Here is a 56,898-nt window from a genome sequence, read left to right on the forward strand (position 1 = left end):
AAACGCTACGTCGCCCGCGAGCTCTACCGACGCCTCGAAACCCCACCCCAACCACTTGACGCGGCATAGGAGCGTCCCGGCCGTACCGGCGGCACCGGCTGCGCCGGCGGTGGCTCCTGTCGGCGGCACCGGCTGCGCCGCCCTCGGCCGGGGGGATCGGCGTGGAAAGTAGGCTGGGGGCATGTGGCAGGCCGAGGTGCGCGTGGACCTGGACGCGATCCGCGAGAACGTGAGCCGGCTGAGGTCCGGCACCGCCGCCGAGCTGATGGCGGTGGTGAAGGGCGACGGCTACGGCCACGGCATGCTCCCGGCCGCCCGCGCCGCCCTCGACGCCGGCGCCGACTGGCTGGGGGTCTGCACGCTCGACGAGGCGCTCACGCTGCGCCGGGCCGGGATCACCGTGCCGGTGCTGGCCTGGCTCCTCGCGCCCGGGCTGCCGCTGCACGAGGGCGTCGCCGCCGGGGTCGACCTCGGCGTCGCCAGCCTGCCCCAGCTCGACGAGATGGTCGCGGCGGGCCGCGCCGCCGGTCGGCCGGCCCGGCTGCACCTCAAGATCGACACCGGGCTGGCCCGGGGAGGCGCGACCGTCGCCGACTGGCCGGCCCTGCTCGACGCCGCCGCCAAGGCGCAGGCCGACGGCCTGGTCGAGGTCGTCGGGGTGTGGAGCCACTTCGTGTACGCGGACTCGCCCGGCCACCCGACCATCGACCGCCAGCTCGCCGCCTTCCACGAGGGTCTGGGCATGGCCGAGCAGGCCGGCCTGCGGCCGCGCTACCGGCACCTGGCCAACTCGGCGGCAACCCTGACCCGGCCCGACACCCACTTCGACCTGGTCCGCCCCGGGCTCGCCGTCTACGGCCTCTCCCCGGTGGTCGGCGAGCGCTACAGGCTGCGCCCGGCGATGACCGCCCGGGCCCGGGTGATGCTCGCCAAGCGCGTCCCCGCCGGCTCCGGCGTCTCGTACGGGCACACCTACACCACCGAGCGGGCGGCGAACCTCGCGGTGGTGCCGCTCGGCTACGCCGACGGGGTGCCCCGGCACGCCTCGAACAGCGGCCCGGTGCAGCTCGGCGGCAAGCGCCGGACGATCTCGGGCCGGGTCTGCATGGACCAGTTCGTGCTCGACTGCGGCGACGACCCGGTGGCCGCCGGCGACGAGGTCACCCTCTTCGGCAGCGGCGCCGACGGGGGGCCCACCGCCGACGACTGGGCCGAGGCGGCCGGCACCATCAACTACGAGATCGTCACGCGGTTCGGCAGCACCCGGGTGCCGCGCGTCTACGACGGCGAACGCCCGTGACGACCCGTTCCCGCATCCCGCTGCCGCGTACCGGACACGCCAGGGCGGCCATCGGCGCGCTGGCCGCCGTCGGGGTCGCCGCCGCCGGGCTCGCGGCCGGCGTCGCCACCGAACGCGCCCTGGTCCGCAAGCTCAAGGCCGACCCCACCGACCGGTACGCCGGGGAGGTCTTCGGCGAGCAGCGGTACGACGATTCCTTCCGGCTGGAGATGCCCGACGGCACCGACATCCACGTCGAGGTGGTGGAGCCGACCCGGCCCGTGCCCGGCAACCCGACCGTGGTGCTGGTGCACGGCTTCTGCCTCGACATGGGCACCTTCCACTTCCAGCGCAAGCTGCTCGCCGAGCGGGGCGAGCACCGGATCGTCGCCTACGACCAGCCCGGGCACGGCCGGTCGGGGCGGCTGGAGACCGGCGAGTACGACCTCACCGCGCTCGGCCGGACGCTGCGCGAGGTGATCGACCGGACCGCCCCGGAGGGGCCGCTGGTGCTGGTCGGCCACTCGATGGGCGGAATGACCATCATGGCCTTCGCCGAGCTGTTTCCGGAGCTGTTCGGCGACCGGGTCGTGGGCACCGTGCTGATGGCCACCTCGGGCGGCCTGATCGCCGAGACCAAGCTGGTCGCGCCCGCCCTGCTCGGCCGGGTCGGCGCGCCGGTGCTGCACATGGTCGGCAACGTCACCCGCTACGGCGGCCCGGTGATCGACCGGGCGCGCAGGTCCACCACCAACGTGGCCTGGCTGCTCACCCGCAAGTACGGCTTCGGCACCCGCCAGCCCAGCCCGGCCCTGGTGTCGTACGTCGAGACGATGAACTCCCGCACCTCCGCCGACACGGTGACGCGCTACCTGCGGACGCTGGCCACGCACTCCCGGTTCCCGGCGCTCGCCGCGCTGGCGGACACCCCCGTGCTGGTGGTCGTCGGCGACAAGGACATGATCACCCCCGTGACGCACTCCGAGGAGATCGTCCGGCGACTGCCGCACGCCGAGTTCGTCAAGATCTCGGACAGCGGGCACGTGGTGATGCTGGAGCACGCCGCCGAGGTCAACGCGGCGCTGCTGCGGTTCCTGGAGGCGTTGTGAGCCACGTCGTGAAGCTGCCGACCGTCGACGACACCCACGAGTTCGGGCGGCGGCTGGCCGGGCTGCTGCGTGCCGGCGACCTGCTGCTGCTGACCGGGCCGCTCGGCGCCGGCAAGACCGCGCTGACCCGGGGCGTCGGGGCCGGGCTCGGGGTGCTCGGGGACGTCACCTCGCCCACCTTCGTGATCGCCCGGGTGCACCGGCCCGACCCGGCCCGGGGCGGCACGGTGGCGCTGGTGCACGCCGACGCGTACCGGCTGGGGGACGCCGCCGACCCGCGCGCCGAGATCGACGACCTCGACCTGGACGCCTCGGTGGACGAGTCGGTGACCGTGGTGGAGTGGGGCGAGGGCCTGGTCGAGCAGCTCGTCGACGCCCACCTGCGGGTACGCCTCGACCGGCGCGACGACGACACCCGGGTGGTCGAGCTGGAGCCGGTCGGCGGCGACTGGGCACAGCGCCTGACCGCCCTCGGGTGAGCGCTGTCGTACCGGCTGCCTAGAGTGCGCGGGACGGACCCGACAGGCGAAAGGTTGCCGATGCCCGACGACGCCCCCACCCTGGACCTGCTGGCGCTGCTGCCGGAGGACTGGCGTGCCGTGCTCACCCCGCACCTCGACCCGGCCCGCACCGCCGCGCTGGCCGAGTTCGTCGCGGGCGAGTACGCGACCCGCACCGTCTTCCCGCCGGTCGAGGACCTCTTCTCGGCCTACCGGCTCTGCGCGCCGGCCGACTGCCGGGTGCTGATCCTCGGGCAGGATCCCTACCACAAGGCGGGGCAGGCCCACGGGCTCAGCTTCAGCGTGCGGGAGGGCGTGAGCGTGCCGCCGTCGCTGCGCAACGTCTTCAAGGAGCTGGGCGAGGACCTCGGCGTGCCGAAGCCGCGCGGCGGCAACCTGAGCGGCTGGGCGGCGCAGGGCGTGCTGCTGCTCAACGCCGTGCTCACGGTCCGCGAGGCGACGCCCGGCTCGCACGCCAACCGCGGCTGGGAGGAGTTCACCGACGCCACCATCCGGGCGCTCGACGCGATGGACTCGCGGGTGGTCTTCCTGCTCTGGGGCGGCTACGCGCGCAAGAAGGCGGCCCTGGTGACCAACCCGCGGCACGTGGTGCTGGAGGCCGGGCACCCCAGCCCGATGAACCCGCGCGGCTTCCTGGGCAGCCGCCCGTTCAGCGCGGCCAACAAGGCGCTCGCCGACGCCGGCCTGCCCACGGTCGACTGGGAGCGCTCCGCCGGCTGACAGCTGCGCACTTTCGCGGTCACCGCGCGGTCACCGTCCGTTGTAGCCTGTGCCTCGAGCGGTCGGCGAGCCGGGAGGCGGCGATGGCGGCGACGATCAGCGAACAGCGGTGGCGGGTGGCGCGGACGGCACTGGCGGAGCAGACCGACCGCTTCCTCGACCTGGTCCGCGCCACCCCACCCGAGGCCATGGCCACCGCCCACTGGTCGGTGGCCGACACGCTGGCCCACGTGGGCTCCCTGGCGTGGTACTACGCGTGCCTCGTGGACCCGGACCATCCGCCCCTGCCGGTGCCGGGTCTGCACCGGCAGCTCCCGGACGTCACCGTCGACACGGTGGCGGACTTCAACGACGTGCTGCTGCGGCACCTCACCGAGCGCGAGCCGCAGGCCCTGGCCGACCGGTTGCGGGCCGACGTCGGGCGGCTCCTGGCGGTCTGCGAGGGGCAGCGCCCCGACGAGACGGTGCCCTGGCTCGGCGGGGCCCGGGTGCCCCTCGCCGGCCTCTGCGCGCACCTGGTCAACGAGCTGCTCATCCACGGTCACGACGTCGCCCGCGTCGCCGGACGGCCGTGGTCGCTCCCCGGCCGGGACGCCGCGCTGTTCATGGAGCTGTTCGTGGCCGGGGTGGTCCGGCACGGCTACGGGCGGCTCATCGACGGCGGCGCGCCGCCGAGCGAACGCCCCGTCGTGGTCGAGTTCCGCTCGGCGTACGCGGCCCCGGTCCGGCTCCTGCTGCACCGGGGCCGGATGACGTTCGCCGACCCCGCAGCCCGGGCCGACGCCCGGATCGACCACGACCCCGGCACGCTCAACCTGATGATGTTCGGCCGGGTCAGCCGCGCCCGGGCGGTGCTCACCGGCAAGGTGCGCGTCAGCGGGCGGCGCCCCTGGCTGCTGCCGGCCTTCCTGCGCAAGTTCCGCACCCCGAGTTGACCCCGGCCGCCCGTCCCGCCCGCCGGCCCGTTTCGCCACCCGCCCCCGCCGCCACCGTCAGCCGCTCGCCGTCCGTCCCACCTGGCTGGGGCGTGACCGGGGTGACCACGGGGGCGACTAGGCTGGCTCACCGTGCTCGTACTGGTGGTGGACAGCTCGACCCCCGCGGTGACCGCGGCGCTGGTGGAGGTCGCGGCGGAGGGTGTCGCGACCCGCGCGCACCGCTGCACGGTCGACGCCCGCGCCCACGGTGAACTGCTCGCGCCGCAGGTCGACGCCGTGCTCACCGAGGCGGGCGCCCGCCCGGCCGACCTGGGCGCGATCGTCGCCGGGCTCGGCCCCGGCCCGTTCACCGGGCTGCGGGTGGGGCTGGTCACCGCCGCCACCATCGGCCAGGTGCTGGGCGTCCCGACGTACGGTGTCTGCTCGCTGGACGCCATCGGTCACCCGGCGGCCGCCGGCGAGCCGGTGCTGGCGGCGAGCGACGCGCGTCGCCGGGAGATCTACTGGGCGGTCTACGACGGCGCGGGCCAGCGGATCGTCGGCCCGGAGGTGTCCGCGCCGGCGGTCGCCGCCGAGCGCGCCCGCGGCCTGGCCGTCACGGCCGCGGTCGGCGACGGCGCGCACCGGTACGCGGACGTGCTGGGCCTGCCCGTGCGGGACGAGCCCCGCTACCCGGACGCGGGCGTGCTGGCGACCCTGGCCGCCGAGCGCATCCGGGCCGGCGCCCCCTCGGAGGCGCTCACCCCGCTCTACCTGCGCCGCCCGGACGCCGTGGCGGCGACCGCCCGCAAGCCGGTGCTGCCGTGACGGTTCGCCTGGAGCGGTTGCGGTGGTGGCACGTCGACGAGGTGCTGCCGATCGAGGCGGACCTGTTCGGCGCCGAGCAGTGGTCGGCGGCGATGTTCTGGAACGAGCTGGCCAACGGGCACTTCTACCTGGTCGCCACCGGCGACGACGGCGACCTGCTCGGCTACGCCGGGCTCGCCGTGGCCCCGCCCGACGAGGCGTGGGTGCAGAACGTCGCGGTGCGCCGGGACGCCCAGCGGCGCGGCGTCGGCCGGCTCCTGCTGGAGGCGCTGCTCGCCGAGGCCGCCCGGCTCGGCGTCCGCAGCGTCCTGCTGGAGGTCGCGGCGGACAACGCCCCCGCCCAGAAGCTCTACGCGACGTACGGCTTCGAGCCGATCGGCGTGCGGCGCGGCTACTACCAACCGAGCAACACCGACGCGCTTGTCATGCAGCGCGAGGCTGGACGTGAGCGATGAGCGACGAGCCCCTGATCCTCGGCATCGAGACCTCCTGCGACGAGACCGGGGTCGGCATCGTACGCGGGCACACCCTGCTGGCCGACGCGCTCGCCTCCAGCGTCGAGCAGCACGCCCGCTTCGGCGGCGTGGTGCCCGAGGTGGCCAGCCGGGCCCACCTGGAGGCCATCGTGCCGACCATGGACCGGGCGTTGAAGGAGGCGGGGGTGACCCTCGCCGACATCGACGCGATCGCGGTCACCTGCGGGCCGGGGCTGGCCGGCGCGCTGCTGGTGGGGGTGGCCGCCGCGAAGGGCTACGCGCTCGCCGCCGAGAAGCCGGTCTACGGCGTCAACCACCTGGCCGCGCACGTCGCCGTGGACACCCTGGAACACGGCCCGCTGCCCGAGCCGGCGATCGCCCTGCTGGTCTCCGGCGGGCACTCCTCGCTGCTGCTCGTCGACGACCTGGCCCGGGGCGTCACCCCGCTCGGCGCCACCATCGACGACGCGGCCGGCGAGGCGTTCGACAAGGTGGCCCGGCTGCTCGGGCTGCCGTTCCCCGGCGGCCCGTACATCGACCGGGAGGCCCGGGCCGGCGACCCGGCGGCCATCGGCTTCCCACGCGGCCTGACCGCCCCCAAGGACCTCGCCGCCCACCGCTACGACTTCTCCTTCTCCGGACTGAAGACGGCGGTGGCCCGGTGGGTCGAGGCGCGGCAGCGCGCCGGCGAGCCGGTGCCCGTCGCCGACGTGGCCGCGTCCTTCCAGGAGGCGGTCTGCGACGTGCTGGTACGCAAGGCGCTGGACGCCTGCCGCTCCACCGGCGTCGAGACGCTGGTGATCGGCGGGGGCGTGGCGGCCAACTCCCGGCTGCGGGCGATGGCCGAGGACCGTGCCGCCGCGTACGGCATCCGGGTCCGGGTGCCCCGACCCGGGCTCTGCACGGACAACGGCGCGATGGTCGCCGCCCTCGGCTCGCACCTGGTCGCCTCGGGTGTCGCGCCGAGCCGGCTGGACCTGCCCGCCGACTCCGCCATGCCGCTGACGACAGTCAGCGTCTGAATCCCGAGGATGGCTGACGTGATCGTGCGGATGTGGGAGGCGCGGGCGGAGCCGTACGGCGCCGCGGACCTGATCACCTGGGTGTGCGACACCGCGCTGCCCGAGTTCGAGCACGACCCGATGCACCTGTCCAGCGAGGTGTTCTCCTCCACCGACCACCGGGTGGTGGTCATCTCCAAGTGGCGCAGCAACCCGCGTCCGCTGCCGGAGCCCCCGGCGACGCTGCTGGCCCGCCCGCCGCACTCCTGGGACTTCACGCAGGTCGACCGCTGAGGCCGGGCCGGCCGGGCGACGGCGGAAGACACGTGAGCCGCAGCACGCCGAGGCGGTAATTGGTTGGCGGGGTGACCGGTCCGCCACCTAGCGTCGGTGGGCCATGCGCTTCTCACCGGCCGGTGACCCCGGCGTACCCGACATCCGCTCGGCGACCCGCTACCTCGTGTGGCTGGCCGGGCGGCACAAGGCGCTGCTCACCGTCGGCATCCTGCTGGGCGTCGTCTGGATGGTCGCCCAGGCGCTGGTGCCGGCGGCCGTCGGCCGGGCCGTAGACGGGCTCACCCGCCGGGACGAGGACGCGCTGCTCACCTGGGGACTGGTGCTGCTCGGGCTGGGCGTGCTCCAGGCCGTCGCGGGGATCCTGCGGCACTACTGCGCGGTGCACAACTTCCTCGCCGGGGCGTACCGGACGGTGCAGTTGACCGTGGGCGCGGCGAACCGGCTCGGCGCCGCGCTGCCCCGCCGGGTCTCCGCCGGCGAGGTGGTGAGCATCGGTACGGCCGACATCAGCCAGATCGGTGCGGCCATCGACATCACCGCCCGGGGCGCCGGCGCGATCGTGGCGATCGTGACCGTCGGGGTGCTCCTGCTCGGCGCCTCCGTGCCGCTCGGGCTGGTCGTGGTGCTCGGCGTGCCGCTGCTGATGGCGGTCGTCGGGCTGCTCATCCGGCCGCTGCACCGGCAGCAGCAGGCGTACCGGGACTCGGAGGGGGCGCTGACCGCCCGGGCCGGCGACATCGTCTCCGGGCTGCGGGTGCTGCGCGGCGTCGGCGGCGAGCCGGTGCTCTCCGCCCGCTACCGGTCGCGCTCGCAGGCGCTGCGCGCCGACGGCCTGCGGGTGGCCCGCATCGAGTCGCTGCTGGAGGCGGCCCAGGTGCTGCTCCCGGGGGCGTTCCTGGTGTTGGTCACCTGGCTGGGCGCCCGGTTCGCGCTGCGTGGCGAGATCAGCGCCGGTGAGCTGGTGGCGTTCTACGGCTACACGGCGTTCCTGGTCAGCCCGCTGCGGCAGCTCACCGAGGCGGTGGACAAGCTGACCCGGGGGCACGTCGCCGCCCGGCGGGTGGTGCGGCTGCTGCGCCTCACCCCGGAACTGCTCGACCCGGCCCGCCCGACCGCCCTGCCGGACGGCCCCGGCGAGCTGGTCGACGTGGCCTCCGGCGTGACGGTACGGCCGGGCCGGTTCACCGCGCTCGCCGCCACCGCCCCCGAGGACGCGGCGGCGGTCGTGGACCGCCTCGGCCGGTACGTCGACTCGGACGCGATGCTGCACGGCGTACCGCTGCGGGAGGTGGCGCTGGCGACGGTGCGGGAGCGGATCCTGGTGGCCGACAACGACGCGCACCTGTTCACCGGCCCGCTCCGCGCGGAGCTGGACCCGCGCGACCGGGCCGACGACGCGACGGTCGCGGCGGCGCTGGCGGCGGCGAGCGCGACCGACGTCGTCGAGGCCCTGCCGGCGGGGCTGGACAGCGCGGTCGCCGAGCGCGGCCGGGAGTTCTCCGGCGGCCAGCAGCAGCGGCTGCGGCTGGCCCGGGCGCTGGTCGCCGACCCGGAGACCCTGCTGCTGGTGGAGCCGACCAGCGCAGTGGACGCGCACACCGAGGCCCGCATCGCGGACCGGCTCGGCGCCGCCCGGGCGGGCCGGACCACCCTGGTCTGCACCACCAGCCCGCTCGTGCTGCACCGCGCCGACCACGTGATCTTCGTGGAGGACGGCAAGGTGGTGGCCGAGGGGTCGCACAGCGCACTGCTCGACGGCGAGCCGCGCTACCGGGCGACGGTCAGCCGGGGGGAGGACTGATGGCCACCGCACTGCCGGTCGCCGACGGGCGCCAGGTGCGCCGCTACGCCCGCACGCTGGCCCGCCGGCATCCGAGGGCGCTCGGGGCCGCGCTCGGCCTGCACGCGTTGGCCGCCGCGGCCGGCCTGGTCGCGCCGTGGCTGCTCGGCGACCTGGTCGAGGGGATCTCCCGGGGCACGTCCGGCGTCACCGTGGACCGGATCGCCGTGCTGATCGCCGGGTTCGTGCTGGTGCAGTCGGTGCTGGTCCGCTTCGCCCACCTGGCGTCGGCCCGGCTCGGCGAGCGGGTGCTGGCCGAGCTGCGCGAGGAGTTCGTCGACCGGATCATGGCGCTGCCGCTGGCCACCGTGGAGCGGGCCGGCACGGGCGACCTGCTCACCCGGACGTCCCGGGACGTCTCGGCGCTGTCGCGGACGGTCCGGTTCGCGGTGCCGGAGACACTGATCGCGGTCGTCACCGGCTGCTTCATCGTCGGCGCGCTGCTCCTCGTCGACCCGCTCTTCGCGCTGCCCTGCCTGCTCGCGGTGCCGCTGCTGTGGGCCGGCACCCGCTGGTACCTGCGCCGCGCGCCTGCCGGCTACCTGCGGGAGAACGCCGCCTACTCCGACATCACCGACGGCATCAGCGAGACCGTCGAGGGTTCGCGGACCACGGAGGCGCTGCGGCAGCAGGCGCGCCGCCGGGCCCGCACCGACGCCGACATCCGCCGGTCGTACGCGGCCGAGCGCTACACCCTGCGGCTGCGTACGGTGTTCTTCCCGATCGCCGAGATCGGCTACGTGCTGCCAGTGGTGGCCACGCTGATCATCGGCGGCTGGTTCCACCTGAAGGGCTGGGTGAGCCTCGGCGAGGTCACCGCCGCCACGCTCTACGTGCAGGCGTTGATCGACCCTGTCGACCGGCTGCTCTCCTGGCTGGACGAGTTGCAGGTCGGCGGCGCCTCCATGGCGCGCCTGCTCGGGGTGGCCGACGCCGACCCGCCGGCCGGCTCCCCGACCCGGCCCGCCGTGGGCTCTGCGGGCCCGCCCGATCCTTCGCCACCGGGGGACCGGCGGCTCGCCGCCCGGGACGTCCGGTACGCGTACCGGGAGGGCCGGGACGTGCTGCACGGGGTGACCCTGCTGCCGGAGCCGGGGGAGAAGCTGGCCATGGTGGGGCCCTCGGGCGCCGGCAAGTCCACGCTCGGCCGGCTGCTCGCCGGGGTGCACGCGCCCCGTACCGGCTCGGTCACGGTGGCCGGTCGGCGACTCGACGAGCTGCCCCTGTCCGAGTTGCGTACGCACGTCGCCCTGGTCACCCAGGAGCACCACGTCTTCATCGGCACGCTGCGGGAGAACGTGGCGATGGTGCGACCGGGCGCCGACGAGGCGGCCGTGAGGTCGGCGCTGGCCGCCGTCGACGCGTTGGAGTGGGCCGACGGGCTGCCGGACGGGCTGGACACCGTGGTCGGCGCCGGCGGGCATCCACTGTCGCCCGCGCAGGCGCAGCAGCTGGCGCTGGCGAGGCTGGTGCTGGCCGACCCGCACACCCTGGTGCTGGACGAGGCCACCTCGTTGATCGATCCCCGCGCCGCCCGGCACCTGGAGCGGTCCCTCGCGGCCGTCCTCCAGGGCCGTACGGTCGTGGCCATCGCGCACCGCCTCTTCTCGGCGCACGACGCCGACCGGGTGGCGGTGGTGGAGGACGGCCGGATCGCCGAGATCGGCTCGCACGACGAACTGGTCGCAGCCGACGGCTCCTACGCGGCCCTCTGGCGCTCCTGGCACGGCACCGGCTCCTGATACGCCGCGTGACGTGCCGGGTCTGCGGCCGTCGCGGTCGATGCCGGCGGGCGGGGTGCCCGTTTCCGGGTTCGAGGGTGCCGTGCCGGACCGCCGTACCACGATGGTGGAGCGGCAGGCGACCGGCGCGTACCCGTCACCGTGCCGTGGGCCGGTGACGGGGGTGCGACGTGGGCGGTCTCGAACTGATCGTGGTGCTGGGCGTCACGGTGCTGGTCGGCACGACCCTCGGCGGACGGTACAGCGTGGCGCCCCCGGTCCTGCTCATCACGATGGGCGCGCTGCTCGCGCTCCTGCCGCCGCTGTCCCACGTGGTGCTGGAGCCCGACGTGGTGCTGCTGCTGTTCCTGCCGGCGATCCTCTACAAGGAGAGCATCACCACCAGCCTGCGCGAGATCCGCACGAACCTGCTCGCGATCGCGTTGCTCGCGGTGGGGCTGGTGGTGGCGACGATGGTCGCGGTGTCGCTCGTCGTGCAGCGGTTCGGCGTGGACCCGGCCGCCGCCTGGGTGCTCGGCGCGGTGCTCGCGCCGACCGACGCGGCGGCGGTCGCGGGCCTGGCCAAGCGGATGCCGCGCCGGATCCTGACCACTCTGCACGCGGAGAGCCTGATCAACGACGGCACCGCGCTGGTGCTCTTCTCCGTCGGGTTGGGCCTGATCGTGGGCGGCACCAAGCCGGGGCTACTCGGGCTGACCGAGCGGTTCGTCCTCGCGTCGACCGGTGGCGTCGCCGCCGGCCTGCTGGTCGGCTGGGCGGTGATCCTGCTCCGGCGTCGGCTCGACGACCCACTGCGCGAGGGCGCGCTGAGCGTCCTCACGCCGTTCGTCGCGTTCCTCCTCGCCGAGCTCGTGCACGCCAGTGGCGTCCTGGCGGTGGTGGTCGCGGGCCTCGTGCTGGCGTACGCCGCCCCCCGGGTCATCCGGGCCCGCTCCCGGGTGCTGGCGTACGGCTTCTGGGACCTCGCCACGTTCCTGATCAACGGCGGGCTCTTCGTGCTCCTGGGGATGCAGATCCCGCGCGCCCTGCGCGACGTGACCAGCCTGTCGGTGATGCGGGCGCTGGTCATCGCGGTGGTGGTGACCGTCGTGGTCGTGGCGACCCGGATGGCGTGGGTCCACCTGGCGGCGTTCGCCTTCCTGGTCGTCGACCGCCGGGCGGCGCAGCAGGACGAGCGGGTCGACTGGCGGGTGCGGACGGCGGCCGGGTGGGCGGGGTTCCGGGGTGCGGTCTCCCTCGCGGCCGCCCTCGCGGTGCCGGTGACCACGCCCACCGGCACACGCGTGCACGAGCGTGATCTGATCATCTTCGCCACCGCCGTGGTCATCCTGCTGACGATGCTGATCCAGGGCACCACGCTGCCCGCCGTCGTCGGGTGGGCGGGCCTGGTCGGCGACACCCGGCGGGTCGGCGAGCTGCGGCTGGCCCGGATGCGGGCCACCGAGGCCGCGCTGGCGGTGCTGCCCGAGGTCGCGGACCGGCTCGGCGCGGCGCCGGACGCGGTCGACCGGATCCGGGCGGACTACGAGCAGCACCTCGACGACGTCCGCTCCACCGACGACGAGAGCCGGTCGGCGGAGCAGGCCCGGGACCTCGACCGGCGGCTGCGGCTGGCGGTGCTCGAACACAAGCGGCGCGAGATGACCAGGCTGCGGGACACGAACGAGATCGACGACATCGTCCTGCGGGAATTGCAGGCCGTCCTCGACATCGAGGAGATCCGCTTGCTGGGCCCGGAGGTCAACGAGTAGCAGTGGCCGGCCGCCGCACCGGCCGCGCGCGCCGCGTGGACGTGCCGGGCGTGCGGGCGTGCTGGCCGCGCGGGCGTGCTGGCCGCGCGGGCGTGCCGGACGTGCCGGACGTGCTGGCCGCGCGGGCGTGCTGGCCGCGCGGGCGTGCTGGCCGCGCGGGCGTGCTGGCCGCGCGGGCGTGCCGGACGTGCTGGCCGCGCGGGCGTGTTGGGCGTGCGGGCCGCACCGATGTGCCGCCACGCGGCCGACCGCTGAGCGGACCCTGTCGCCGGTAACTCATCGTGACGACGCGCGCGAGAGGCCGCTAATGTCACGCACGGTAGTCGAATTTGCCTGGCTTCCGAGCGCGAGGGGACTCGTTTTCGGCACTGAGCCTGCTGACCAGCGGTTTCTTCTCGCGGTCACCGAGCCGGCTGATTGCCCTCACGCTCCCTTTGCTCTGCAGCCGCAGACGCACCAGCCACCGTCCGTAGCTGGTGCGTGGATGGCTGCAGAGCAAAGGGGGCGAGGCGAGTGCTCGGTGGCGACGGTGTGACACCTCTGGCGATCACTCAAGGTAACGTCGGCGGCCGGGTCGCGAATAGCAGGGCCGTGAAGAGCCACGCCGCCACGCCGCCACGCCGCCACGCCGCCACGCCGCCACGCCGCCACACCGCCAAGGCGCCAAGGCGCCAGGGCACCAGCCGCAGGATCGCCGGCCTTCCGGCCCGTGGCCGCCGGAGGACGCCGTGGTCAGGTGCGGCGCAGGATGCGGTACGTGGCGACGCCTCCCGTGCCGAGCGCGGCGAGGAAGACCAGCCAGACGACCGTGCTGCTGACCCCGATCGGCGGGCCGGAGTTGGCGGAGGCGGCGGCGAGCAGGCCGTCGTCGCCGGGGGCGGGCAGGGCGGCCGGCGGCAGTTCCGGCCAGCGCACCAGCCCGGTGCTCTCCAGCATCTGCATGTGGTGCAGGACGAACCGGTTGGCGTCGTCGGCGAGCTTGCGGATCACCGGGTCGCGGGTACTGGCGCGGACCGCCCCGATGACCGGGAAGATCTTGCCGTGGGCGACCCGGAGCCGGGTGACGAAGATCTGGTCGAAGCGGGCGCCGGAGGCGTTCTGCATCTCCGTCAGCCAGCCCTTCTGCTCGGCCGTCGGGTCGCTCGGGATGCTCGCCCCGAGCTTGTTGGCCGCCTCGACCGTGAGCCGGTCCAGTTCCTCGTGCTCGGTGGCGATGCCGGCGCCGATCTCGCGCACCTTCGCGCTCTGCCCCTTGTCGGCGGCCAGCTGCCCGGCCGGCATCTCCCAGAGCCCGGCCAGGCGTACCCCGTTGAGCAGGGCGGCGTCGGCCGCGTTGAGCTGTTGCCCGCCCGGCGCGGCGACGGCCACGCCGGGCAGCACCCCGAGTCCGGCGGCGATCGTGACGAGCAGCGCCGCCAGGCGACTGCTGCGGTGTCCCTGTCGGCGACGGGCGGATCTGAGCGGTGCCATGTCCGTGCTGTCTCCTCGGTCCGGTCCGAAACGAGTCCGGGCCGGGCGACGCCTCCGCCTTCGCCCGTCCGCGCACTGGTACGGACGGACCGACCGATCGGTTCACCGGGCCGGCCCGCCGGCTCCGGCACCTGCCCACCATTCGTCGGCACGGCACGGCACGGGGCGGGGCGGGGCGGCACGGCACGGGCGGACGGGGTGGGTGGGGCGGGACCGGTCAGCCGACGTCGAGGGGGTCGGCGAGCAGGCGCTCGAAGGCCAGTTCGGCGGCGCCGATCAGCGCCGCGTCCTCCCCGAGCTTCGGGGTGCGCAGCCGGACGTGCTCCAGGCAGGCCGGCAGGGCCATCGAGTTGAGCCGGCTGCGCACCTGGGCCGCCGCCGCGAGGTAGAGGTCCCGCATGCCGCCGCCGAAGATGACCATCTCCGGGTTGAAGATGTTCACCAGGTTGGCCACCCCGAAGCCGAGCCAGTCGCCGGCCTGGCGTACCGCCGTCTGCGCCCGTAGGTCGCCCCGGTCGGCGGCGTCGAAGACGGCCAGCAGCGCGTCGCGGCCCCGCGCGTCGGAGTGACCGGCCGCGCGCAGCAGCGCGTGCTCGCCGATCTCGGTCTCCCAGCAGCCCCGGGAGCCGCACTCGCAGGGCGCGCCGTCCCGGACGACCACCATGTGGCCGACCTCGCCGCCGTAGCCGCCGTGCCCGGTCAGCCGGCGCCCACCGGCGATGATGCCGGCGCCGACGCCCACGTCCCCGTACAGGTAGATGACGTTGTCGCAGCCGGCCGCCGCGCCCCGGGCGTGCTCGGCGAAGGCCGCCACGTCGGCCACGTTGCCGACCGTGACCGGCACGTCGCAGCCCAGCTCGGCGCCGAGCGCCGCGCCGATCGGCTCGTCCACCCATCCGGTGGTCGGGCCCAGCCGGACCAGCCCGTCGTCGCGGCGAACCATGCCGCAGACCGCGACGCCCGCGCCGACGCAGACGGCGTCCGCCGGCGCGCTCTGCTGCATCTCCTTGACCGCCCCGGCCAGCAGCGGGGCGGCCTCCGCGGCGGTGAGACCCCGGGGGCGGTCCAGCTCCCGGCGGTCGAGCACCGCGCCGCCGAGACCGATCCGCGCGGCGCGCAGCCGGTCCACCTCGATGCTGTACGCGTACGCGTGCACCCGGTCCGACTCGGGCCGGACGACCAGCGACGGTCGCCCGGCCCGACCGGTCTCCTTCGGCGTCCCCTCGCTGACCAGCCCGGCGCCGGCCAGGTCGGCGGTCAGCGCGCCGATGGTGCTGCGGTTGAGCCCCAGCGTGGTGGTGAGCTCGGCACGGGTGGTGGCCCCGTGCACGTGCACGTACCGCAGCAACGCGCCCAGGTTCTGCCGGCGGATCTCGTCCTGGCTCGGTCCTGCGCGCATCGCCGTCGTCACTTCCGGTGCCGCGCGGTCAGCGGTTGCCGGTGGCGGTGGAACGCCGGCGGGAGAACGCGTCCACGCTCGCGGCGAGCAGCAGCACCACGCCGGTGACCACGTACTTCACCCCCGAGCTGTATCCCATCAGGCCCATCCCGTTGTCGATGACCGCGACGACGGCGCCACCGAGGACGGCGTCGAGCACCCGGCCCTTGCCGCCGAAGAGGCTGGTGCCTCCGATGACGGCCGCGCCGACCGCGTAGAGCAGTACGTTACTGCCACCCGTGTTGGGGTCCACCGAGTTGGCCCGGCTGGCGGCGACGATGCCACCGACGGCGGCCATCGAGGAGCAGATCACGAAGACCGAGATACGGATGCGGTCCACGTTGATGCCCGCCCGGCGTGCCGCCTCCTTGTTGCCGCCCACCGCGTAGACGTGCCGGCCGTAGCTGGTGCGCTGGAGCACGAAGGTCCAGAAGACCAGCAGCACCGCGATGATCGGCACCACGATCGGCACGCCCTTGAGGGAGCTGATCACGATGTTGCGGCTGCGCTCCAGGTTGAGGATGAAGACCGCCGCGCCGAGGATGAGCGCCAACCCGCCGATCCGGGCGAATACCACCGCGATCGGGTCGGTCACCAGGCCCCGGGCGGCCCGCGTACGGTGCCGGAGCAGTTGCACGGCCGCGTAACCGGCGACCGCCACGGCGGCCAGCAGCCAGCCGAGGACGGGGGAGAGGTTGCGGTTGGCGATGGCGACCAGCACGTCGTCGCGGACCGAGATGTTGGTGCCCTCCTCCATGAGCATCAGCACGATGCCCTGGAAGGCGAGGAACCCGGCGAGGGTCACCACGAACGACGGGATGCCGATCTTCGCCACCAGGAAGCCGAGGGTGGTGCCGATCGCCACGCCGGTGACGATGGCGGCGAGCACGGCCACGTACCACGGGTAGCCGAGCACGGTGACGACGTTGGCGAGGATGGCGGCGCAGACCCCGCTGGCGAAGCCGGCGGAGAGGTCGATCTCGCCGAGCAGCAGGACGAAGACGAGCCCCATCGCGATCAGTGTGACCGCGGCACCCTGGGTGAACAGGTTGGCGAAGTTGCCGGCGGTGAGGAACGACGGCCGCATGATCGAGAAGACCGTGCAGAGCACGACCAGTCCGAGTACGGCGGGCAGCGCACCGATGTCGCCGCCGCGGACCCGGCTGACGTAGTTGCGGACGTGGCCGCCGAGGGTGGACGGCGGTGTGACGGCCCCCGGGCCGTCCTTCCGCACGACGGTGGTGGTCATCGGACGCCTCCTGCGTTGCTCTCGGCCGACTCGGCGCCGTGCCCGTTGCCGCCGTTGGCCGGCTCGGCGGCGAGCCCGAGCCCGCCGGAGCGGCCGGCGGTGATCAGCTCGACCACCTGTGAGTGGGTGATGTCGGTGGTCTTCACCTGGGCGACCATCTGGCCGAGGTAGAGCGCGGCGATCCGGTCGGAGACGGCGAAGACGTCGTTCATGTTGTGCGAGATGAGCACCACGGCGAGGCCGTTGTCGGCGAGCCGGCGGACGAGTTCGAGCACCTGGGCGGTCTGCGCGACGCCGAGCGCGGCGGTCGGCTCGTCGAGGATGACGAGCCTGCTGTTCCAGAGCACGGCCTTGGCGATCGCGACGGTCTGGCGCTGGCCGCCGGAGAGGCTGGAGACGTGCTGGCGCAGCGACTTCACGGTCCGCACGCTCAACCCGGCGAGGGTGTCGGCGGCCATCTGCTCCATGGTCGGCTCGTCGAGCACGATGCCGCTGCGCTTCTCCCGGCCGAGGAACATGTTCTGCACGATGTCGAGGTTGTCGCAGAGCGCGAGGTCCTGGTAGACGACCTCGATGCCGAGCTCGGCGGCGTCGCGGGGGCTGTTGATGGTCACCGGCCGGCCGTCGAAGCGGAACTCGCCGGCGTCGGTGGGGTAGATGCCGCTGATGCACTTGACGAGGGTCGACTTGCCGGCGCCGTTGTCGCCGACCAGCGCGGTCACCTCGCCCGGGTGGGCGGTGAAGGCGACGTCGCGCAGGACCTGGACGGGACCGAAGCTCTTGTCGATCCCGCGTAGCTCCAGCAGGGGGGTTGCGGACACGGGGGTCTCCTTCAGGTGGAGGGGAGGTCTCGGATCCCGTCCGGCGCGAACCGCCGCCCGGCACAGGTCCGTGCCGGGCGGCGTGCGCGTGGAATCGGGTACGGGTCAGCTGATGCCGGCGTCGGCGCAGAGCTTGGCGTACGCCCCGGCGCAGACCTCGTCCTTGGTGACGAAGCCGTCGGCGATGACGTCCTTGACGTTCTCCTTGAAGATCAGCTTCGGGGTCAGCAGGACCGACGGGACGTCCCGGCCGCCCTCCGGGTCCTTGACCGTCTGGCCGGTCTCCTTCTTCTCACCCTTGGCGACCGCGATGGCCAGGTCCGAGGCGGCCTTCGCCTCCTCCTTGATCGCCTTGTAGACGGTCATGCACTGGTCGCCGGAGAGGATGTTCTGCAGGCCCTGCGGGGTGGCGTCCTGGCCGGTCACCGGGACCCTGCCGTTGAGCTTGTTCTTCTTCAGCACCGAGATGGCCGCGTTGCCGAGGCCGTCGTTGGCGGCGAGCACGCCGTCGATCTTGCCGCCGGTCTGGGTCAGCATCTGCTCGAAGATGGTGGCCGCCCGGGCGTTGTCCCACTCCGGAACGTTCTGGTCCGGGCCCTTGGTGTACTCCTTCGAGTCGAACTTCGGCTTGAGCACCGAGTCGTACCCGTTCTTGAACAGGGTGGCGTTGTTGTCGGTCGGGGCGCCGTTCAAGTAGGCCACGACCGGGTTCTTGGCGCCCTTGTCGGTCAGGCACTTGCTCAGGCCCTCGCCCTGGAGCTTGCCGACGACCTCGTTGTCGAAGCTGACGTAGTAGGTCGCCGAGCCGCCCAGGGTGAGGCGGTCGTAGTCGATGGTCGCCACGCCCTGGGACTTGGCCTTGTCGAGCACGGCCTTGCCGGTGCCGGAGTCCAGGTTGACGATCATCAGCGCGGTGACCCCGCTGGTGATCATCTGGTCGGCGATGGTCTGGAACGCGCTCTTGTCGCCCTCGGCGTTCTGGATGGTGTAGTCGACGCCAGCGGCCTTGAACGCCTCCTCCAGGAACTTGCGGTCCGCGCCCTCCCAGCGGGCGGAGGACTTGCTGTCCGGCAGGATCACGCCGATCTTCGGCTTCTTCTCGGTGGAGCCGCCGGCATCGGAACCGGAGTCGTCGCCGCAGGCGGTCAGGCTGCCGGCGGCCAGCAGGCCCACGGCGGCGAAGGTGAGGAAGCCCTTGCGCATCAGCAGGGTCCTTTCGGGGGTGGGGGATGATGTTGGTTTGTTGTGTCCGGCAACGTATTCCGCTTCGCGCCGTCGGCACAAGAGCGCCGAGGTGGCGAGTTTGTTGTCGGCAGTAACAATTCAGCAACGTCCCTGACACCCGGCCGTCGTCCACCGGGGAGCGCTCTCTCGTGGTCGACGGGAGCGGCGCAGCTCAGCGGGCCGACAGCGGGGCCGTGACCGCCCCGGTGAGGGCGACGAGGTCCTGCGGGGCGAGCTGGAGCTGGAGCCCGCGCCGGCCCGCCGAGACGTAGACGGTGGGATGGTCGAGCGCCGACGAGTCGAGCACCGTGGGCAGCCGGCGGCGCTGACCGAGCGGGCTGATCCCGCCGCGCACGTAGCCGGTCGCCCGCTCGGCGACCGCCCGGTCGGCCATGGCGGCCCGCTTGCCGCCGACCGCCGCGGCGAGCGCCTTGAGGTCCAGCTCGCCGGTGACCGGCACGACCGCCACCGTCAACGCGCCGTCGACCTCGGCGACCAGCGACTTGAAGACCCGCTCCGGCGGCACCCCCAGGGCCGCCGCGACCAGCGCGCCGTAGTGGGGCGCGTCCGGGGAGACGTCGTACGGATGGGTGCTGTGGGCGATCTTCCGCTTCGTCAGCAGCGCGGTCGCCGGAGTGCCCTGTCCCGCCATGACGGTCAAGCTAACCCGACCCCGCGCGACCCGCGAGCCGAAAAGGCCGGGCGCCCCGCGCGCTACCCGACCGGCTGGCAGACCAGCACCGTCGGCGCCCCGGCGACCCGGGTCAGTACCAGGCTGGCCGCCTCGTCCCCGGCCAGCCGCAGGTCCCGGCGGAGCTTCTCCGGCTCCAGGGCGGACCCGCGCTTGAGGATCTCCACCCGGCCGACCCGGCGCTCCCGCAGCAGCGCCCGCAGCCGCTTGAGCGAGAACGGCAGCACGTCGGTGACCTCCAGGCAGCGGGCGAACGGCGTCGGCGTCGGCGCGTCCGCGTAGAGGTAGGCGATGCTCGGGTCGGCCAGCGTCGCGCCCAGCGTCTCGGCCAGCTCCGCGACCAGGTGTGCGCGGACCACCGCCGGGTCGGGGTCGTACAGGAAGCGGCGCGCCGGGCCGACCGGTGCTTCGGCGTCCCCGGAGCCCGTCAACTGACAGCAGGGGACCCTTCCGCTACCGGAAGCGTCGACGGGGGACCCTTCCCTGACGCGCAGCAGGGTGGCGCGGCGGGGGACCTGCGCCAGCTCGCCGCACCACAGGGCCGCCTCGACCAGGTCGCCGTCGACGCTCACCCACTCCGCCTCGGCGCCCGCCGGGACCAGCGCGTGGTCGATGCCGGGCGCCACCTTCACGACGGTGTGCGGCACCCGCTCGGCCAGCCCGACCACGAAGTCCCAGGGCGGCGAGTAGGCGTTCGGGTCGAAGATCCGCCGCCCGGTGCCCGCCCTGCGCCGGGCCGGGTCGCAGAACACCCCGTCGACCCGGTCCACGTCGAACGCCGTGGCGTCGCCGCACTCCACCGTGAACAGCTCGGCCAGCCCGGCCGCCTCGGCGTTCGCGGCGGCCATCGCGGCGGTCAGCGGGTCGGCCTCCACGCCGTACACCCGGATGCCGGCGCGGGCGGCGGCGAGCGCGTCCGCGCCGAGGCCGCAGCCGAGGTCGGCGAGGACGCGCACCCCGGCGGCCCGCAGCCGCTCGGCCCGCCGGGCCGCGACGACACCCCGCGTGGCCTGCTCCAGCCCGGCGCGGGTGAGGAACATCCCCGCCGCCGCCGGCCCGAACTTGCCGACCGCCCGGCGGCGCAGCTCGGCCTGGGTGAGGGCGGCCGACGCCAGCCCGGCCGGCAGCCCCGTCGAGCGGAGCGCGGCCGCCGCGGTCAGCGGATCGCCGCCGGCCACCCGCGCGGCGGCGGCGAGCGCGGCCGACCCCTCGGGCGTACGCAGGGCGGCGAACTGGTCGAGATCCACCCGGTCATTGTGGTCGGCGGGCCCGACGCGCCGGCCGGCGGGTTGGCACTCTCCTTGACGGAGTGCTAGCCGAGGAATAACCTGCGATTAGCACTCTCACCCTGAGGGTGCCAGCTTCCGGGCCCCGTGGCCCGGGCGCTGAACGCCAGGCGGACCGGCACCCGCGACGACGGCCCCGCCCGGTGGCATGTGGCAGATTGACGCTGGCCGGCTTGCCGGTCGGTAACGAAACCAGTACCCCAGGAGGGTATGCCCGTGACTACCGCGACCAAGGTTGCGATCAAGCCGCTCGAGGACCGGATCGTGGTCCAGGCGAACGAGGCTGAGACCACCACGGCGTCGGGCATCGTGATTCCCGACACCGCCAAGGAGAAGCCGCAGGAGGGCACTGTCCTCGCTGTCGGCCCGGGCCGGATCGACGACAAGGGCAACCGCGTGCCGATCGACGTCAAGGTCGGCGACACCGTCCTCTACTCGAAGTACGGCGGCACCGAGGTCAAGTACGCCGGCGAGGAGTACCTGGTGCTCTCCGCCCGCGACGTCCTCGCGGTCATCGAGAAGTAAGCAACCGATCAGTGTCGTCGCCCCGGTCCGGCTCGCCGGGCCGGGGCGACGACGCTTCGAAGGGACATTCATGGCGAAGATCCTGAGCTTCTCGGACGACGCCCGGCACCTGCTCGAGCACGGTGTCAACGCCCTCGCGGACGCGGTCAAGGTCACCCTCGGCCCGCGCGGGCGCAACGTCGTCCTGGACAAGAAGTTCGGTGTGCCCACGATCACCAACGACGGCGTCACCATCGCCAAGGAGATCGAGCTCACCAACCCCTACGAGAACCTCGGTGCGCAGCTGGTCAAGGAGGTGGCGACCAAGACCAACGACGTCGCCGGCGACGGGACCACCACCGCCACCGTGCTGGCCCAGGCGATGGTCCGCGCGGGCCTGCGCAACGTCACGGCCGGCGCCAACCCGGCCGGCCTCAAGCGGGGCATCGACGCGGCGGCCGCCAAGGTCTCCGAGGCGCTGCTCGGCCGCGCGGTCGACGTCGCCGACAAGAAGTCGATCGCGCACGTCGCGACGATCTCCGCGCAGGACGCCACCATCGGCGAGCTGATCGCCGAGGCGATGGAGAGGGTCGGCCGCGACGGTGTCATCACCGTCGAGGAGGGCTCCGCCCTGCACACCGAGCTGGACGTGACCGAGGGTCTCCAGTTCGACAAGGGCTTCATCTCGCCGAACTTCGTCACCGACATGGAGTCGCAGGAGTCGGTCCTGGAGGACCCGTACATCCTGATCACGACCCAGAAGATCTCGGCGATCGAGGAGCTGCTGCCGCTGCTGGAGAAGGTCCTCCAGAACAGCAAGCCGCTGCTGATCATCGCCGAGGACGTCGACGGCCAGGCGCTGTCGACGCTGGTGGTCAACTCGATCCGCAAGACCCTCAAGGTCTGCGCGGTCAAGGCCCCCGGCTTCGGCGACCGGCGCAAGGCGATGCTCCAGGACATGGCGATCCTCACCGGCGCCGAGCTGGTCGCGCCCGAGCTGGGCTACAAGCTCGACCAGGTGGGCCTGGAGGTGCTCGGCACCGCCCGGCGCGTGGTGGTCGACAAGGAGAACACCACGGTCGTCGACGGCGGCGGCAAGTCCAGCGAGGTCGCCGACCGGGTCGCGCAGATCCGCAAGGAGATCGAGGCCTCGGACTCCGACTGGGACCGGGAGAAGCTGGCCGAGCGGCTGGCCAAGCTCTCCGGCGGCATCGCGGTCATCAAGGTCGGTGCCGCGACCGAGGTCGAGATGAAGGAGCGCAAGCACCGCATCGAGGACGCGATCGCCGCCACCAAGGCCGCGGTCGAGGAGGGCACCGTCCCCGGCGGTGGCGCCGCCCTGGTGCAGATCCTGCCGGCGCTCGACGACGACCTCGGCTTCACCGGTGACGAGAAGGTCGGCGTCTCGATCGTGCGCAAGGCGCTGGTCGAGCCGCTGCGCTGGATCGCGCAGAACGCCGGCCACGACGGCTACGTCGTGGTGAACAAGGTCGCCGGCAAGGAGTGGGGCCACGGCCTCGACGCCGCCACCGGCGAGTACGTCGACCTGGCGAAGGCCGGCATCCTCGACCCGGTGAAGGTGACCCGCAACGCGGTCACCAACGCGGCGTCGATCGCCGGCCTGCTGCTCACCACGGAGAGCCTCGTGGTGGAGAAGCCGGAGAAGGCCGAGCCGGCCGCTGCCGGTGGGCACGGCCACAGCCACGGCCACGGCCACCAGCACGGCCCGGGCTTCTGACCCTCGCCGTACGCCCAGTCGGGGCGCACCGTCCGTGTGACGGTGCGCCCCGACGCCTTTCGGCGGGCCGGGGGCGTGACCGTCGGCCCGCCGGTGCGTCGCCAACCACGGGTGGGAACGCCGCGACGCCGCGTCCCCGGGCGGGGACGCGGCGTCGGTGTGGTCTCGAGGAGGTCGCCGGCTCAGGCGATCTTGCGCTGGGCGGGGACGGTCGACCGGTGCGGCTGGCCCAGGCGGGCCTCCAGCCGGGCCACGTCGACCCGGCTGTGGCGGCGGTCGGCCAGGTCCTCCCAGCCGACGGCGAGCAGCCGCAGCCGCTCCGACTCGCTGAAGCCGCCCCAGACGCCGTACGGCTCGCGTACGGCGAGGGCGTGGGCGGCGCACTCGGCCCGGACCGGGCAGGCGCGGCAGACGGCCTTCGCGCCGGACTCCCGGCGCAGGCGGGACGAGCCACGCTCGCCGTCCGGGTGGAAGAACTGCGCGCTGTCCCGGCCCCGGCAGGCACCGAGCCGCTGCCAGTCCCAGAGGTCGACGATGGGTCCGGGCAGTCTGCGTACGTTCGACATCAGCACCCCTCCTCCCGCGCGGCACCGCGCAGATCCTGGTGAATCGGCGTCCGGGCGACGGTCCGCGCAGGCGCGCCGTTTCCGGCCTGGGACCTCCGTACCCGGGCCGTCGCCAGCTCACACGCCTGTGATCGAAAACTTCCGGCAACTGGCGGCATATGCCCCACTTGTCGGAAAAGTTCGGAGGATTACCCGAACCCCCTCGCGACCCGACCCGGTCATGGTCTGCTTCTGGACGGAGAGGAGACCACTGTGCGTACGGTTCTCGTGTGCGTTCGGACACCGCTCGCGGCGCAGCATCTGGCGTCCGCGGCGGCACGGCTCGGGCTGTCCGCCGTGGTGCGGACGGCCGTCTCCGATCCCGAGGTGATGCTGCGGCTGGCCGAGCGTCCGGCCGACGTGGTGCTCGCGGACACGGCCCTCACCCGGCCGGACAGCGCGGGCTTCGTCCGGCGGGTGCTCGCCCGCGCGCCGCAGGCCTCCGTGCTGCTGCTCGGCACGGAGGAGTCGGAGGCCGCCGCGGCCACCATCAGCGCGGGTGCCCGGGGCCTCATCCAGGGCGTCGACCAGGACCTGACCAGCGCGGTGGCCAAGGCCCTGCTGCTGCTCTCCTCACCCGGCCGGGCAGCCCGACGCCCGGCCACCGACCCGGCCCGGGACACCGCGGCGGTCGGCGGTCCCGCCCGGACCAGCCCGGCCGGCCGGCCGCCGGCCGAATCGGGACCCAGCTGGCAGGCGACGGCCTCCGAAGGCCCGGGCGGCACCCCGACGGTGGTGCCGGCGCAGCGCGGGGACGACCCGGCCGAGCCCGCCGACGAGCCGGCCGAGGCCACGCCACCCGGGCGGCGGTCCGGGCCCGGTCCGCGCGGCGGCCGGTCCCAGGTCGGGCTCACCGAACGCGAACTCCAGGTGCTGCTGGGCATGGCGGAGGGCAAGAGCAACGCCGAGATCGGCCGGGAGCTGTTCGTCTCGGAGGACACCGTGAAGACCCACGCCCGGCGGCTGTTCCGCAAGCTCGGCGCGCGGGACCGCGCGCACGCGGTGGCGGCCGGCTTCCGCGCCGGCCTGGTGGCCTGAGTCGCACCCCGGCCGTACGGCCGCCCGGAAGGCCTCAGGGGCGCGGAGCGGGGGCCGGAAGGCCTCGGGGACGCGGAGCCGGGCGGGTGGCCCGAGCCCCGGCGGTGCGGCCCCGGCCCGCCTCAGCGTTCGGCGTCGGGTTCCTCGTCGGTGCCCTCGGTCAGGGTGTCGTGCACCCCGTCGGCGTAGCCGCGGGCGTAGTCCCAGGTGACGTAGTGGTCCGGGTCGGGGTCGTAGGCCGGCTCGTGCACCCGGGGACGCCCCGAGCTGAGCAGGTGGCGCAGGTTGCCCCGCAACAGGTCCCAGTCGAAGTAGTGCGGCTCCCGGCAGTCCTCGCACTCGATGACCAGCCCGCGCACCCCGATCGGCGCCAGCAGCGCCTGGTAGATCTCCAGGTCGGCGAGATCCTCCAGCACGTCCTGTCGCTCGACGTCGGTCAGCGGGTCGAGCGGGGCGTCGTCGCCCGGATCGTGCAGGCCGGCGGCCGGATCTGCCGGGTCGCCGTTGAAGGGGTCGATGGGCTCGTCGTGCACCCCCTCACCGTAGACCCAACGCCAGGGCCGCGTCCGCCCCCGCCACCGGTGACCTGGGCTGCCACCGCCCGGGAACGGCCCGTGCCGGTGGGTACGATGGGACGACGCGCCCGTCACCCGGCGTGTGCCGGTGCCCGCCCGCGCCACCTCGCCGAAGCCCGTCCGAGCAGCTCAGGGGAGCAATCGTGGAATTTTCGCCCAGCACCGATCTACCGGCCGGCGCCGACAGCGGCGAGCTGGGCGGCCACCTGCCGGAGTTGCCCGCCGGCTCCGCCCGGGTGGTTCCGCTCGGGTTGACCTTCGACGACGTGCTGCTCCAGCCGGGCGAGTCGGACGTGGTGCCCAGCCGGGTCAACACGGTGACGAAGCTGACCCGCAACATCAGCCTGAGCATCCCGCTGCTCTCCAGCGCGATGGACACGGTGACCGAGGCGCGGATGGCGATCGCCATGGCCCGCCAGGGCGGCATCGGCGTGCTGCACCGCAACCTCTCCCTGGAGGACCAGGCGCTCCAGGTCGACCTGGTGAAGCGCTCCGAGTCCGGCATGATCACCAACCCGGTGACGGCCAGCCCCGACGACACCCTGCGCGACGTCGACGCCCTCTGCGGGCGCTACCGCATCTCCGGGGTGCCCGTCGTGGACGGCGAGGGCCAGCTCGTCGGCATCGTCACCAACCGCGACATGCGGTTCGTCTCCGACCCGGCCACCCCGGTCCACCAGATCATGACCCGCACCCCGCTGGTCACCGCCCCGGTCGGGGTGCGCAAGGAGGACGCCCTCGACCTGCTGCGCCGGCACAAGGTCGAGAAGCTGCCGATCGTCGACGACTCGGGCCGGTTGCGCGGCCTGATCACGGTCAAGGACTTCACCAAGAGCGAGCAGTACCCGGACGCCACCAAGGACGACGCCGGCCGGCTGCGGGTCGCCGCCGCCATCGGGGTGGGCGACGACGCCTACAAGCGGGCGCGGGCGCTGGTGGACGCGGGCGTCGACGTGCTGATCGTGGACACCGCGCACGGCCACCAGCGGGCGGTGCTGGAGATGGTCGCCCAGCTCAAGAAGGACGTCACCATCGACATCGTCGGCGGCAACATCGCCACCTACGCCGGCGCCCGGGCGCTGGTCGAGGCGGGCGCCGACGGCGTGAAGGTCGGCGTCGGGCCGGGCGCGATCTGCACCACCCGGATCGTCGCCGGGGTGGGCGTACCGCAGATCACCGCGATCATGGAGGCCGCGCGGGCCGCGCGGCCGGCCGGCGTCCCGGTCATCGGCGACGGCGGCATCCAGTACTCGGGCGACATCGCCAAGGCGCTCGTCGCGGGCGCCGACACGGTGATGCTCGGCAGCCTGCTGGCCGGCTGCGAGGAGAGCCCCGGCGAGCTGATCTTCATCAACGGCAAGCAGTACAAGGCCTACCGGGGCATGGGCTCGCTCGGCGCGATGCAGTCCCGGGGCCAGGGCAAGTCCTACTCCAAGGACCGCTACTTCCAGCAGGACGTGCTCGCCGAGGACAAGCTGGTCCCCGAGGGCGTGGAGGGCCAGGTGCCCTACCGGGGCCCGCTGTCCGCGGTCGCCCACCAGCTCACCGGTGGGTTGCGCGCGGCGATGGGGTACGTCGGCGCGGAGAGCATCCCCGAGCTGCACCGCCGCGGTCAGCTCATCCGGATCACGGCGGCGGGGCTCAAGGAGAGCCACCCGCACGACATCCAGATGACGGTCGAGGCGCCCAACTACCACTCCCGCTGACCATCCCCCCTGCGACAACTGGAGTCCCCCATGCGTGACGTGGTCGAGATCGGGCTGGGCAAGACCGCGCAGCGCGGTTACCACCTGGACGACATCGCCATCGTGCCGAGCCGCCGGACCCGGGACGTCGACGACGTCTCCACCGCCTGGCAGCTCGACGCGTACCAGTTCGGCATTCCCTGCGTCGGACACCCGTCGGACGCGACGATGAGCCCGGCCTCCGCCGTCCGGCTCGGCCAGCTGGGCGGCCTCGGCGTGCTCAACGTCGAGGGCCTGTGGACCCGCTACGAGAACCCGACCAAGGTCCTGGAGGAGCTGTCCGGGCTCGACGAGGACGCCCGCGCCACGAAGCGGCTCCAGGAGGTCTACGCGGAGCCGATCCGCCCCGACCTGATCGCCGAGCGGGTCCGCGAGCTGCGCGCCGGCGGCGGCACGGTGGCGGTGCGGGTCTCCCCGCAGCACACCCTGGCGCTGGCCCCGGTGATCCTCGACGCCGGCGTCGACATCCTCGTCATCCAGGGCACCATCGTCTCCGCCGAGCACGTCTCGACCACCGACGAGCCGCTGAACCTCAAGGAGTTCATCGCCGACCTGGACCTCCCGGTCGTCGTCGGCGGCTGCACCGACTACAAGACCGCGCTGCACCTGATGCGTACGGGGGCGGCCGGCGTCATCGTCGGCATCGGCGGCGACGAGTGGTCCACCACCGAGTCGGTGCTGGGCATCCGGGTGCCGATGGCGACCGCGATCGCCGACGCGGCGGCGGCCCGCCGGGACTACCTCGACGAGACCGGCGGCCGGTACGTGCACCTGATCGCCGACGGCGACATCCAGACCTCGGGCGACATCGCCAAGGCCCTCGGCTGCGGCGCCGACGCGGTGATGCTCGGCGAGCCGCTGTCGCTCTGCGCCGAGGCGCCGGCCGGTGGCGCCTGGTGGCACTCCGCCGCCAGCCACCCGTCGCTGCCCCGGGGCGCGTTCGAGACCGCCGGCGAGCCGCTCGGCTCGATGGAGCAGTTGCTCTTCGGCCCGGCCGACGAGCCGGACGGCCAGCTCAACCTCTTCGGTGGCCTGCGCCGCGCGATGGCCAAGTGCGGCTACCGCGACCTGAAGGAGTTCCAGAAGGTCGGCCTGGTCCTCGACCGCTGACCTGCGCAAGCAGCACCACCCGCACCGGCCGCGCCGATAGGCTCGGCCGGTGCGTCGTACCCGCCGTCGGATCCGCCCCGCGCTCGCCGTCGCCGTCGTCGCGGCCCTGGTGTCCCCGGCCTGCACGAGCGGCGACGAGCGGGGCGGCTTCCGGCCCGGGGCGACCGACCTCGGCGACCCGTACGCGCCGGGGGCCGGCAACGGCGGCTACGACGTGGCGGGCTACCGGCTCGCGGTCCGCTACGACCCGGCGACCGACCGGCTCGCCGGGCGGGCCGCGCTGACGGCCACCGCGACCACCGGGCTGTCCCGGTTCAACCTGGACCTCGCGGGGCTGGACGTGTCGCGGGTGGCCGTCGACGGCCGACCGGCCGGGTCCGCCCGCGACGGCGACGAGCTGGTGGTCACCCCGCGCGACGGCCTTCCCCGGGGCGCCCGGTTCGTCGTCGAGGTGGACTACTCCGGCGTGCCGGCGGCCAGGGCCGACGGGCAGCTCGGCAGCGGCGGCTTCCTGCACACCGACGACGGCGCGATCGCCCTCGGCCAGCCCTGGTCGGCGGCCACCTGGTTCCCGGTCAACGACCACCCCTCCGACAAGGCCACGTACGACATCGAGGTGACCGTCCCGGACGGGCTGGCCGCGCTGAGCAACGGGGTGCCGGGGGAGCGGACCAGCGCCGCCGGCTGGACCACCTGGCGCTGGGCCGAGCGGTCGCCGATGGCCAGCTACCTGACGACCCTGGTGATCGGCGACTACCGGGTGCGCAGCGGCACGCACGCCGGCAGGCCGATGGTCACGGCGGTGCCGGCGAGCCTGCCGGAGGACGGGCCGGAGGCCGCCTCGCTGGCCCGCACCGGCGAGATCGCCGACTTTCTGGCCAGCCGCTTCGGGCCGTACCCGTTCGACTCCTACGGCGGCGTCGTGGTCACCGACGCCCGGATCGGCTACGCGCTGGAGACCCAGTCCCGACCGGTCTACGGGCCGGGCTTCTTCCGGGGCGGGCGACCCAACCCGGGGGTGGTCGCGCACGAGCTGGCCCACCAGTGGTTCGGCAACAGCGTGGCGCTGAGCCGGTGGAGCGACATCTGGCTCAACGAGGGCTTCGCCAGCTACGCGGAGTGGCTGTGGGAGGAGCACGACGGCGGTCGCACCGCGCAGCGCAACTTCGAGGTGGAGTACGCGGCGACCGACTGGTCCCGGCCGTCCGTCGACCCCGGACGGTCCCGGCTGTTCGGTGCGGCCGTCTACAAGCGCGGCGCGCTCGCCGTGCACGCGCTGCGCCGCACGGTCGGCGACGAGGCGTTCTTCCGCATCCTGCGGACCTGGACGGCCGAGCGGCGCGACGGCAACGCCACCACCGACGACCTGATCGCCCTGGCCGAGCGGGTCGCCGGCACGCCCCTGCGCCCGGTCTTCGACGCCTGGCTCGTCGGCGGGAGCGCCCCCGCACTGCCCTGACGCGGCTCCCGCCGGCGCTCGGTAGGCTGCGGCCGGACCCGGCGCGGCACCGCCTGCCCGCCCGCCTCCGTGCGGCGGGGCCGGCGGCACCGGCCGGCGCGGGTCCACCACGCTCGCCGGTGGGGCAGCCGGCGACGCAGGGAGGAGAAGAGGCGATGACGCTGTCGCGGCGGACGCTGTGCGCGGGCACCGGCCTGCTACTGGCCGGGATGCTGGGGCTGGCCGGCTGCGGGTCGGCCGAGGAACCGGTTCCGGCCCCGAGCGCCGCCGCGCCGGCCGTGCCGCGCCAGTTCCTCCTCGGCGCGGCCGGCACCGGCGACGCCTACTTCCCGACCTACGGCAACGGCGGGTACGACGTCAGCCGCTACACGGTCAAGGTGCGCTACGACCCGGCGGAGGACCGGTTGACCGGAACCACCACCGTGCAGGCGGCGGCGACCGGCGACCTGTCGGCGTTCAACCTGGACCTGGCCGGGCTGACCGTGCGGTCCGTGACGGTGGACGGGGCCCCGGCGAAGTACGGCCGCAAGGGCGACGAGCTGGTCGTGACTCCGGCCCGTGGCCTGATCGCGGGCAACGGCTTCGTCGTCGAGATCGCGTACGACGGCAAGCCGGAGCCGCTGCGCAACGAGATCCTCGGCAGCGGCGGCTTCCTGCACACCGACGAGGGGGCGATCGCGCTCGGCCAGCCCGAGTCGGCGAGCACGTGGTTCCCCGTCAACGACCATCCCTCGGACAAGGCCACCTACGACTTCGAGATCACCGTGCCGAAGGGGCTGACGGCGGTCAGCAACGGTGTGCCGGCGGGAAAGAGCACCACCGGCGACTGGACCACCTGGAAGTGGGCCGAGCGCAGCCCGATGGCGAGCTACCTGAGCACCGTGGTCATCGGGAAGTTCCGGATCACCGAGGGCGAGCACAAGGGACGGCCGGTGTTCCACGCGGTCACCACCGACCTGCCCCGGGGTGCGGCGGACCGGTCGATCGCCGACACGGTCAAGGTGACCGACTACCTGGAGAGCGTCTTCGGGCCGTACCCGTTCGAGGCGTACGGCGGCGTGGTGATCTCCGACGCCCGGATCCGGTACGCCCTGGAGACGCAGAGCCGCCCGGTCTACTCCGCGAGCTTCTTCTCCCGCGGCGAGAACACGGCCGTGGTCGCCCACGAGATGGCGCACCAGTGGTTCGGCAACAGCGTGTCGCTGGCGAGGTGGCAGGACATCTGGCTCAACGAGGGCCTGGCCACGTACGCCGAGTGGCTGTGGGCCGAGCACGACGGCGGGCGCACCGTCCAGCAGGAGTTCGACGCCCGGTACGCGGGCTCCTCGGGCCAGGTGTGGCGGACGCCGCCGGGCGAGCCGGGGGTGGCGAACCTGTTCAGCGAGTCGGTCTACCAGCGCGGCGGGATGACCGTGCACGCGCTGCGGGTGGCCGTCGGCGACAAGGCGTTCTTCGAGATCCTGAAGACCTGGGCGGCGCAGAAGCGCGACGCGAACGTGACCACGGCCGAGTTTGTCGCGCTGGCCGAGCGGGTCTCGGGCAAGCAGCTCGGCGACCTCTTCGAGGCGTGGCTGTACGGCAAGCAGCGGCCGGACCGTCCCTAGCCGCGGTGACGGCGCTCAGCGCGTGACGCGCAACTTCGGGTTGGCGGCGAGGTAGGCGTCGGCCCGGCCGGCGCGCAGCTCGGTGAGGAACTTCCGCCCGGTCTGCGTGAGCTCCTCGCCCCGGTAGGCGCTGCCCCTGCCGACGCCCGCGCCGGGCAGGTCGACCAGCACGAACTTCTCCGGCGTGAGACCGCCGAGGGCGTACGCGACGTCCACGACGCGCGGCCCGCCCGCGTAGACCAGGGTGTCGCCGAGCGCGTCGACCACCTGCTGGACGCGCTCCGGCTGCCGGGCCAGGTCCTCGCCGAGGATCTTCGTGGCCAGCGCCTTGATCAGCTGCTGCTGGTGGCGCTGTCGGGCGTAGCCGCCGCCGGTGACGTAGCGCTGCCGGGCGTAGTCCAGCGCCTGCCAGCCGGTGAGGTGCCGCTCGCCCTTCTCGTAGACCATCTGTGGCCCGCTGTAGCCGCCACCGCCCGGCGCGGGCTCCCGGTGCCGGCCGTCGGGGCGGCGGTGCAGCGAGACCACCCGCTGGTCGACGTAGAGGTCCACCCCGCCGAGGCTGTCCACCAGCCGGTCGAAGCCGTTGAAGGTGAGCACGGCGCCGGCGTCGAAGCGCAGCCCCGTGTAGCCGCTGACCGTGCTGCGCAGCAGCTCGTACCCCTGGGCGGTGCTCGGCTGCTTCGGTCTGCCGGGCACCCGGCTGCCGTAGCTCATCGCGTGGGTGAGCTTGGTCCTGCCGCCGCGGTAGCCGGCCTTCGGGAAGGCCGGGATGTCTACCAGCAGGTCGCGGGGGAGGGCGAAGAGGTACGCCCGGTCGAGTCCCTTCGGCACGTGCAGCACCAGCACGGCGTCGCCGTGCGGCTCCCAGCCCGGCACGCTGACCCGGGTGTCCACCCCGACGAGCAGGAGGTTGAGCGGGCCGGTGATGCCGGCGCCCGGCGGCGCGGTCGGGCTCGGGCTCGGGGTGGGGCTCGCCTGCGGCGTCCCGGTGGCGCCCGTCGGCCCGATCGCGCGCTGCGGCCCGTCGTCGCGGACGAGCCGGGTGACGACCAGGGCGCCCACGGCCACCAGGACCACGGCCGCCAGGGCGGCCAGCCCCAGCACCCATCGTGGGCGTGGCGCCCCTGTCCGCTGAGTCATGCGACACCCCCGGTGATGACAACGCCTCGACGGGGGCGCCGAGTTGCGGGCGGGCGCCTCCGGGATCGTGGACCGGAGCATGATCCCGCGAAATCGGGCGCTGGCGCGATGGCTACCGAGCGGTAATGATGCGGTCATGCGGTACGACGTGCTCGTCATCGGGTCCGGCTTCGGCGGCAGCGTCACCGCGCTCCGGCTGGCCGAGAAGGGCTACTCGGTCGGGGTGCTGGAGGCCGGACGTCGCTTCGCCGACGACGAGTTCCCGCAGACCTCCTGGCGGCTGCGGCGCTTCCTGTGGGCGCCCCGCCTCGGCTGCTACGGCCTCCAGCGGCTCACCCTGCTCCGCCCGGCCGACCGGAAGGCCGGCGGCGGCGTGCTGGTGCTCTCCGGCGCCGGGGTCGGCGGCGGCTCACTGGTCTACGCGAACACCCTCTACGAGCCGCTGGACGCCTTCTACACCGACCCGCAGTGGCGGGACGTCACCGACTGGCGCGACGAACTGGCCGGCCACTACGACCAGGCGAAGCGGATGCTCGGCGCCACCACGTACCCGCTCGTCACTCGCGCGGACCGGGCGATGCGGGCGGTGGCCGACCGGATGGGGGTGGGGCACACCCACCACGCCACCCCGGTCGGCGTGTTCATCGGCCGCCCCGGCCAGCGGACCACCGACCCCTACTTCGGTGGCGCCGGGCCGGAGCGCACCGGCTGCACGCACTGCGGCGCGTGCATGACCGGCTGCCGGCAGGGCGCGAAGAACACGCTGGTCAAGAACTACCTCTGGCTGGCCGAGCGCCTCGGCGCGCGGGTGTACCCGCTGACGACGGTCACGGCCGTCCGTCCGGCCGGCGACGGCGGATACGCGGTGCACACGGTGCGCACGGGGGCCTGGCTGCGCGCGCGGCGGCAGGTGATCCACGCCGACCAGGTGGTCTTCGCGGCCGGCGCGCTCGGCACCCAGCGGCTGCTGCACGCGATGAAGGCGGAGGGTGCCCTGCCCGCGCTCTCGCCCCGCCTCGGCGAGCTGACCCGGACCAACTCGGAGGCGATCCTCGGCGCCTCGGTGCCCCGCCGGCAGGCCCGCGCCGAGGGGCTCGACTTCACCGAGGGGGTGGCGATCACCAGCTCGTTCCACCCCGACCCGCAGACCCACGTCGAGCCGGTCCGCTACGGCCGGGGCTCGAACGCGATGGGCCTGCTCCAGTCGCTGCTGGTCGACGGCGGGCCGCGCCGGGTCCGCCGCTGGCTGGGGATCCTGTTGCGCCAGCCCGGCACGGCGGCCCGGCTGCTGTCGGTGCGCGGCTGGTCGGAGCGGACGGTGATCGCCCTGGTCATGCAGTCGGTGGACAACTCGCTGACCACCCGGCTGCGGCGCGGCCCGTTCGGCCGGCACCTGGTCTCCGGGCCGGGTCACGGCGCGCCCAACCCGACCTGGATCCCGGCCGGCAACCAGGCGGCCCGCCTGCTGGCCGAGGAGATCGGCGGTACGCCCGGCGGCGCCCTGACCGAGCCGTTCGACATCCCGATGACCGCCCACATCCTCGGCGGAGCGGTGATCGGCGCCACCCCGGCCGACGGCGTGATCGACCCGTGGCACCGGGTGTTCGGCCACCCGGGGCTGCACGTGGTCGACGGCGCGGCGGTCTCGGCGAACCTCGGGGTGAACCCGTCGCTGACCATCACCGCCCAGGCGGAACGCGCGATGTCCTTCTGGCCCAACAAGGGCGACGCGGACCCGAGGCCGCTGCTCGGTGAGCCGTACCGCCGGTTGGAGCCGGTGCCACCGCGCCTCCCGGCGGTGCCGGCCGGCGCCCCCGGCGCCCTGCGCAGCTGACCAGGGCCCGGTCCGCCCAGGCGACCAGCACCGCGTGCGGGAGGGTCAGCGCGGCCAGCACGGCGAACGTCGCGGGCAGCGGGTCCGACCGGTGGCCGGGCCAGGTGACCAGGGCGATCAGCGCGGCGACCGCCACCGCCGTGGGAGCTGCCGCCTGCCGGGCGAAGCGCCGCAGCGGCGGTCCGACCCGTCCGGCCGCCAGGTCGGCCGTGTTGCGCGGGTCGTGCCGCAGCAACCGGGCGACGTGGCGGCAGGAGTGCCAGGCCGCGAAGTACGCCCCCACGGCCAGGGCCGGCGGCACGGTGCCGAAGAACCCGGCGAGGAGGACGGGTTCGACGGCGTCGCGGGCGCGTCCGGAGCGGGCGGCCCGGATCGCGGTGACCGCGACCGCGCCCAGCACGGTGGCCAGCGCCAGCGCCCGCACCTCGACGGTGAGCAGCACCGGCGCCCGAGGTGCCACCGCCGCCAGCAACGGGTCGACCTGGTCCCGCCACAGCGCCAACGGGACGACCACCGGCGGTCCCCCGTACGCGAGCACGGCCGGCACCCTCGCCCGGATCGGCCGGCGGTCCCGCTCGGCGTGGAACGCCACGTCGGCGGTGCCGAAGTGGACGACCGACACGAGGAGGAACCCGACCAGCGTCAGGTCCGGCGCGGCGCGGAAGGCCGCCAGCCCGGCACCGGCCACGGCGGTGTAGACCGCCAGCAGCGCCACACGCGCCGACAGCGGCCGGGCGCGCGCCGACAGCCGGGCGGGCACGAGATGGTCGACCGCGCCGTGCGGCAGCCCGAGGAGCAGCCCCGCGACCAGGAAAGCCGGCGAGCCGCCCGGCCCGGCGGCGTCGATCAGCGGCGACATCGCCAGCAACCCGCCGAGCGCGAGCTGCGAGGCGGCCCCGGCGCGCCGCAGCAGCCGGTCCGGCCGCCCCGGGCCCGCCGCCGCGCCGGTCGTGCGCGCCGGCGGCCGTCGGGTCCGGGCGGGCACCCGGTCGTCCGACGCCGGCACCCGGGGGCCGGCTCCGGTGGCCGGGTCAGACGACGGTGAGGTGACCACGGTTGGACAGGGCGCGTAGCCGGCCGAGATCGAGGATGCTCCAGCCCACCTTCGTCAGGATGGAGAGCAGGACGAAGAGCAGGCTGGTGGTGGCGGAGCTGAGCAGGCCGACACCGGTGGGGCCGAGCATCCAGAACAGTGGATACCCCACCCAGAGCACGCTGAGCACCAGGGCGGCCTCCGTGTACACCGCCGCGATCCCTTCCGGCTGGCGGTGCGCGTGGGTGCGTGGTCCCCAGACCAGGCCGTAGATCCCGAGGAAGGCGAACACCCCGATCGTGAACAGGGTGTAGCGGATGGTGGCGTCCTTGGTGAGCTCGGCGGCCAGCCCGCTGAGGAAGACCACCAGGTTCGTCCCGACGAGGACGCTCGTCAGTCCCCAGCAGCGCCCGGGCAGGGAGTGCGTCGCCGTCAACATCAGCGCCACCAGCAGCAGGGGGGCGGTGACGGCCCAGTCGACGTACCGCGCCCAGTAGAGCGTGTGACCGGCCACCTCCACCCGGCCGCCGCCCAGCGCCTGGACCAGGTACCAGGAGCCGGACCAGATCGGAATCGCGATCGCGACCCGGTACTCGCTGAGCGGGACTCCCCGCGGGTCCGCTCGCCACCGGGTGAACAGCACGACTCCACCCGCCATGGCGGCGACGTACATCCACAGCCACCACTCGGTCATGCTGACTCCTCGGCCGACACCCCGCCCGGCTGCGGCTTCCGACGATCCTGGCGGCGCACGCCCGCACCCGCCGGAGATCTCGCGTGCCCCGCGTCGGGCAGTACCGACACCGTATCGGAGCAAAAGCCGCACATGGCCCTAATGGCTCCCCCGGTGGGGCGGTGGTGCGGCGGACCGCCCGTACGGTGGCCGACGTCACCTCCGTCGAGGCGGTGGCGTGGGGGCGGACCGGCGGGGGGCGCGGCGGCGCCGTCGGTAGGATTTGCTGCCATGAGCACGCCTCGCCCCGTCCTCGTGGTGGACTTCGGAGCCCAGTACGCCCAGCTCATCGCGCGTCGGGTGCGTGAGGCCAACGTCTATTCCGAGATCGTGCCGCACTCGATGCCGGTCGCCGAGATGCTGGCGAAGGACCCGGCGGCGATCATCCTCTCCGGCGGCCCGTCCAGCGTCTACGCGCCGGGCGCCCCGCAGATCGACGCCGGCATGTTCCAGGCCGGAGTGCCGGTCTTCGGCATCTGCTACGGCTTCCAGGCGATGGCCCAGGCGCTCGGCGGCACGGTGGCCCGCACCGGCAACCGCGAGTACGGCGGCACCCCGCTGCGCCCCCGCCTGCTCGACCCCGGCGTGTTGCTCCGCGACCTGCCGGCCGACCTGCCGGTGTGGATGAGCCACGGCGACTGCGTGACGGAGGCCCCCGAGGGCTTCACGGTCACCGCCGAGTCGGCGGGCGCGCCGGTCGCCGCGTTCGAGGACGTGGCCGGCCGCCGGGCCGGCGTGCAGTTCCACCCGGAGGTCGGGCACACCGCGCACGGCCAGGAGATGCTGCGCCGCTTCCTGCACGACATCGCCGGCATCGCGCCGACCTGGACGCCCGAGAACATCATCGACGAGCAGGTCGCCCGGATCCGCGAGCAGGTCGGCGACAAGGAGGTCATCTGCGGGCTGAGCGGCGGGGTCGACTCGGCCGTCGCCGCCGCGCTGGTGCACAAGGCCGTCGGCGACCAGCTCACCTGCGTCTTCGTCGACCACGGCCTGCTGCGCGCCGGCGAGGCCGAGCAGGTGGAGAAGGACTACGTCGCCGCCACCGGCATCAAGCTCAAGGTGGTCGACGCGGCCGACCGGTTCCTCGGCGCCCTGGCCGGGGTCACCGACCCCGAGCAGAAGCGCAAGATCATCGGTCGGGAGTTCATCCGGGTCTTCGAGGCCGCGGCGCGGGAGATCGCCGCCCACGGCGACGTCGAGTTCCTCGTCCAGGGCACCCTCTACCCGGACGTGGTGGAGTCCGGCGGCGGCACCGGCACCGCCAACATCAAGAGCCACCACAACGTCGGCGGCCTGCCGGAGGATCTGAAGTTCGCGCTGGTCGAGCCGCTGCGCACGCTGTTCAAGGACGAGGTCCGGGCGCTCGGCCTCCAGCTCGGCCTGCCCGAGGCGATGGTCTGGCGGCACCCGTTCCCGGGCCCGGGCCTGGCCATCCGGATCATCGGCGCGGTCGACCGGGAGCGGCTCGACCTGCTCCGGCGGGCCGACCTGATCGCCCGCGAGGAGCTCACCGCCGCCGGCCTGGACCGGGGTGTCTGGCAGTTCCCCGTCGTGCTCCTGGCCGACGTGCGCAGCGTCGGCGTGCAGGGCGACGGCCGCAGCTACGGGCATCCCGTGGTGCTGCGGCCCGTCTCCAGCGAGGACGCCATGACCGCCGACTGGTCCCGGCTGCCCTACGAGGTGGTGGCGCGGATCTCCACCCGGATCACCAACGAGGTCGCCGAGGTCAACCGCGTGGTGCTGGACGTCACGAGCAAGCCGCCGGGCACGATCGAGTGGGAGTGATCCCGCCTCACGCGGCCGGCGGGTAGGTCGGCGGCGCGGGCGGCGCCACGGTCGGCTGCGCGGGCGGCGCCACGGTCGGCTGCGCCACCGTGGGCGGCGGGGCCTGCGCCGGGTGCGGCCAGGCGGGCGCGTCGGCCGGCTCCTCGGGCATCAGGAACCACATGATCGGGTACGCGAGCAGCGCGAGCCCGCCGGTGAGCAGGCCGGCGACCGCGAAGACCACCCGGACCAGGGTGGGGTCGACGGCGAAGTACCGGCCGAGGCCGCTGGCCACTCCGGCGATCATCCGGTCCGTGACGGGGCGACGGAGCTGCTTGTACGGGGGCTGGGGAGGGGCGGTGTAGGTCATGTCTCCACGGTCCGCGCCGGTCGTCGGGCCGTCCTCGGTGACCGCCCGGATCCCTACCCTGACCCGCCCCTGAGGCGCGAGCATTCAGTCAGGAATCTGACTCTTTTCGATGGAGGTAACCCGGGCGGGGGAGAATTTGCCCCCGTGACCACCATGCTGGAGCCGCTCCGCAGGATCGCGGCATACGCAGTTTGTGCTGATTCAGTCGGCCGGGTGTTGCTGGTCCGCGCATCGGAGCGCTCCGGCACCCCCGGCACGTGGTCGCTGCCCGGCGGGGCGGTCGACCACGGTGAGGACCCGCACCACACCGTCGTCCGGGAGACCGCCGCCGAGACCGGCCTCTCCGTCACCGTCGCGGGCCTGCACGACGTGCTCGCCGACATGCGGGCGCTGCCGGAGCGGGGCATCACCATCCACACCGACCGCCTGATCTACCAGGTCTCGGTCCGGGGCGGGACGCTCGCCGACCGGGTCGACCGGCCGACCGACCTGGTCCGCTGGTTCACCCCGGCGGAGGCCCGCGAGCTGCCGTTGCGCTCGTTCACCGCGCGGGCCCTGGGCCTGCCCGCCTCGTCCGCCGACATCGTCCCGGACGAGGCGCCGGAGTTCCCCTCGTTCTACGCCGTGCCCGGCCCCGACGGGCTGCACCGGGCCCAGCGCTTCGCCGCGTACGCCGTGGTGACCGACCCGGACGACCGGGTGCTGCTGACCCGGGTCTCCGACGGCTACCCGGGCGCGGGCTGCTGGCACCTGCCCGGCGGCGGCACCGACTACGGCGAGCAGCCCGGCGCGGGCCTGATCCGGGAGCTGGTCGAGGAGACCGGGCAGACCGGGCGCCTCGTCGAGCTGCTCGGGGTGGCCAGCCACCGGGACGCGGCCTCCCTCGGCCCCGAGGGCTACCCGATCGACTGGCACGGCGTCCGCGCCTTCTACCGGGTCGTGGTCGACAAGCCGGCCCCGCCCACCGTCGCCGACGTCGGCGGCTCCACCTGCGAGGCCCGCTGGTTCGGTCGCGAGGAACTGGGCGCCCTCCCCACCGACCGCTTGACCGAGGTGACGGCGGAAGCCGTCCAGGCCGCCCGCCTGGCCTGACCGCCCGTCGTCCTGTTCCTTGATCACGAGGTCGACCGGGCGGCACGCCGGACCCGCTGCGACTAACCTCATGATCGACGGAACGGGTCGGCGCGGGCGGGGGAGTGCGAGCGGGTGGAGAAGCGGCGGCGGGTCGGCGCGTACGGGGTGTGCCGGGGCGCGGACGGGCGGGTGTTGCTGGTCCGGGGTTCCGCCCTGTGCCCGGTCCCGGGCGTCTGGCAGGTGCCCGGCGGAGGCCTCGAACACGCGGAGCACCCGGCGCACGCGGTGGTCCGCGAGTTCGCCGAGGAGACCGGCCTCGCCATCGAGGTGACCGGCCTGCGGGCGGTGTCCGCCGACGTGACGACCTTCCGTGACGCCGATGTCGCGGTGCACACCGACCGCGTGGTCTTCGAAGTCACCGTGCGAGGCGGCGAACCCCGGCCGGAGCCGGCCGGCGGCACCGACGAGCTGGGCTGGTTCACGACCGACGAAGCGGCGGCGGTGCCGCTCATGCCGTTCACCGCCGAGTTGCTCGGCGTGCCCGTGTCGCCCCTGCCGTCCGACCTGCCCCGTTCGTCGGCGACCGAGCCCGCCGCCGCGCTCCCGTCCGACCGGAGGCAACGCTTCGGGGCGTACGGGCTGGTCACCGACCCTGCCGGCCGGGTGCTGCTCACCATGGTCGCCGACGGTTACCCGGGCGCCGGTCGGTGGCACCTGCCCGGTGGCGGGACCGACCACGGCGAGCAGCCGGTCGCCGGGCTGCTGCGCGAACTGGTCGAGGAGTCCGGCCAGCTCGGTCGGGTGGTCGAGCTGGTCGGCGTCGACAACCTGCACAACCCGGCCGCGCTGGGCCCGGAGGGGCGCCCGCTCGACTGGCACGGCATCCGGGTGCTCTACCGGGTGTCGGTGGACGCGCCCACGGAGCCGCGGGTGACCGAGCTCGCCGGCGGCTCCACCGCCCGCGCGGACTGGTTCACCCCGGAGAGTCTCGCCGGGCTGCCGCTGACCGGGATCGCCGCACTGGCGCTGGCCAATGCCCCTGCCGACGAGCGTCCGTAACCGGACATCGGTGCCCCCGGCACTCGCTCACCGAGCCGGTGGAGACGGGGTCCGGTACATTCGATGTGGGGTTGGTGGAGGAAACGGGCGATGGAGCCCGAGATGGGAATAAGAGAGCGGTTCGCGCGGTTAGACCAGATATAAGTACCGCCGGCAGCTATCGCCAACCCCCGTTCCCCTATGCGATGGTGTACTCCGCAAAACGGCTGCCGGGCCAGAGAGGTCCGGCACGAGACAGCCGGACAGCCGCCCTCGCGACGGTAAACCGATCCGGTGATGGAGGAAACGTGCCGAGAGCCCCATGGCGCCGGCGTCGTACCACTGACAGTCCGCGTCCCGCAGGGCGTCGTTGGGCGGGCCCGTTGCGCCGCAGCAGCACGCTCGCCCGGCAGGTGCTGCTGGTCCGGGTGGGACGCCGCGACGGCGACCTGCACGCGACCAACGACCTCTCGATGCCCGAGCACCGCTACGCCGACCGGCCGCGACGCCGCTACGGACTCACCCGGGTCGAGCGCGCCGACGTCGCCTCGATCGTCCCGGTCAGCCCCGCGCTCGGCCCCACGACCCCGGTCGACGACGAGTCGGCGATGTCGATCCCGCTGCTTCCGGGCGAGCGGACAGTCGCTCGCCGGATGAAGTTCGCGGTGGTCAACGCCTGCACACTCAGCAGCCTGATGCTCGGCATGCTGGCCATCTTCCTGGCCATGCAGGGCGAGGTGCGCGTCGCCGCGCTCTGCCTGATCGCCTGCGTCGTCTTCGACGGCCTCGACGGCGCGCTCGCCCGCAAGTTCGGCGTGGCCAGCCCGTTCGGGGCGCAGATGGACTCGCTGGCCGACATGTGCTCGTTCGGCCTCGCCGCCCCCGTGGTGGTCTACGCCTCGCTGGCCGGTTCGGTCTCCACGCCGGCCGCCGCGGTGGCCTGCGCCCTCGTCGCGGCGTGCGCGGCGATCCGGCTCGCCCGGTTCAACGTCTCGCCGAAGGACGGCAGGTTCTTCTGCGGCGTGCCCACCACCATGGCCGCCGCCGTGCTCGCCCTGACCGTCGCCATCGGGCTGCCGGTGCCGGGCATCGTCCTGGTCGCCGGCGTGGCGCTGCTCGCCTTCGCCATGGTCTCCAGCTTCCCCTACGCGAAGCTCGCCCGGCTGCTGAAGCTGCCGCCGTGGCTGTGGCTGGCCCCGGTGATCGGCGCGCTGATCGACATCCGGCTCACCTTCGCCCTGATCGTGGTCGGTTACCTGGTCAGCGGCCCCGTGCTCTGGCTGCGTCAGCGCCGCACCGCCTGAGACACGTACGCGAGAAGGGGCGCCGCGATTGCGCGGCGCCCCTTCTTCGTGTCGTCCGGCCGGGCCTCAGCGCCAGCGGGCGATGACGGTCGAGCCCCCGACGACCTTGTCCCCGGGGCCGACCAGCGGCTCCGCCGCGTCCGCCGGCAGGTAGACGTCGGTGCGCGAGCCGAACCGGATCAGGCCGAAGCGCTCGCCCCGGGCCAGCAGCGCGCCGATCGGCGCCCGCTGCACGATCCGCCGGGCGATCAGACCCGTGCGCTGCGCCACGACCACCGTGCCGCGCGCGGTGTCCAGCACCGTGTACGCGGCCACGTTGTGCTCCGCCGCCGGCTTCATCGCGTTGGCGAAGCCACCGTCGGCGACGAAGTAGTCGACCACCTTGCCGGCCACCGGGGCACGGTTGACGTGCACGTCCAGCACCGACAGGAAGACCGCGATCCGCAGCCACTCGCCCTCGCCGAAGCGCTCGTCGTGCAGCCGCTGCACGGACAGCACCCGACCGTCGGCCGAGGCGACCACCGCCGACGAGTCCTCCGGCACGTCGCGCTCCGGGTCCCGGAAGAAGGCGGCCACCGGGGCCGCGGCCAGGGCCGGGAGCAGCCAGAGCTTCGACTTCGGCCGGGTCGCCCGAGCCACCGCGGCCAGGCCCAGCGCGATGCCGGCCGCGGCCACCCCGTTGGAGTCGATGTGCATCCCCCGGGTCAGCGGGACGCTGGACGGGCGGTACGCCGGGGCCAGCCGGGCCGCCGACGCGGCGTCGGCCGGGGTGTAGCGGAGCCGGTACACCCGCAGCGGCGGCGTGTTGCGCAGCACCAGGTCGACCCCGACGCCGTACAGCGCGCCCTGCCGGTCCAGCTCGGCGGCGGCGCCCGCGGTACGCCCCGGCGTCGCGGTCGTGGCCACGCTCAGCACCGCGCCGTCGGCGAGGTACTTCGTCAGGCCCTCCACGGCGGCGCGGGTCTCGTCGGCCGTGCCGGTGAGCGGCTCCGCGGCGACGACCACCGCAGCCGGCTCGGCCTCGGCGAGGGTGTCGACCACGCGGACCCGGTCAGCCACCCAGCGGCCCTGGGCGGTGACGTGCTCCCGGAGGGCCGCCGGGGAGGCCGACCCGGCGGGCACCAGGGTGAGGGTGTCGCCGGGCAGCAGCGCGTCGATCGCCGCGGTCAGCACCGCGGACTCGGGCGTCGCGCCGACCAGCAGCGCGGCCTTCGGATCGTTGATCCGGGCGAGCTCGGAGACGAGGGTACGGGCGGCTCGCTCGCCGATGCGGACCGGACCGGACCGGCCGAAGGTGCGCACGGCGGGGGACTGCGTCATGTCGGACGGACTCCTGACGGGTAGAGACGGGAATCGCGGCGGGACCGCCACGGCGGCGCGTCCGGCCGGCGCGGCGACCAGGTCGGTGCGGCGGCCAGGTCGGCGCGGGCCGGCCGGCGGAGGCGAGTTCTCCACGGCCAGCATAAGCCGCCGCCGACGACGGCCGCACCGCTGTGGTCAGCCGCGCGGGTGCTCCCCACCGGCCGGCGGCCCGTCGGTCCGCCGGGACCGGGCGTCCTCGTCGGCGGCGCGGTCCTCGACCGCCTCGGGCCGGACGTCGGTGACGGCCTCCGTCGGCCACTCGTCGGCCTCGTCCCCGGCCCGCAGGCCACCCGTCGTCGGCCCGCCCGTCGTCTGCCTGCCTGTCGTCGGCCCGGCGGTCGTCACGTTCTCCGTGGTCGCCCCGCCGGCCGTCGGCCCCTCCGCCGGCTGCCCGGTGGTCGTCGGCTCCTCCGTCGGCTGTCCGGTGGTCGTCGGCTCCTCCGTCGGCTGTCCGGTGGTCGTCGGCTCCTCCGTCGGCTGTCCGCTCGGCGGTCGTCCGGCCGTCGTCGGTGCGCCGGTCGTCGGCGCGGAGACGTCCCACTCGGACCGCGTGCCCCAGTCGGTCGGTTCGCCCCAGTCGGAGCGTCGGCCGCCCCACGCCGTCGGCTCGTCGGCCGGTGTGGGCCGGTCGAGGTCCCAGCGGGTCGGATCGATCTCGGTGGCCTGCCGGTCCGTCGTCCGGCCCGCCGGTTGCGCGCCCGGCGGGGTGGAGACGGGCGCGACCGTGTCCGGGGCGACCGCGTCGGAGGCGGTGGCGTCGGTGAGGGCGGCGTCGGAGGGGGCGTCGCTGGGCGTGGGCGCGCCGCCGGACCGCCCGGAGCGCAGCGCGCCCAGCAGGCCCAGCAGGCCGATCAGGATCAGCGCGCCGGCCAGGAACCAGCCGACCGGCGGAAGGGCGAGCCCGAGCAACTGGGCGAGCAGCCACCACGCGGCGAGACCGAGGAAGATCAGCCCGAAGGCGAAGGACACGATGTCGGTGCGGTGGGCCTTCACCGGGTCACCTCCAGGTTGCCGGCGTTGACGTGGATGTAGAGGCGCAGCGTGCCGCCGCCGGGGCCGTCCGGACCCAGGTCGGTCGTCTCCCGCAGCTCGCCCGCCAGCCCGCCGGAGCGCTTGCCGAAGACGACCGCGTCGCCGGCGTTGACGTCGGCCACCGTGGTGACGTCGACGTTCGGCGGCACCACCACCGTGCACTCGCCGAAGTTGACGGAGACCGTCACCTCGGTGTGCTTCTTGTCGAAGTCGACCGCGCGCAGGTCCAGGACGGTGTCGCCGAAGCTGTTCTCGTACCGGTCGGCGAGGTCGCGGTGGCCGGTGGGCGCCCAGGTGACGTTGCCGTCGACGCCCCGGATCCGGTCGTAGGACTCGGCCACGGTGGCCACCCCGAGCGCGGCGGCGGCGACCACGCCGAGCGCGATGAGCCAGCGGGCCCGTCCGAACCAGGTGCCCACCAGCAGGCCGAGCCCGATGGTGGCCAGCGTGGCGGCGAAGTAGGCCGACGCCCCGATGTCGTAGACGTCCAGCAGGTCGACGATGGCGACCAGGCCCAGGGCGAGGAAGATCAGCGAGAACGTCACCGCGCCGAGCGGGGAGCGCTCACGCGGTCGCTTCGGCGGCTTCGGCGGCTTGCGCGGTGCGGGCGGCACGACGGTCTGCCCGGCGTACGGGCCGTGCGGGGCGAACGGGGGCCGGTAGCCCGGGGGCCGGGGCGGGGACGCCGGGTGGCCCGGTCCCGGTGCGCCCGAGGTCGCGGCGGGCCAGCCGGACGTGGGCGCTGCCGGGGGCCAGCCGACGGTCGGCGTACCCGCGGGTGGACGGGCGGGCGGGGTCGGGGCGGCCGGCGGCCAGGCGGGCAGCTCGGCCGTCGGTGATGAGACCGGGGCGCTCCAGGCGGGCTGGGCGACGGTCGCCGGCGGGGCCGGGACCGGGCCCGCCCCGGGGACCACGGCCACGGTCGGCGGGGCCGCGTACGCGACCGGGGCGGGATGGCCGACCGGTGGCACCGGCCCGGGCGGAACGGGCGGGACGGGGCCGACCGGCGCGCCCTGGGCGGCCCTGTTGTCGCGGTTCAGCAGCAGCGCGCCGCCGATCAGGATCGTGGCGCCGAGCAGCACCGCCCGGAACGCGTCCGTGACGATGTAGCCGAAACTGATCGCGACCAGGATGCTCAGCACGATCACCGTGACCGGGGACATGCTGGACCGGCCCCGGCCCAGCATGGACTCGACGGGAGAGGCGCTGTCCCCCTCGCCCGGGATGATCAGCCAGGCGGTGACGTAGACCAGGATGCCGATGCCGCCGAAGAAGCCGAGCACCGCCAGCAGCACCCGCCAGAGGACCGGGTCGGTGTTGGTGGCCCGGCCGATGGCGGCGCAGACGCCGGCCAGGTAGCGGCCGTCGCGGGGGCGCACCAGCCCGTACCGCGAGGTGAAGCCGGCGCCGCCGAACGACGGCTGCGGTCCGGGGCCCGGCCCGGCGCCGGGCGGTGGTGTCCCACCCGCGTCCCCGGCGGGGGGCGGCGCGGCCACGGGGGGCGGCGCCGCGGAGCCGGCGGGCGGTGTCGCGGTCGGCGGTGGCCCACCCGGCTGAGCGGCCCTGGGGTCGGCGGGCTGGGCAGCTTCCTCGGTCATGCCTCGATCCTGCTGCCCCGACCCGCCGGACGGCCTCCGGACCCGACCCTGACCCCACCCTGAGATCCCGGCGGCCCGAATGTCGGGGGCGTCCCCGTGGTCGGGCCCCGGTGCGCCGTGTGACGATCGATCCGACGCCGGCGACGGACCGTCGCCCGCTCCGTGCCCGCCGTGACCAGGGAGTCTCCGATCAGCGTCGTGACCCAGCCACCCCGCCTCTACCGCGCACCCGAGCACCGGATGGCCGCGGGGGTGGCGGCCGGCATCGCCGACCACCTCGGCATCTCGGTGCTGCGGGTACGGGTCGCCTTCATGGTGCTGCTGGGGCTGAGCGGGCTCGGCCTGCTGCTCTACGCGGCCTTCTGGGCGGTCGTGCCGCTGCGCCCGGGCGACACCGCCGTACCGGCCCGCAGGGACGTCGCCCAGCTGCTGCCGTTCGTGGCGATCGGCCTCGGCGTGCTCCTGGTGCAGGTGATGGTCTTCGACTCGGTCGGGGCGGCGGGCACCGCCGGCTGGCTGGTCGCGATCATCGCGGTCGGCGCCGGGGTGATCTGGCACCAGTCGGCGCCGGAGCGGCGGCGGCAGTGGGGCGACTCCATGCCGGTGCCCTGGCTGGGCGCGGTGGTGGAGGAGAGCGACCGGCGGGCCTTCGTGCTCCGGTTCATCGGCGGCGGGGTGCTGGTCGCGGTGGGCATCATCGGCGTCGCCGCGGTGTACTCCCCGGCGCAGAACTTCGACGCCGTGCTCAACGGCGTGATCTTCGCCCTGGTCGGGCTCGCCGGGGTCGGCGTCGTGGCCGCGCCGGTGCTGTGGCGGACGTACAACCAGCTCCGGTCGGAGCGCGAGGGGCGCATCCGGGAGCAGGAACGGGCCGAGCTGGCCGCCATGGTGCACGACCAGGTGCTGCACACCCTGGCCCTGATCCAGCGCAACGCGAGCGACGTGAAGACCGTCCAGCGGCTCGCCCGGGGGCAGGAACGCTCGCTGCGCAACTGGCTCTACAAGCCCACCGGCTCGCCCACCGAGCGGTTCGCCGCCGCCCTGGAGCAGGCCGCCGCCGAGGTCGAGGACACGTTCGCGATCACGGTGGAGGCGGTGGTGGTCGGCGACCGGGAGACCGACGAGCGGGTCGGCGCGCTGGTGGCGGCCGCCCGCGAGGCGCTGGTGAACGCCGCCCGGCACGCCGGGGTGCAGACCGTCTCGCTCTACGCCGAGGTCGAGCCGGATCAGGTCAGCGTCTTCGTCCGGGACCGGGGGAAGGGCTTCGACCCGGATACGGTGGAGGATCACCGGCACGGGGTCCGGGGTTCGATCATCGGGCGGATGAAGCGGCACGGCGGCCGGGCGGAGATCCGCTCCGGGCCGGGGGAAGGGACCGAGGTCCGGTTGATCCTGCCGATCACCCGTGACCCGGCAACGGCGGAGAGGGACAAGTGATGACCGAGCAGTCGATGGAACCGGTCGAGGGGGCGCCTGCCCGCGCCGAGCGGCTGCGGGTCTTCCTCGTCGACGACCACGCCATGTTCCGCGCGGGGGTCCGCGCCGAGCTGGGCGCGCACGTCGAGGTGGTGGGCGAGGCGAGCACCGTCGCCGAGGCGGTCACCCGGATCGCCGCCACGCTGCCCGACGTGGTGCTGCTCGACGTGCACATGCCCGACGGCGGCGGCCGGGCGGTGCTGGAGGCGATGCGGCGTACCCACCCGCAGGTCAAGTTCCTGGCGCTGAGCGTCTCGGACGCGGCGGAGGACGTGATCGGGCTGATCCGGGCCGGCGCGCGGGGCTACGTCACGAAGACGATCTCCGCGGAGGAGTTGGCCGCCGCGGTCCGCCGGGTGGCCGATGGCGACGCCGTGTTCAGCCCCCGGTTGGCGGGGTTCGTGCTGGACGCGTTCGCGGCCCGTCCCGACGCCCCGGTGGCCGACCCGGAGCTGGACCAGCTCACCAACCGCGAGCGCGAGGTGCTGCGGCTGCTCGCCCGGGGGTACGCCTACAAGGAGATCGCCAAGGAGCTCTACATCTCCATCAAGACGGTGGAGACGCACGTGTCCAACGTGCTTCGCAAGCTCCAGATGTCCAACAGGTACGAGTTGTCCCGCTGGGCGGCCGACCGCCGGCTCGTGTGATCCAATTCTTTTCCCCGTCATATGGGACGGAACCGACGAATGCGGCCCACAGGGGCTGACAAGCGTCCAACTCCCGTCACATAATGCCCCGTCGCGTTCTCGCGTGCGGGTGGTGCACATCCCGCGGGAACGGCGGCTTCACGCAACCCGCCGTGCGCGGGTCACCCCTGGGGAGAGGTGCACGAATCTGATGTTCGGACAACGAGGACGGCGCTGGGCGCGGATCGCCCTGGCGACCGTCGCCGGCGGCGCGCTGGCACTCGGCGCGGTGGCGCCGGCCGCCGCCGCCGACAAGACCGGCGTCGCCAAGTCGGTCAAGGGCAGCAACGTCACGCTCATGCTCAACGGGCAGCCGAAGAGCACCGGTGCCCTGGCACTCAAGATCGACGGAAAGCTCGTCCCCGCCTTCTGCATCGACTACCACACCAACGTGGCGATCGACGGCAAGTACAAGGAGGGCACCTGGGACGAGTCTCAGGTGAAGAACCTCGGCAAGGTGCAGTGGGTGCTGACCCACGGCTACCCGAACGCCGACGCCGCCAAGCTGCTGGCCGCCGCCGGCGCCACCGCCCCGGCGAAGGCCGACGCCGACAAGCTGCTCTACTTCGGCACCCAGACCGCCATCTGGAACTTCAGCGACGGCGTCAAGCTGGGTGACTGGGTCGACAACGGGAAGCTGCTCGGCGAGAAGCAGTACGACGTGGTCAAGAAGGTCCACGACTACCTGGTCGCCAACGCCACCGACCAGCCCGAGCCGAAGGCCGAGCTGAGCGTCGACCCGGCGAGCGCCAAGGCCACCGTCGGCGAGAAGGCCGGCCCCTTCACCGTCAAGGGCCCGGCGGGCGAGATCACCGTCGCGGTCGACGGCGGCTCGGCGGTCGACGCCGAGGGCAAGCCGGTCACCAAGACCACCAACGGCGGCCAGTTCTGGCTGGCCGCGGACGGCGCCGGCGAGGTGAAGGTGACCGTTTCCGCCCAGGACTCGGTCTCCTTCGGCCGGGTGTTCCTCTTCACCGGCGAGCGTGCCGCGCAGAAGCTGATCCTCGGTGGCAGCACCGGCGCCACCGTGAGCGCCAAGGCTGAGGCCGCGTTCGCCGCCGCCCCGGCCGAGTCGCCGTCGCCGAGCGCCCCGGCGGAGTCGCCGTCGCCCAGCGCCCCGGCGGAGTCGCCGTCGCCGAGCGCCCCGGTCGACAGCCCGGCCCCGTCGACCTCGCCCGTGAGCAGCGGTGGTGACCTGCCGCTGACCGGCTCCCCGATCGCCGCCGCGATCGCCGCCGGCGTGGCGCTGCTGGCCGCCGGCGCGGTCGCCGTGCTGCTGTTCCGCCGTCGCAAGCTGCGCTTCACGGCCTGATCGACGCCCGCTCAACGGCCCCGGCCCCGGTACCGCCCCGCGCGGTGCCGGGGCCGGAGTCCGTTAAGCCGGTGCACGCTCCGGGCGGGCGTCCGTCGCGGATACCGCCCTGCCGTACGTCGCCCGCTGCTCCTCCCGCGGCCGCCTCACCTCGGCTCCGCACCCTCCGGAGTCGCGTGGGTGACGAGCAGGTACGAGGCGTCGACACCCTCGGCCACCCAGGTGGCGATGGTGCCCGCACAGCCGAAGCCGCCATCGTCCGGATGGGCAAAAACGGCCAACGCCCGGCCGACGTCGGAGAGCGCCGGAGCGGACGCGGGGAAGCTCACAGCCGCCGACCCCACGCCGGGGGTAGACCCCCTCCGAACCGTGTCTTTCCTGCTCAGAGCGGTACGACCCGCGTACATAATGATCTTTTTTCGGGTATCGGCAACGTGGCGACCAACTAACGGCTTGATAACGGCACCTTCACGGAACGGGCCGGTGGGTGTCACAGTGGCAGCACCTCACCCCTCATGTGAGGCACTCCGTACGGCCTGACGACCATGGACCCGCCTGTTGACGGTGCTCCGTGGTGGTCTCGTGTGCGCGGTGCCGAGCACGACGGGCGAGGTGGCCCGGCGGATCGGTACATCATTCTTGTCCCGAATTCACTGCGGTGAAACCGGCTCCCGCACTGCGGGCGCCGGACGTGTCACCCCCCATACGTGCGTGAAACCCACGACGGATCCAGGTTCAGAAAGAGGAGGCCCCTCGGAATGAGAGTCTCGAAGCGGGCAAGTAGCGCGGTCGCGCTGGGCGCGGCGTTTGCGCTCGTCGCGTCCGGCTGCTCGAGCAGCGACAGCGACGGTGGCGACGCCGGCGCCAGCAGCGACGGCGCGATCACCATCGACGGCACTCAGCCGGAGGTCGGCCTGGTCCCGTCGAACACCACCGAGACCGGTGGTGGGGCGATCATCGACTGGATCTGGACCGGCCTGGTCGAGTACCCGAACGACGGCAGCGCCCCGCGCAACGCGGTCGCCGAGTCGATCGAGACGTCGGACTCCAAGGTCTACACGATCAAGATCAAGAAGGACACGAAGTTCCACGACGGCACCGTCGTCAAGGCCAAGAACTTCGTGGACGCCTGGAACTGGGGCGCCTACTCGCCCAACGGCGCGCAGAACGGCAGCTTCTTCGCCGACATCCAGGGCTTCGACCAGGTCCACACCGAGGACCCGGATGGCGCCGAGGGCCCGAAGAAGGCCCCCGAGCCCGCCGCCAAGGAGATGTCCGGCCTGAAGGTCGTCGACGACTTCACCTTCGAGGTCACCCTGGCCGCGCCGACCGCGGTGTTCCCGACCAAGCTCGGCTACAGCACCTTCATGCCGCTGCCGGACGCGTTCTTCACCCAGGGCGCCGAGGCGTTCGGCAAGAAGCCGATCGGCAACGGCCCGATCAAGTTCGTGTCGTGGGAAGACGACGTCCAGATCAAGCTGACGCGCTTCGATGACTACTCCTTGAACGACAAGATGAAGATCAAGGACGTCAACATCAAGCTGTACCAGGACGACACGGCGGCCTACAACGACCTGCTCGCCGGCAACCTGGACTTCCAGCAGCAGATTCCGGTCTCCGCCATCGCGGGCGACAAGTGGAAGAACGACCTGGGCGACCGGGCGATCTCCTCCACCACCCCGTCGACCGGCATCATCGCCTTCCCGATCTACGACAAGCGCTTCCAGAACCCGAAGCTGCGTCGCGCGGTCTCGATGTCGATCAACCGCCAGGAGATCAGCGACAAGATCTTCTTCGGTTCGCGCAAGCCGGCCGACAGCTGGGCCAACCCGCTGACCCCGGGCGCCAAGGCCGGCAACTGCACCGCCTGCCAGTTCAACGTCGACGAGGCCAAGAAGCTCCTCGCCGAGGCCGGTGGCTTCACCGGTGAGCTGGTCATGTTCTACAACGCCGACGCCAGCCACAAGGAGTGGATGGAGGCCGTCGCGCAGCAGGTCAAGACGAACCTCGGCATCAACGCTCGCGCCGAGGGCGTGCCGACCTTCGCGGTGTTCCGCCAGAACATCAACGCCGGCAAGATGACCGGCATGTACCGCGCCGGCTGGCAGCAGGACTACCCGGACGTCGAGAACTGGATCGGCCCGCTCTACGTGACCGGCGGTTCCTCGAACGACGGCAAGTACAGCAACCCGCAGGTCGACGCGCTGGCCAAGGAAGCCGCCTCCGCGCCGAGCCTGGAGGCGTCGCACGCCAAGTACGCCGAGGCGGTCGCCCTCATCGACCAGGACGTCCCCTCGATCCCGGTCTACTTCGGTGGTCAGCAGTCCGGCCACTCCGAGAAGATCAAGAAGATCGAGCTCTCCAACGTCGGTGAACTCGACCTCACCTCGGTCGAGCTCTGATCCGAACGGTCTGACCCCGGGTCGGGGGGGGGGGGGGGGGGGGGGGGGGGGCGCCGCCCCCCCCCCCCCCCCCCCCCGCCCGCGATCACCACTCAATCGCCGTTGCAGCGACCGGCGTCAGGACTTGGGGATCTCCTGGTCCGGAACGACCTTGCCGTCCTTGACCTTGAAGGCCCAGACCTTGACCTGTGCCGGGTCGAGCTCGCCGCCCTCGACGAACTTGTAGCTCGCCGCGACGCCCTCGCCGCTGTAGCCCTTCACGAACTCCAGCAGGCCCTCACGGCTGGTCTTGCCCGCCTTGATGCCGGCCAGCAGGATGTTCGCCGCGTCGTAGGCCGTGTCGCTGTAGGTGCCCGGGTCGGTGCCGTGGAGCGCCTTGTACTCCTGGATGAAGGTGCCGCGCGCCTCAGCGGCCGGCTGGCACGGGCAGGTGAGGATGGTGCCCTCGGCCGCCGCCGCACCCGCGGAGGTGATGTACGCGGCGTCGTTCACGCCGTCACCGGCGATCAGCGGAGCGGTGACGCCAGCAGCGGTGAGCTGCTTGCGGATCAGGCCGGCCTCCTGGTAGTAGCCGCCGTAGAAGACCGCCTTGACGTTGGCAGCCTTGACCTTGGTGACCACGGCCGAGAACTCGACCTGCTTGCCGTCGCCCTGGACCTTGTCCGAGCCGACGACCGCGGGGCCGAGCAGCTTCTTGACCTCGTCGGCCAGGCCGGCGCCGTACGCGGACTGGTCGTCGATGACGTAGACCTTGTCGGCCTTCAGCACGTTCTTGATGTAGTTGCCGGCCCCCGGGCCCTGGCTCAGGTCGTTGCCGACCGCGCGGAAGAAGGTCTTCCAGTTCTGCTTCGCGAGCGTCGGGTTGGTGGCCGACGGGGTGATGGTCACCAGACCGGCCTCGTTGAAGAGCGGACCGGCGGCCTCCGACTCACCCGAGTAGGCCGGGCCGACGATGCCGAGGATCTTGGTGTCGTCGATGGCCTTCTGGGCCAGCTGCGGGGCCTGGTCCGGGCTGCCCTGCGAGTCCAGGGAAACCAGCTCGACCTTGCAGTCGGCGTTCTCCTTGTTGTACTTGTCGACCGCCAGCTTGACGCCGTTGTTCTCGTTGATGCCGAGCGCCGCCGACGGGCCGGTCAGCGCGCCGAAGAACGCGATCTTGTTGCCGCAGGCGTCACCACCGGACGCCGCGTCGTCGCTACTGGAGCATGCCGTGCCGCCGGCGACGAGCGCCAGCATGGCGACCCCACCGATAACGCGCGCGAGCTTCTGCCTCAAGGCCCGAACCCTCCTCCATCCAATGGTCCGAACCACCCGCTGCCGATTGGCCCTTGCGGGGGCGGACGAACCAGACCGTCGTCGCCGGTCTGGGGCCGGACGCTATCCCACCTTTGAGCTGTGACGAAAGCCCCAGGGGAGCGGGTTGACCGAACCGTTACACGGCGTGGCGGGTTCGAAACGATCGCTGTAAGAACCGTCGGCGGCGAAAGGCCTTCGCCTTCGTTTCGTCGGTAACGGGCCGAACGTCGTCCGCCCTTTACCGATCGATGGTCGGCAACCCGACTGACCAGGCACGGGATGCCTCCCCGTCGTCAGACACCAACACCAGTCGATCACCCTGTGACGCGACCGCCACCGCCGTGTTCCCACCATCCGGCACCGGGGCCGGCATGGCCATCAGTCGCCACGAATCCCCCGCATCGACGGAAAGCCACAGTCCGTGACCACCGCCGTCCCCCGTCACCGCGACCAGCTCCCGCCCGGCCGGCACCAGGGCGTCGACCGAGGACACCCCCGGACCCGCCGCGCCGAACCCGCCGGCCCGCCGCCACGCGTCGCCCGCCAGCCGCCAGGTCGCGAACCCGTCGCGCACCGGGCCGACCGCCACCACCGCACCGTCGACCGACGCCACCCGCTGCGCCTGGCCCCGCCCGTCCGGCACCGGCAGCGCCATCCGCCGCCACGCCCGCCCGTCGGGCGAGCTCCAGGCCAGGGGCGTCAGCGCCGTCGCGCCGGGCGGCAGCACCGCGCCCACCACCCACCAGCCCGACGGCACGGCCACCGCGTCGTACGCGACCGTCCGGCCCCGCCCGTCACCGGCGAGTTCCGCGACGCCCTCCCGGATCGCGAACCGCTCGCCGTCCGACGACGTCCAGACCGCCGCCCCGTCGACCCGCGCCCCCGCGATCAGCCACCCGGCCGGGCCCGCCGCGAGCCGCGCCACGCTCACCGCGCGCGGGCCGGCGTACAGCTCGAAGGGCGCCGACGCCTCCCGGAGCTGCCCGCCCGGCGACTGCGACCAGGTGCCCGTGCGCGGGTTGCCGTGTGCGCCGCCGTTCTTCGCCCCGAGCGCCGCCAGCCGGCCGTCGCGGCACGCGGCCGCGTAGAGCACGTGCTGACGGCCGTAGTGGCTCGACGGCGAGACCGGCAGCGCCGTCCACGACACGCCGTCGGCGCTGCGCCAGGCCGCCGGCCGGGTCTCCCCCGCCGCGTCGGCCAGCCCGCCGACCACGTACCACGTGCCGGCGCAGGCCACGGCGTCGCGCAGCAGCGGCCGGCCGGGAACGCCCGGCGGCGCCGGCAGGGTCAGCGGCTGCCACCGCGGGCGCAGCGGCTCGTCGGCGGGCTCCGCCGGGGCCCGGTCGCAGCCGGCCGGCAGCAGCGCGAGGACACCGAGCACCGCCACCAGCCGCCGGGTCCACATGGATCAGATGCTATCGATCAACCGACCCCGCGAGGAGCCCCCGGAGCGTCCTTCGGCGTGTCGCGTCGCCCCGGCGGCACCTCAGGACGCGGGCTGGGCGACCTCGCCGCCGGCGGTCTCGGCGAGGATCCGCTCGGCGACCTCCTTCATGGTCATCCGGTGGTCCATCGCCGTGCGCTGGATCCACTTGAACGCCTGCGGCTCGGTCATCCCGTACGTCGTCATCAGCGCGCCCTTGGCGCGCTCAACCGTCTTGCGGATCTCCAGCCGGTCGGTCAGCCCCGCGACCTCCGCCTCCAGGGCGGCGACCTCCGAGTAGCGCGACAGCGCGATCTCCACCGCCGGCACCAGGTCGCTCTTCTGGAAGGGCTTCACGAGGTACGCCATCGCGCCGGCCGCCCGCGCCCGCTCCACCAGGTCACGCTGGCTGAACGCGGTCAGGATGATCACCGGGGCGATCCGGGCGCCCGCGATCCGCTCGGCGGCGGCCAGCCCGTCCATGATCGGCATCTTGATGTCGAGGATGACCAGATCCGGCTTGAGCTCCTCGGCGAGCCGGACGGCGGTCTCGCCGTCACCGGCCTCCCCGACGACCTCGTACCCCTCCTCGACGAGCATCTCGGCCAGGTCCAGCCGGATCAGCGCCTCGTCCTCGGCGATCAGAACGCGCCTGCGCTCGACGTCCGTCTGCATCTCGGCCACGAGCCACTCCCACCCAGTCTGTGCTCGACACCCGCGATGCCGGGTGTCGCCGCCCTTAGCGTAGTGGGTAACCTATGTGGCGCCGCCACAGCGTTGGGCGAGGACGTCCCCGTATTCCAATGGCAGAGAAACGGAGCTCAAACCTCCGACAGTGTGGGTTCGAATCCCACCGGGGACACCGAAAATGTCGCACGGGCGTACGAAACTTGTCGCCGTGCACGCACCGGAGATTCGCGCCCGGGCGCTCAGGGCCCATCTCGCCGGCGCAACCGTCGCCGAGGCCGCCCGGGCCGTCGGTCTTTCCTACCGGACCGTCTGGGAGTGGTGCCGCGAGCGGCCGCAACCGCTGGTTCGAGCCACGGCAGAGCGCTGTTTCCGCTGCCGTCGCGACGACGGATATCCGACAGACCCACCGGCCTACAGCTACCTGCTGGGCCTCTATCTGGGTGACGGGCACCTGGTCACCAGCGCGCGGGTACCGGTCTTGAGGATTTCCTGCAGCGACGCGTGGCCCGGGTTGATCGACGCCTGCGACTCCGCCATGCGGGCGGTGCTGGCGACCAAGGTCCAGCGGGTTCCACAACAGGGCTGCGTGAGCGTGCAAAGCTACGGCAAGCACTGGCCGTGCCTGTTCCCGCAGCACGGTCCCGGCAAGAAACACGAGCGTCAGATCGCCCTCGCCGACTGGCAGAGGGGGATCGTCACCGCCCATCCCGGGGATTTCCTGAGGGGTCTGTTCCACTCCGACGGCTGTCGGTTCAGCAACCGGGTGACGACGCGCGGCAGGAGCTACGTCTACCCGCGCTACATGTTCGTCAACGAGTCGGCCGACATCATGGGGCTCTGCCAGTGGGCGCTGGACCTGCTCGGCATCGCCTGGCGGATGAACCGCCGCAACTCCCTCTCCGTGGCGCGCCGGGACGCCGTCGCCGCCCTCGACCGTCATGTCGGCCCGAAGTCCTGACCGTGCTGCCCGGTCAGCTCCCACGAGTGGAACGCCACGGGTGTCACCGGGGCTCGTTGGCACCCGTGGCGTTCCACTCCCGTGCGCCACGACGCCCGCGGCCGGCGACGGCGTTGGTCCGGTCAGCCGAGCTCGGCGAGGGCCTGGGCCAGGTCGGCGCGCAGGTCCTCGGCGTCCTCCAGGCCCACGGAGACGCGCAGCAGGCCCCCGCACGGCTTGGCCTCCCCCTCGACGGGGCGGTGGGTCAGCGAGGCCGGGTGCTGGATGAGGGTGTCCACGCCGCCCAGCGAGACCGCGTGGGTGATCAGCCGGCAGGCGTTCGCGACGGCGGCCGCGGCGGGCGCGCCGCCGCGTACCTCGAAGGCGAGGAGGCTGCCGGGGCCGCTCATCTGCCGTCCGACGAGCCCGGCGGGGTCGTGCAGCGACGGGTGGTGCACCTGCGCGACGGCGGGGTGGGCGGCGAGCCAGGCGGCGAGCTTCTCGGCGCCGGCCTGCTGGGCACGCACCCGCACCGGCAGGGTCTGCAGGCCGCGGTGCAGCAGGTACGCGCCGAGGGGGTGCAGGATCGCGCCGGTGAGCGCGCGGACCTGGCGCAGCCGGGCGGCCCAGTCGGCGTCGCAGGCGACCACGCCGGCGAGGACGTCGCCGTGCCCGCCGATGCTCTTGGTGGCGCTGTGCAGCACGAGCGTGGCGCCGTGCCGGGTGGGTTGCTGGAGCACGGGGGTGGCGACGGTGTTGTCGACGAGCAGCGGCACGTCGCCGGCGGCCCGGGCGAGGGCGGCGATGTCGACCAGGTCGAGGGTGGGGTTGGCCGGGGTCTCGGCGATCACCAGGGCGGTGTCGGGGCGGACGGCGGCGGCGACCTCGTCGGGGCGGGCCCAGGTGACGGTGGTGCCGAGCAGGCCGGTGGCGAGCACGTGGTCGGTGCCGCCGTAGAGGGGGCGGACGGCGACGAGGTGCCGCCTGCCGTCCCGGGTGGCGGCGAGCAGGGTGGCGGTGAGGGCGGCCATGCCGCTGGCGAAGGCGACGGCGTCGGTGGTGTCTTCGAGGTCAGCGAGGGCGGTCTCGAAGCGGGCCACGGTGGGGTTCCACAGGCGCTGGTAGACGGCGCTGCCGCCGGCGGGGAGGGTGCCTCCGGTGGCGAGGGCCTCGTACGCGTCGCCGCCGGCGTCGACGGACGGCAGCGGGTTGGTGGTGGAGAAGTCGATCGGCGGCACGTGGACGCCGAGGGCGGCGAGGTCGTCGCGGCCGGCGTGCACGGCTCTGGTGTCCACGGTCGTCATGCTGGAAGGATCGAACATAGCGCCAACTCGCGGCAATAGTTCCGAACAT

Annotated in this window: 48 protein-coding genes, 1 tRNA gene and 2 pseudogenes; 30 read left to right on the top strand and 21 right to left on the bottom strand. The window is 73.7% G+C overall.

The genetic code is table 11. The annotated features are described in order from the left end of the window. Positions 1–181: 181 nt before the first annotated feature. The 12 genes from alr to ACPXCB_RS09315 all read left to right on the top strand — a co-directional run bounded on the left by alr (position 182) and on the right by ACPXCB_RS09315 (position 12,481). On the top strand, positions 182–1,300 hold the full coding sequence (alr, locus tag ACPXCB_RS09260) for an alanine racemase (RefSeq protein WP_425874005.1): 1,119 nt from the start codon (positions 182–184) through the stop codon (positions 1,298–1,300). Further along, complete coding sequence (locus ACPXCB_RS09265) at positions 1,297–2,388, top strand: alpha/beta fold hydrolase (RefSeq protein ID WP_425874007.1); 1,092 nt, start codon at positions 1,297–1,299, stop codon at positions 2,386–2,388. The genes alr and ACPXCB_RS09265 overlap by 4 nt, the downstream gene beginning before the upstream one ends. Then, positions 2,385–2,867, top strand: coding sequence for a tRNA (adenosine(37)-N6)-threonylcarbamoyltransferase complex ATPase subunit type 1 TsaE (gene tsaE, locus ACPXCB_RS09270; protein ID WP_425874009.1), 483 nt, complete (start codon positions 2,385–2,387; stop codon positions 2,865–2,867). The genes ACPXCB_RS09265 and tsaE overlap by 4 nt, the downstream gene beginning before the upstream one ends. Positions 2,868–2,927: 60 nt before the next feature. Further along, complete coding sequence (gene ung, locus ACPXCB_RS09275) at positions 2,928–3,629, top strand: uracil-DNA glycosylase (RefSeq protein WP_132230946.1); 702 nt, start codon at positions 2,928–2,930, stop codon at positions 3,627–3,629. Positions 3,630–3,712: 83 nt separating this feature from the next. Further along, positions 3,713–4,564 (top strand): maleylpyruvate isomerase family mycothiol-dependent enzyme, encoded by an 852-nt coding sequence (locus tag ACPXCB_RS09280; protein ID WP_425874011.1) that lies wholly within the window; start codon positions 3,713–3,715, stop codon positions 4,562–4,564. Positions 4,565–4,696: 132 nt separating this feature from the next. Further along, positions 4,697–5,374: a tRNA (adenosine(37)-N6)-threonylcarbamoyltransferase complex dimerization subunit type 1 TsaB gene (gene tsaB, locus ACPXCB_RS09285; protein WP_425874013.1), complete on the top strand. Its 678-nt coding sequence runs from the start codon at positions 4,697–4,699 to the stop codon at positions 5,372–5,374. After that, positions 5,371–5,829 (top strand): ribosomal protein S18-alanine N-acetyltransferase, encoded by a 459-nt coding sequence (gene rimI, locus ACPXCB_RS09290; protein ID WP_425874015.1) that lies wholly within the window; start codon positions 5,371–5,373, stop codon positions 5,827–5,829. Before tsaB ends, rimI begins: the two co-directional genes overlap by 4 nt. Continuing rightward, on the top strand, positions 5,826–6,872 hold the full coding sequence (gene tsaD / locus ACPXCB_RS09295) for a tRNA (adenosine(37)-N6)-threonylcarbamoyltransferase complex transferase subunit TsaD (protein WP_425874017.1): 1,047 nt from the start codon (positions 5,826–5,828) through the stop codon (positions 6,870–6,872). Before rimI ends, tsaD begins: the two co-directional genes overlap by 4 nt. Before the next feature lie 18 nt (positions 6,873–6,890). Next, complete coding sequence (locus ACPXCB_RS09300; RefSeq protein ID WP_091627865.1) at positions 6,891–7,145, top strand: hypothetical protein; 255 nt, start codon at positions 6,891–6,893, stop codon at positions 7,143–7,145. Positions 7,146–7,248: 103 nt separating this feature from the next. Next, on the top strand, positions 7,249–8,949 hold the full coding sequence (locus ACPXCB_RS09305; protein WP_425874019.1) for an ABC transporter transmembrane domain-containing protein: 1,701 nt from the start codon (positions 7,249–7,251) through the stop codon (positions 8,947–8,949). Continuing rightward, complete coding sequence (locus tag ACPXCB_RS09310; protein WP_425874021.1) at positions 8,949–10,730, top strand: ABC transporter ATP-binding protein; 1,782 nt, start codon at positions 8,949–8,951, stop codon at positions 10,728–10,730. The genes ACPXCB_RS09305 and ACPXCB_RS09310 overlap by 1 nt, the downstream gene beginning before the upstream one ends. A gap of 170 nt (positions 10,731–10,900) precedes the next feature. Further along, a complete protein-coding gene (locus tag ACPXCB_RS09315) occupies positions 10,901–12,481 on the top strand; it encodes a Na+/H+ antiporter (protein ID WP_425874023.1) in 1,581 nt (526 codons plus the stop codon). A gap of 732 nt (positions 12,482–13,213) precedes the next feature. Here the strand turns inward: ACPXCB_RS09315 and ACPXCB_RS09320 are convergent. From ACPXCB_RS09320 to ACPXCB_RS09350, 7 genes are all read right to left on the bottom strand, one after another. Continuing rightward, on the bottom strand, positions 13,214–13,951 hold the full coding sequence (locus ACPXCB_RS09320) for a DUF4142 domain-containing protein (RefSeq protein WP_425874025.1): 738 nt from the start codon (positions 13,949–13,951) through the stop codon (positions 13,214–13,216). Positions 13,952–14,168: 217 nt separating this feature from the next. After that, positions 14,169–15,350 carry an ROK family protein gene (locus ACPXCB_RS09325; RefSeq protein ID WP_425874027.1) on the bottom strand — a complete coding sequence of 394 codons (1,182 nt, stop codon included), beginning with the start codon at positions 15,348–15,350 and terminating at the stop codon, positions 14,169–14,171. Positions 15,351–15,378: 28 nt separating this feature from the next. Beyond that, positions 15,379–16,638, bottom strand: coding sequence for a sugar ABC transporter permease (locus ACPXCB_RS09330; RefSeq protein WP_425874029.1), 1,260 nt, complete (start codon positions 16,636–16,638; stop codon positions 15,379–15,381). Continuing rightward, positions 16,635–17,459, bottom strand: a complete 825-nt coding sequence (locus tag ACPXCB_RS09335; RefSeq protein WP_425874031.1) for an ATP-binding cassette domain-containing protein — start codon at positions 17,457–17,459, stop codon at positions 16,635–16,637. Before ACPXCB_RS09335 ends, ACPXCB_RS09330 begins: the two co-directional genes overlap by 4 nt. Positions 17,460–17,564: 105 nt before the next feature. Further along, positions 17,565–18,662, bottom strand: coding sequence for a sugar ABC transporter substrate-binding protein (locus ACPXCB_RS09340; protein WP_425874033.1), 1,098 nt, complete (start codon positions 18,660–18,662; stop codon positions 17,565–17,567). 193 nt (positions 18,663–18,855) lie between these two features. Further along, the gene (ybaK, locus tag ACPXCB_RS09345; protein WP_357580248.1) at positions 18,856–19,335 is read right to left on the bottom strand and encodes a Cys-tRNA(Pro) deacylase; all 480 of its coding nucleotides are present in this window, start codon (positions 19,333–19,335) and stop codon (positions 18,856–18,858) included. Between the two features lie 62 nt (positions 19,336–19,397). Continuing rightward, entirely contained in the window at positions 19,398–20,621 is a 1,224-nt protein-coding gene (locus tag ACPXCB_RS09350) for a THUMP-like domain-containing protein (protein WP_425874036.1), read from the bottom strand. A gap of 249 nt (positions 20,622–20,870) precedes the next feature. Here ACPXCB_RS09350 and groES point away from each other — a divergent pair, with 249 nt between their 5' ends. Both groES and groL read left to right on the top strand, forming a co-directional pair. Beyond that, positions 20,871–21,185, top strand: coding sequence for a co-chaperone GroES (groES, locus tag ACPXCB_RS09355; RefSeq protein WP_018222648.1), 315 nt, complete (start codon positions 20,871–20,873; stop codon positions 21,183–21,185). 70 nt (positions 21,186–21,255) lie between these two features. Further along, the gene (groL, locus tag ACPXCB_RS09360; RefSeq protein ID WP_425874038.1) at positions 21,256–22,902 is read left to right on the top strand and encodes a chaperonin GroEL; all 1,647 of its coding nucleotides are present in this window, start codon (positions 21,256–21,258) and stop codon (positions 22,900–22,902) included. A 182-nt stretch (positions 22,903–23,084) separates the two neighbouring features. On the opposite strand, the gene ACPXCB_RS09365 is transcribed toward groL, so the two are convergent. Continuing rightward, complete coding sequence (locus ACPXCB_RS09365) at positions 23,085–23,468, bottom strand: WhiB family transcriptional regulator (RefSeq protein WP_425874040.1); 384 nt, start codon at positions 23,466–23,468, stop codon at positions 23,085–23,087. A gap of 252 nt (positions 23,469–23,720) precedes the next feature. On the opposite strand from ACPXCB_RS09365, the gene ACPXCB_RS09370 reads away from it, so the two are divergent. Then, the gene (locus tag ACPXCB_RS09370) at positions 23,721–24,545 is read left to right on the top strand and encodes a LuxR C-terminal-related transcriptional regulator (RefSeq protein WP_425874042.1); all 825 of its coding nucleotides are present in this window, start codon (positions 23,721–23,723) and stop codon (positions 24,543–24,545) included. 122 nt (positions 24,546–24,667) lie between these two features. Here the strand turns inward: ACPXCB_RS09370 and ACPXCB_RS09375 are convergent, their stop codons facing one another. Next, positions 24,668–25,078 (bottom strand): DUF5319 domain-containing protein, encoded by a 411-nt coding sequence (locus tag ACPXCB_RS09375; protein ID WP_089003204.1) that lies wholly within the window; start codon positions 25,076–25,078, stop codon positions 24,668–24,670. A 185-nt stretch (positions 25,079–25,263) separates the two neighbouring features. On the opposite strand from ACPXCB_RS09375, the gene guaB reads away from it, so the two are divergent. The 4 genes from guaB to ACPXCB_RS09395 all read left to right on the top strand — a co-directional run bounded on the left by guaB (position 25,264) and on the right by ACPXCB_RS09395 (position 31,038). Further along, entirely contained in the window at positions 25,264–26,826 is a 1,563-nt protein-coding gene (guaB, locus tag ACPXCB_RS09380) for an IMP dehydrogenase (RefSeq protein ID WP_425874044.1), read from the top strand. Positions 26,827–26,856: 30 nt separating this feature from the next. Continuing rightward, a complete protein-coding gene (locus ACPXCB_RS09385) occupies positions 26,857–27,975 on the top strand; it encodes a GuaB3 family IMP dehydrogenase-related protein (protein ID WP_425874046.1) in 1,119 nt (372 codons plus the stop codon). Positions 27,976–28,024: 49 nt separating this feature from the next. Continuing rightward, positions 28,025–29,434, top strand: a complete 1,410-nt coding sequence (locus tag ACPXCB_RS09390) for a M1 family metallopeptidase (protein WP_425874048.1) — start codon at positions 28,025–28,027, stop codon at positions 29,432–29,434. A gap of 155 nt (positions 29,435–29,589) precedes the next feature. Further along, positions 29,590–31,038 carry a M1 family metallopeptidase gene (locus tag ACPXCB_RS09395; RefSeq protein ID WP_425874050.1) on the top strand — a complete coding sequence of 483 codons (1,449 nt, stop codon included), beginning with the start codon at positions 29,590–29,592 and terminating at the stop codon, positions 31,036–31,038. 15 nt (positions 31,039–31,053) lie between these two features. On the opposite strand, the gene ACPXCB_RS09400 is transcribed toward ACPXCB_RS09395, so the two are convergent. Further along, positions 31,054–32,178 carry an LCP family protein gene (locus ACPXCB_RS09400; protein WP_425874052.1) on the bottom strand — a complete coding sequence of 375 codons (1,125 nt, stop codon included), beginning with the start codon at positions 32,176–32,178 and terminating at the stop codon, positions 31,054–31,056. A gap of 136 nt (positions 32,179–32,314) precedes the next feature. On the opposite strand from ACPXCB_RS09400, the gene ACPXCB_RS09405 reads away from it, so the two are divergent. Next, complete coding sequence (locus ACPXCB_RS09405; protein ID WP_425874054.1) at positions 32,315–34,012, top strand: FAD-dependent oxidoreductase; 1,698 nt, start codon at positions 32,315–32,317, stop codon at positions 34,010–34,012. 25 nt (positions 34,013–34,037) lie between these two features. On the opposite strand, the pseudogene ACPXCB_RS09410 reads toward ACPXCB_RS09405, so the two are convergent. Then, positions 34,038–34,871 (bottom strand): annotated as a pseudogene (locus tag ACPXCB_RS09410) (Brp/Blh family beta-carotene 15,15'-dioxygenase); the annotation flags it as partial. A 172-nt stretch (positions 34,872–35,043) separates the two neighbouring features. Next, complete coding sequence (locus ACPXCB_RS09415) at positions 35,044–35,739, bottom strand: bacteriorhodopsin (protein WP_425874056.1); 696 nt, start codon at positions 35,737–35,739, stop codon at positions 35,044–35,046. A gap of 270 nt (positions 35,740–36,009) precedes the next feature. Here ACPXCB_RS09415 and guaA point away from each other — a divergent pair, with 270 nt between their 5' ends. Continuing rightward, on the top strand, positions 36,010–37,566 hold the full coding sequence (gene guaA / locus ACPXCB_RS09420) for a glutamine-hydrolyzing GMP synthase (protein WP_425874058.1): 1,557 nt from the start codon (positions 36,010–36,012) through the stop codon (positions 37,564–37,566). A gap of 7 nt (positions 37,567–37,573) precedes the next feature. Here the strand turns inward: guaA and ACPXCB_RS09425 are convergent, their stop codons facing one another. Next, a complete protein-coding gene (locus tag ACPXCB_RS09425; RefSeq protein ID WP_425874060.1) occupies positions 37,574–37,915 on the bottom strand; it encodes a PspC domain-containing protein in 342 nt (113 codons plus the stop codon). Positions 37,916–38,059: 144 nt separating this feature from the next. Here ACPXCB_RS09425 and ACPXCB_RS09430 point away from each other — a divergent pair, with 144 nt between their 5' ends. From ACPXCB_RS09430 to ACPXCB_RS09440, 3 genes are all read left to right on the top strand, one after another. Next, entirely contained in the window at positions 38,060–39,007 is a 948-nt protein-coding gene (locus tag ACPXCB_RS09430; protein ID WP_425874062.1) for an NUDIX domain-containing protein, read from the top strand. Between the two features lie 114 nt (positions 39,008–39,121). Further along, positions 39,122–40,048, top strand: coding sequence for an NUDIX hydrolase (locus ACPXCB_RS09435; protein ID WP_425874064.1), 927 nt, complete (start codon positions 39,122–39,124; stop codon positions 40,046–40,048). A gap of 362 nt (positions 40,049–40,410) precedes the next feature. Then, positions 40,411–41,331: a CDP-alcohol phosphatidyltransferase family protein gene (locus ACPXCB_RS09440; RefSeq protein ID WP_425874066.1), complete on the top strand. Its 921-nt coding sequence runs from the start codon at positions 40,411–40,413 to the stop codon at positions 41,329–41,331. Positions 41,332–41,397: 66 nt separating this feature from the next. On the opposite strand, the gene ACPXCB_RS09445 is transcribed toward ACPXCB_RS09440, so the two are convergent. The 3 genes and pseudogenes from ACPXCB_RS09445 to ACPXCB_RS09455 form a co-directional block, all read right to left on the bottom strand. After that, on the bottom strand, positions 41,398–42,651 hold the full coding sequence (locus ACPXCB_RS09445; RefSeq protein WP_425854403.1) for a phosphatidylserine decarboxylase: 1,254 nt from the start codon (positions 42,649–42,651) through the stop codon (positions 41,398–41,400). Between the two features lie 851 nt (positions 42,652–43,502). Next, positions 43,503–43,686: pseudogene (locus ACPXCB_RS09450) on the bottom strand (hypothetical protein); the annotation flags it as partial. Beyond that, positions 43,683–45,323, bottom strand: a complete 1,641-nt coding sequence (locus tag ACPXCB_RS09455; RefSeq protein ID WP_425874482.1) for a PspC domain-containing protein — start codon at positions 45,321–45,323, stop codon at positions 43,683–43,685. The pseudogene ACPXCB_RS09450 and the gene ACPXCB_RS09455, both read right to left, overlap by 4 nt. A gap of 171 nt (positions 45,324–45,494) precedes the next feature. Between ACPXCB_RS09455 and ACPXCB_RS09460 the strand changes: the two genes are divergently transcribed. The 3 genes from ACPXCB_RS09460 (at position 45,495) to ACPXCB_RS09470 (ending at position 48,797) form a co-directional block, all read left to right on the top strand. Continuing rightward, positions 45,495–46,760, top strand: a complete 1,266-nt coding sequence (locus ACPXCB_RS09460; RefSeq protein WP_425874068.1) for a PspC domain-containing protein — start codon at positions 45,495–45,497, stop codon at positions 46,758–46,760. Continuing rightward, positions 46,760–47,446, top strand: a complete 687-nt coding sequence (locus tag ACPXCB_RS09465; protein WP_425874070.1) for a response regulator — start codon at positions 46,760–46,762, stop codon at positions 47,444–47,446. The genes ACPXCB_RS09460 and ACPXCB_RS09465 overlap by 1 nt, the downstream gene beginning before the upstream one ends. Before the next feature lie 190 nt (positions 47,447–47,636). After that, on the top strand, positions 47,637–48,797 hold the full coding sequence (locus tag ACPXCB_RS09470; protein WP_425874072.1) for a Cys-Gln thioester bond-forming surface protein: 1,161 nt from the start codon (positions 47,637–47,639) through the stop codon (positions 48,795–48,797). A gap of 146 nt (positions 48,798–48,943) precedes the next feature. Here the strand turns inward: ACPXCB_RS09470 and ACPXCB_RS09475 are convergent, their stop codons facing one another. After that, a complete protein-coding gene (locus tag ACPXCB_RS09475; RefSeq protein ID WP_425874074.1) occupies positions 48,944–49,126 on the bottom strand; it encodes a PIG-L deacetylase family protein in 183 nt (60 codons plus the stop codon). A gap of 429 nt (positions 49,127–49,555) precedes the next feature. Here ACPXCB_RS09475 and ACPXCB_RS09480 point away from each other — a divergent pair, with 429 nt between their 5' ends. Beyond that, positions 49,556–51,199, top strand: coding sequence for a peptide ABC transporter substrate-binding protein (locus ACPXCB_RS09480; protein WP_425874076.1), 1,644 nt, complete (start codon positions 49,556–49,558; stop codon positions 51,197–51,199). A 117-nt stretch (positions 51,200–51,316) separates the two neighbouring features. Here the strand turns inward: ACPXCB_RS09480 and ACPXCB_RS09485 are convergent, their stop codons facing one another. From ACPXCB_RS09485 to ACPXCB_RS09495, 3 genes are all read right to left on the bottom strand, one after another. After that, the gene (locus tag ACPXCB_RS09485) at positions 51,317–52,474 is read right to left on the bottom strand and encodes a branched-chain amino acid ABC transporter substrate-binding protein (RefSeq protein WP_425874078.1); all 1,158 of its coding nucleotides are present in this window, start codon (positions 52,472–52,474) and stop codon (positions 51,317–51,319) included. A gap of 259 nt (positions 52,475–52,733) precedes the next feature. Then, positions 52,734–53,900 (bottom strand): hypothetical protein, encoded by a 1,167-nt coding sequence (locus tag ACPXCB_RS09490; RefSeq protein WP_425874080.1) that lies wholly within the window; start codon positions 53,898–53,900, stop codon positions 52,734–52,736. An 81-nt stretch (positions 53,901–53,981) separates the two neighbouring features. Beyond that, complete coding sequence (locus tag ACPXCB_RS09495) at positions 53,982–54,602, bottom strand: ANTAR domain-containing response regulator (protein ID WP_425874082.1); 621 nt, start codon at positions 54,600–54,602, stop codon at positions 53,982–53,984. A gap of 105 nt (positions 54,603–54,707) precedes the next feature. Here ACPXCB_RS09495 and ACPXCB_RS09500 point away from each other — a divergent pair. Together ACPXCB_RS09500 and ACPXCB_RS09505 are read left to right on the top strand one after the other, a co-directional pair. Further along, a tRNA-Leu gene (locus ACPXCB_RS09500) sits at positions 54,708–54,780 on the top strand. Positions 54,781–54,816: 36 nt separating this feature from the next. Continuing rightward, positions 54,817–55,566, top strand: a complete 750-nt coding sequence (locus ACPXCB_RS09505; protein WP_425874084.1) for a helix-turn-helix domain-containing protein — start codon at positions 54,817–54,819, stop codon at positions 55,564–55,566. A gap of 122 nt (positions 55,567–55,688) precedes the next feature. Here ACPXCB_RS09505 and ACPXCB_RS09510 read toward each other — a convergent pair whose 3' ends face one another. After that, entirely contained in the window at positions 55,689–56,867 is a 1,179-nt protein-coding gene (locus ACPXCB_RS09510; RefSeq protein WP_311413598.1) for a trans-sulfuration enzyme family protein, read from the bottom strand. Between the last annotated feature and the right edge of the window lie 31 nt (positions 56,868–56,898).

The organism is Micromonospora sp. DT62 (genome assembly GCF_049847285.1).
GTDB classification, from domain to species: Bacteria; Actinomycetota; Actinomycetes; order Mycobacteriales; family Micromonosporaceae; genus Micromonospora; species Micromonospora reichwaldensis.

Coding starts and splice junctions, on each gene's coding strand:
- ACPXCB_RS09280 (WP_425874011.1), top strand. CDS start 3,713: ATGGCGGCGACGATCAGCGAACAGCGGTGGCGGGTGGCGCGGACGGCA.
- ACPXCB_RS09395 (WP_425874050.1), top strand. CDS start 29,590: ATGACGCTGTCGCGGCGGACGCTGTGCGCGGGCACCGGCCTGCTACTG.
- ACPXCB_RS09455 (WP_425874482.1), bottom strand. CDS start 45,323: ATGACCGAGGAAGCTGCCCAGCCCGCCGACCCCAGGGCCGCTCAGCCG.
- ACPXCB_RS09325 (WP_425874027.1), bottom strand. CDS start 15,350: ATGCGCGCAGGACCGAGCCAGGACGAGATCCGCCGGCAGAACCTGGGC.
- ybaK (WP_357580248.1), bottom strand. CDS start 19,335: ATGGCGGGACAGGGCACTCCGGCGACCGCGCTGCTGACGAAGCGGAAG.
- ACPXCB_RS09385 (WP_425874046.1), top strand. CDS start 26,857: ATGCGTGACGTGGTCGAGATCGGGCTGGGCAAGACCGCGCAGCGCGGT.
- tsaD (WP_425874017.1), top strand. CDS start 5,826: ATGAGCGACGAGCCCCTGATCCTCGGCATCGAGACCTCCTGCGACGAG.
- alr (WP_425874005.1), top strand. CDS start 182: ATGTGGCAGGCCGAGGTGCGCGTGGACCTGGACGCGATCCGCGAGAAC.
- ung (WP_132230946.1), top strand. CDS start 2,928: ATGCCCGACGACGCCCCCACCCTGGACCTGCTGGCGCTGCTGCCGGAG.
- ACPXCB_RS09400 (WP_425874052.1), bottom strand. CDS start 32,178: ATGACTCAGCGGACAGGGGCGCCACGCCCACGATGGGTGCTGGGGCTG.
- ACPXCB_RS09340 (WP_425874033.1), bottom strand. CDS start 18,662: ATGCGCAAGGGCTTCCTCACCTTCGCCGCCGTGGGCCTGCTGGCCGCC.
- ACPXCB_RS09330 (WP_425874029.1), bottom strand. CDS start 16,638: ATGACCACCACCGTCGTGCGGAAGGACGGCCCGGGGGCCGTCACACCG.
- ACPXCB_RS09405 (WP_425874054.1), top strand. CDS start 32,315: ATGCGGTACGACGTGCTCGTCATCGGGTCCGGCTTCGGCGGCAGCGTC.
- ACPXCB_RS09310 (WP_425874021.1), top strand. CDS start 8,949: ATGGCCACCGCACTGCCGGTCGCCGACGGGCGCCAGGTGCGCCGCTAC.
- ACPXCB_RS09320 (WP_425874025.1), bottom strand. CDS start 13,951: ATGGCACCGCTCAGATCCGCCCGTCGCCGACAGGGACACCGCAGCAGT.
- ACPXCB_RS09305 (WP_425874019.1), top strand. CDS start 7,249: ATGCGCTTCTCACCGGCCGGTGACCCCGGCGTACCCGACATCCGCTCG.
- ACPXCB_RS09445 (WP_425854403.1), bottom strand. CDS start 42,651: ATGACGCAGTCCCCCGCCGTGCGCACCTTCGGCCGGTCCGGTCCGGTC.
- ACPXCB_RS09470 (WP_425874072.1), top strand. CDS start 47,637: ATGTTCGGACAACGAGGACGGCGCTGGGCGCGGATCGCCCTGGCGACC.
- ACPXCB_RS09480 (WP_425874076.1), top strand. CDS start 49,556: ATGAGAGTCTCGAAGCGGGCAAGTAGCGCGGTCGCGCTGGGCGCGGCG.
- groL (WP_425874038.1), top strand. CDS start 21,256: ATGGCGAAGATCCTGAGCTTCTCGGACGACGCCCGGCACCTGCTCGAG.
- guaA (WP_425874058.1), top strand. CDS start 36,010: ATGAGCACGCCTCGCCCCGTCCTCGTGGTGGACTTCGGAGCCCAGTAC.
- ACPXCB_RS09425 (WP_425874060.1), bottom strand. CDS start 37,915: ATGACCTACACCGCCCCTCCCCAGCCCCCGTACAAGCAGCTCCGTCGC.
- ACPXCB_RS09490 (WP_425874080.1), bottom strand. CDS start 53,900: ATGTGGACCCGGCGGCTGGTGGCGGTGCTCGGTGTCCTCGCGCTGCTG.
- ACPXCB_RS09465 (WP_425874070.1), top strand. CDS start 46,760: ATGACCGAGCAGTCGATGGAACCGGTCGAGGGGGCGCCTGCCCGCGCC.
- ACPXCB_RS09415 (WP_425874056.1), bottom strand. CDS start 35,739: ATGACCGAGTGGTGGCTGTGGATGTACGTCGCCGCCATGGCGGGTGGA.
- ACPXCB_RS09365 (WP_425874040.1), bottom strand. CDS start 23,468: ATGTCGAACGTACGCAGACTGCCCGGACCCATCGTCGACCTCTGGGAC.
- ACPXCB_RS09510 (WP_311413598.1), bottom strand. CDS start 56,867: ATGTTCGATCCTTCCAGCATGACGACCGTGGACACCAGAGCCGTGCAC.
- groES (WP_018222648.1), top strand. CDS start 20,871: ATGCCCGTGACTACCGCGACCAAGGTTGCGATCAAGCCGCTCGAGGAC.